This is a genomic window from Marinicellulosiphila megalodicopiae (assembly GCF_045862395.1).
GTDB classification, from domain to species: Bacteria; Pseudomonadota; Gammaproteobacteria; order Pseudomonadales; family Natronospirillaceae; genus Marinicellulosiphila; species Marinicellulosiphila megalodicopiae.
In genome coordinates, this window is the sequence record NZ_AP023087.1 from 519,043 (window position 1) to 576,713 (window position 57,671).

The 57,671-nt window shown below is 36.3% G+C and carries 48 protein-coding genes and 1 pseudogene (2 of these 49 only partly in view); 22 read left to right on the top strand and 27 right to left on the bottom strand.

What is annotated here, in order from left to right; all coding sequences use genetic code 11:
* The 5 genes from TYM08_RS02115 to TYM08_RS02135 form a co-directional block, all read right to left on the bottom strand.
* Nucleotides 1-338 carry the 5' portion of an NADPH-dependent FMN reductase gene (locus TYM08_RS02115; RefSeq protein ID WP_422381326.1) on the bottom strand. The gene continues 220 nt to the left of window position 1, outside the view, so the window shows 338 of its 558 coding nt (coding positions 1-338); it begins with the start codon at nt 336-338; its stop codon lies beyond the left edge, outside the window.
* Nucleotides 339-502: 164 nt separating this feature from the next.
* On the bottom strand, nt 503-796 hold the full coding sequence (locus TYM08_RS02120; RefSeq protein WP_422381327.1) for an antibiotic biosynthesis monooxygenase family protein: 294 nt from the start codon (nt 794-796) through the stop codon (nt 503-505).
* A gap of 27 nt (nt 797-823) precedes the next feature.
* Entirely contained in the window at nt 824-1,231 is a 408-nt protein-coding gene (locus tag TYM08_RS02125) for a hypothetical protein (protein WP_422381328.1), read from the bottom strand.
* A 72-nt stretch (nt 1,232-1,303) separates the two neighbouring features.
* Entirely contained in the window at nt 1,304-3,430 is a 2,127-nt protein-coding gene (gene pta, locus TYM08_RS02130; RefSeq protein ID WP_422381329.1) for a phosphate acetyltransferase, read from the bottom strand.
* Nucleotides 3,431-3,441: 11 nt separating this feature from the next.
* The gene (locus tag TYM08_RS02135; protein WP_422381330.1) at nt 3,442-4,632 is read right to left on the bottom strand and encodes an acetate/propionate family kinase; all 1,191 of its coding nucleotides are present in this window, start codon (nt 4,630-4,632) and stop codon (nt 3,442-3,444) included.
* A 126-nt stretch (nt 4,633-4,758) separates the two neighbouring features.
* Between TYM08_RS02135 and TYM08_RS02140 the strand changes: the two genes are divergently transcribed.
* The 7 genes from TYM08_RS02140 to TYM08_RS02170 all read left to right on the top strand — a co-directional run bounded on the left by TYM08_RS02140 (nt 4,759) and on the right by TYM08_RS02170 (nt 11,240).
* Entirely contained in the window at nt 4,759-5,430 is a 672-nt protein-coding gene (locus TYM08_RS02140) for a CsgG/HfaB family protein (RefSeq protein WP_422381331.1), read from the top strand.
* Nucleotides 5,431-5,434: 4 nt separating this feature from the next.
* Nucleotides 5,435-5,860 carry a DUF4810 domain-containing protein gene (locus TYM08_RS02145; protein WP_422381332.1) on the top strand — a complete coding sequence of 142 codons (426 nt, stop codon included), beginning with the start codon at nt 5,435-5,437 and terminating at the stop codon, nt 5,858-5,860.
* On the top strand, nt 5,850-6,530 hold the full coding sequence (locus TYM08_RS02150; RefSeq protein ID WP_422381333.1) for a DUF799 domain-containing protein: 681 nt from the start codon (nt 5,850-5,852) through the stop codon (nt 6,528-6,530). Before TYM08_RS02145 ends, TYM08_RS02150 begins: the two co-directional genes overlap by 11 nt.
* A 55-nt stretch (nt 6,531-6,585) precedes the next feature.
* Nucleotides 6,586-7,530 (top strand): DegV family protein, encoded by a 945-nt coding sequence (locus tag TYM08_RS02155; protein WP_422381334.1) that lies wholly within the window; start codon nt 6,586-6,588, stop codon nt 7,528-7,530.
* A gap of 153 nt (nt 7,531-7,683) precedes the next feature.
* Complete coding sequence (locus TYM08_RS02160) at nt 7,684-9,051, top strand: MATE family efflux transporter (protein ID WP_422381335.1); 1,368 nt, start codon at nt 7,684-7,686, stop codon at nt 9,049-9,051.
* Nucleotides 9,052-9,156: 105 nt separating this feature from the next.
* On the top strand, nt 9,157-10,113 hold the full coding sequence (locus TYM08_RS02165; RefSeq protein ID WP_422381336.1) for a TraB/GumN family protein: 957 nt from the start codon (nt 9,157-9,159) through the stop codon (nt 10,111-10,113).
* 47 nt (nt 10,114-10,160) lie between these two features.
* A complete protein-coding gene (locus TYM08_RS02170; protein ID WP_422381337.1) occupies nt 10,161-11,240 on the top strand; it encodes a metalloprotease in 1,080 nt (359 codons plus the stop codon).
* A 65-nt stretch (nt 11,241-11,305) separates the two neighbouring features.
* Here TYM08_RS02170 and TYM08_RS02175 read toward each other — a convergent pair whose 3' ends face one another.
* Nucleotides 11,306-11,947 carry an arylesterase gene (locus TYM08_RS02175; RefSeq protein ID WP_422381338.1) on the bottom strand — a complete coding sequence of 214 codons (642 nt, stop codon included), beginning with the start codon at nt 11,945-11,947 and terminating at the stop codon, nt 11,306-11,308.
* Here TYM08_RS02175 and TYM08_RS02180 point away from each other — a divergent pair.
* The 8 genes and pseudogenes from TYM08_RS02180 (at nt 11,946) to TYM08_RS02215 (ending at nt 21,850) form a co-directional block, all read left to right on the top strand.
* Nucleotides 11,946-12,635: an ABC transporter ATP-binding protein gene (locus TYM08_RS02180; RefSeq protein ID WP_422381339.1), complete on the top strand. Its 690-nt coding sequence runs from the start codon at nt 11,946-11,948 to the stop codon at nt 12,633-12,635. The two genes, TYM08_RS02175 and TYM08_RS02180, sit on opposite strands and share 2 nt — an antisense overlap.
* Nucleotides 12,632-15,133: an ABC transporter permease gene (locus TYM08_RS02185; protein WP_422381340.1), complete on the top strand. Its 2,502-nt coding sequence runs from the start codon at nt 12,632-12,634 to the stop codon at nt 15,131-15,133. Before TYM08_RS02180 ends, TYM08_RS02185 begins: the two co-directional genes overlap by 4 nt.
* 74 nt (nt 15,134-15,207) lie before the next feature.
* On the top strand, nt 15,208-15,651 hold the full coding sequence (locus TYM08_RS02190) for a GNAT family N-acetyltransferase (protein ID WP_422381341.1): 444 nt from the start codon (nt 15,208-15,210) through the stop codon (nt 15,649-15,651).
* Nucleotides 15,641-15,910, top strand: coding sequence for a DUF2277 domain-containing protein (locus TYM08_RS02195; RefSeq protein ID WP_422381342.1), 270 nt, complete (start codon nt 15,641-15,643; stop codon nt 15,908-15,910). The genes TYM08_RS02190 and TYM08_RS02195 overlap by 11 nt, the downstream gene beginning before the upstream one ends.
* 12 nt (nt 15,911-15,922) lie before the next feature.
* A pseudogene (locus TYM08_RS02200) lies at nt 15,923-16,639 on the top strand (zinc-dependent peptidase); the annotation flags it as partial.
* A 45-nt stretch (nt 16,640-16,684) separates the two neighbouring features.
* The gene (locus TYM08_RS02205) at nt 16,685-16,756 is read left to right on the top strand and encodes an SEC-C metal-binding domain-containing protein (protein WP_422382803.1); all 72 of its coding nucleotides are present in this window, start codon (nt 16,685-16,687) and stop codon (nt 16,754-16,756) included.
* A gap of 450 nt (nt 16,757-17,206) precedes the next feature.
* Nucleotides 17,207-20,584, top strand: coding sequence for a DUF1592 domain-containing protein (locus TYM08_RS02210; RefSeq protein WP_422381343.1), 3,378 nt, complete (start codon nt 17,207-17,209; stop codon nt 20,582-20,584).
* 27 nt (nt 20,585-20,611) lie between these two features.
* The gene (locus TYM08_RS02215; protein ID WP_422381344.1) at nt 20,612-21,850 is read left to right on the top strand and encodes a DUF1552 domain-containing protein; all 1,239 of its coding nucleotides are present in this window, start codon (nt 20,612-20,614) and stop codon (nt 21,848-21,850) included.
* Nucleotides 21,851-21,984: 134 nt separating this feature from the next.
* On the opposite strand, the gene TYM08_RS02220 is transcribed toward TYM08_RS02215, so the two are convergent.
* Nucleotides 21,985-22,497 carry a TIGR00645 family protein gene (locus TYM08_RS02220; RefSeq protein WP_425325075.1) on the bottom strand — a complete coding sequence of 171 codons (513 nt, stop codon included), beginning with the start codon at nt 22,495-22,497 and terminating at the stop codon, nt 21,985-21,987.
* A 557-nt stretch (nt 22,498-23,054) separates the two neighbouring features.
* Here TYM08_RS02220 and pelA point away from each other — a divergent pair.
* Together pelA and TYM08_RS02230 are read left to right on the top strand one after the other, a co-directional pair.
* The gene (pelA, locus tag TYM08_RS02225) at nt 23,055-26,288 is read left to right on the top strand and encodes a pectate lyase (RefSeq protein WP_422381345.1); all 3,234 of its coding nucleotides are present in this window, start codon (nt 23,055-23,057) and stop codon (nt 26,286-26,288) included.
* 373 nt (nt 26,289-26,661) lie between these two features.
* The gene (locus TYM08_RS02230) at nt 26,662-29,652 is read left to right on the top strand and encodes a PKD domain-containing protein (protein ID WP_422381346.1); all 2,991 of its coding nucleotides are present in this window, start codon (nt 26,662-26,664) and stop codon (nt 29,650-29,652) included.
* A gap of 543 nt (nt 29,653-30,195) precedes the next feature.
* Here TYM08_RS02230 and TYM08_RS02235 read toward each other — a convergent pair.
* The 3 genes from TYM08_RS02235 to TYM08_RS02245 form a co-directional block, all read right to left on the bottom strand.
* Nucleotides 30,196-31,140: a hypothetical protein gene (locus TYM08_RS02235; protein ID WP_422381347.1), complete on the bottom strand. Its 945-nt coding sequence runs from the start codon at nt 31,138-31,140 to the stop codon at nt 30,196-30,198.
* 82 nt (nt 31,141-31,222) lie between these two features.
* Entirely contained in the window at nt 31,223-31,714 is a 492-nt protein-coding gene (ilvN, locus tag TYM08_RS02240) for an acetolactate synthase small subunit (RefSeq protein ID WP_422381348.1), read from the bottom strand.
* Nucleotide 31,715: 1 nt separating this feature from the next.
* Nucleotides 31,716-33,458: an acetolactate synthase 3 large subunit gene (locus TYM08_RS02245; protein ID WP_422381349.1), complete on the bottom strand. Its 1,743-nt coding sequence runs from the start codon at nt 33,456-33,458 to the stop codon at nt 31,716-31,718.
* A 465-nt stretch (nt 33,459-33,923) separates the two neighbouring features.
* Here TYM08_RS02245 and cobU point away from each other — a divergent pair, with 465 nt between their 5' ends.
* The gene (gene cobU / locus TYM08_RS02250) at nt 33,924-34,493 is read left to right on the top strand and encodes a bifunctional adenosylcobinamide kinase/adenosylcobinamide-phosphate guanylyltransferase (protein ID WP_422381350.1); all 570 of its coding nucleotides are present in this window, start codon (nt 33,924-33,926) and stop codon (nt 34,491-34,493) included.
* 9 nt (nt 34,494-34,502) lie between these two features.
* On the top strand, nt 34,503-35,285 hold the full coding sequence (locus TYM08_RS02255; protein ID WP_422381351.1) for a hypothetical protein: 783 nt from the start codon (nt 34,503-34,505) through the stop codon (nt 35,283-35,285).
* 93 nt (nt 35,286-35,378) lie between these two features.
* On the opposite strand, the gene TYM08_RS02260 is transcribed toward TYM08_RS02255, so the two are convergent.
* The 17 genes from TYM08_RS02260 to TYM08_RS02340 form a co-directional block, all read right to left on the bottom strand.
* On the bottom strand, nt 35,379-35,738 hold the full coding sequence (locus TYM08_RS02260) for a copper resistance protein CopC (RefSeq protein ID WP_422381352.1): 360 nt from the start codon (nt 35,736-35,738) through the stop codon (nt 35,379-35,381).
* A 29-nt stretch (nt 35,739-35,767) separates the two neighbouring features.
* The gene (locus tag TYM08_RS02265; RefSeq protein WP_422381353.1) at nt 35,768-37,573 is read right to left on the bottom strand and encodes an RICIN domain-containing protein; all 1,806 of its coding nucleotides are present in this window, start codon (nt 37,571-37,573) and stop codon (nt 35,768-35,770) included.
* 541 nt (nt 37,574-38,114) lie between these two features.
* Nucleotides 38,115-38,561 carry an REP-associated tyrosine transposase gene (locus TYM08_RS02270; protein WP_422381354.1) on the bottom strand — a complete coding sequence of 149 codons (447 nt, stop codon included), beginning with the start codon at nt 38,559-38,561 and terminating at the stop codon, nt 38,115-38,117.
* 760 nt (nt 38,562-39,321) lie between these two features.
* Entirely contained in the window at nt 39,322-39,768 is a 447-nt protein-coding gene (locus TYM08_RS02275; protein ID WP_422381355.1) for an REP-associated tyrosine transposase, read from the bottom strand.
* A 550-nt stretch (nt 39,769-40,318) separates the two neighbouring features.
* Nucleotides 40,319-41,644 carry a hypothetical protein gene (locus TYM08_RS02280; protein WP_422381356.1) on the bottom strand — a complete coding sequence of 442 codons (1,326 nt, stop codon included), beginning with the start codon at nt 41,642-41,644 and terminating at the stop codon, nt 40,319-40,321.
* Nucleotides 41,645-42,343: 699 nt separating this feature from the next.
* Nucleotides 42,344-42,742, bottom strand: coding sequence for a VanZ family protein (locus TYM08_RS02285; RefSeq protein WP_422381357.1), 399 nt, complete (start codon nt 42,740-42,742; stop codon nt 42,344-42,346).
* A gap of 304 nt (nt 42,743-43,046) precedes the next feature.
* Nucleotides 43,047-44,513, bottom strand: a complete 1,467-nt coding sequence (locus tag TYM08_RS02290; RefSeq protein WP_422381358.1) for a mannose-1-phosphate guanylyltransferase/mannose-6-phosphate isomerase — start codon at nt 44,511-44,513, stop codon at nt 43,047-43,049.
* 21 nt (nt 44,514-44,534) lie between these two features.
* Nucleotides 44,535-45,041, bottom strand: a complete 507-nt coding sequence (locus TYM08_RS02295; protein ID WP_422381359.1) for a GDP-mannose mannosyl hydrolase — start codon at nt 45,039-45,041, stop codon at nt 44,535-44,537.
* A gap of 34 nt (nt 45,042-45,075) precedes the next feature.
* Entirely contained in the window at nt 45,076-46,194 is a 1,119-nt protein-coding gene (locus tag TYM08_RS02300; protein ID WP_422381360.1) for a glycosyltransferase family 4 protein, read from the bottom strand.
* Nucleotides 46,195-46,196: 2 nt separating this feature from the next.
* A complete protein-coding gene (locus tag TYM08_RS02305) occupies nt 46,197-47,633 on the bottom strand; it encodes an oligosaccharide flippase family protein (RefSeq protein ID WP_422381361.1) in 1,437 nt (478 codons plus the stop codon).
* Entirely contained in the window at nt 47,630-48,172 is a 543-nt protein-coding gene (locus TYM08_RS02310) for a serine O-acetyltransferase (protein WP_422381362.1), read from the bottom strand. The genes TYM08_RS02305 and TYM08_RS02310 overlap by 4 nt, the downstream gene beginning before the upstream one ends.
* Before the next feature lie 11 nt (nt 48,173-48,183).
* Entirely contained in the window at nt 48,184-49,362 is a 1,179-nt protein-coding gene (locus tag TYM08_RS02315) for a hypothetical protein (protein WP_422381363.1), read from the bottom strand.
* Nucleotides 49,363-49,398: 36 nt separating this feature from the next.
* Complete coding sequence (locus TYM08_RS02320) at nt 49,399-50,592, bottom strand: glycosyltransferase family 4 protein (protein WP_422381364.1); 1,194 nt, start codon at nt 50,590-50,592, stop codon at nt 49,399-49,401.
* A gap of 2 nt (nt 50,593-50,594) precedes the next feature.
* Nucleotides 50,595-51,443, bottom strand: a complete 849-nt coding sequence (locus tag TYM08_RS02325) for an ATP-grasp fold amidoligase family protein (RefSeq protein WP_422381365.1) — start codon at nt 51,441-51,443, stop codon at nt 50,595-50,597.
* Between the two features lie 42 nt (nt 51,444-51,485).
* Nucleotides 51,486-52,409, bottom strand: coding sequence for an ATP-grasp fold amidoligase family protein (locus tag TYM08_RS02330; RefSeq protein ID WP_422381366.1), 924 nt, complete (start codon nt 52,407-52,409; stop codon nt 51,486-51,488).
* Complete coding sequence (locus TYM08_RS02335; protein WP_422381367.1) at nt 52,406-53,524, bottom strand: glycosyltransferase; 1,119 nt, start codon at nt 53,522-53,524, stop codon at nt 52,406-52,408. The genes TYM08_RS02330 and TYM08_RS02335 overlap by 4 nt, the downstream gene beginning before the upstream one ends.
* A gap of 12 nt (nt 53,525-53,536) precedes the next feature.
* Nucleotides 53,537-54,547, bottom strand: a complete 1,011-nt coding sequence (locus TYM08_RS02340) for an NAD-dependent epimerase (protein ID WP_422381368.1) — start codon at nt 54,545-54,547, stop codon at nt 53,537-53,539.
* A gap of 587 nt (nt 54,548-55,134) precedes the next feature.
* Between TYM08_RS02340 and TYM08_RS02345 the strand changes: the two genes are divergently transcribed.
* The 3 genes from TYM08_RS02345 to TYM08_RS02355 all read left to right on the top strand — a co-directional run.
* Nucleotides 55,135-55,809, top strand: coding sequence for a transglutaminase-like cysteine peptidase (locus TYM08_RS02345; RefSeq protein WP_422382805.1), 675 nt, complete (start codon nt 55,135-55,137; stop codon nt 55,807-55,809).
* A gap of 592 nt (nt 55,810-56,401) precedes the next feature.
* Nucleotides 56,402-56,758: a MerR family transcriptional regulator gene (locus TYM08_RS02350; protein WP_422381369.1), complete on the top strand. Its 357-nt coding sequence runs from the start codon at nt 56,402-56,404 to the stop codon at nt 56,756-56,758.
* A 170-nt stretch (nt 56,759-56,928) separates the two neighbouring features.
* Nucleotides 56,929-57,671, top strand: partial view of an MBL fold metallo-hydrolase gene (locus TYM08_RS02355; protein WP_422381370.1) — the 5' portion only. It continues 217 nt past the right edge of the window; 743 of the gene's 960 nt are visible here — the first part of the coding sequence; the start codon lies at nt 56,929-56,931; its stop codon lies off the right edge, out of view.

The window sequence follows — 57,671 nt, forward strand, 5'->3', positions numbered from 1 at the left end:
TTTTGAAACACTTTTTTATTGTCCTGTGTTTTTATTCTAGATGCCCAGTCAAAAATATTTTTATAAGCGGCGCTATAGTTTCCATTGTGTTCAGCAAAAGAAATAATCATAGCATCAGATTGAGAGATTTTATCAAAAAAGTCATGAGCCAATTGAGGTATACCCGATTGTATTTCTCGATCAATACTGAATATAGGCATTTCAAAATCATTTAGATCTAATATTTCAATATCAGCATTGTGCATGATCTCATTTTTAAGTACTTTTGTGGCGTGAACGATTAATTGTTTGTTGATGGACTGTCGAGAGTTACTTGCTGCAAATGCTAAAATTTTCATGAATTTACCTATTGTGAATAAAATGTTAATCGATACTGTGTAGTTGCATTGAGTGGTTAAAATAAATAATCAATGCTTATAATAAAAGGTTTGTGAAATTACTTACCCACCTAGTCCCTTTGCCTTTAAAGCTAGCTACTTTGCCTTTAAGCTAGACTTTTCCTTTAAGCTAGACTTTGATAGTGGCGTAAAATTTCTACCACTTCAACTTCGTAATGTTTGTACCATTTCTCAGCGCCTAATTTTTGAGCTTTTAAATGTGAAAAGTCTTGCTTCCATTTTTTTATGCTTTCTAAATCCGGCCAGTATGAAACAGCAATTTCATTATCGTCTTGTGTTGTTGCTATAAAATCTGTACAGCCATAATGCGAGATAGCCAAATCCCGCATTTGTTTAGCCATTTGTGTATATTGCTTATCTAGAGAATTTATTTTGGCTTTAAAAATGACAGCATACATATTAGGTTCACTCGAAAATCAATAAAGTTATAATAATCTACAGTAATTTCTGTCTTCGTGGGTAAAAACAGCAATTAATGAAAACTTTAAAAAATTAGGACAGGTTGTTAAATAATTACTTGCGGCAACTTGTACGTTTTCAATCCATTCAATTTCATTTTCAGAAGTAATGATTTTTTCAAGCTCATCAAAATGACACTTGACTGCAAATTCAGAATCTTTAGTTTTACTGGTATCAGTCACCACAATGCTTAACTCGCATTTGGTTTTATTCCACTCCAGTAAAAAAAACTGAGATTCATCTTGAATAGTTTTATCCAATATTGAAGCAGCCTGTTCGATGCAGGTAGCTACTGCATCGTTAACTGGGTATTCGGTTTTTTCAGGGCAGCTGCCTATAATTATATTGTCTTTTTGTTGCCAATTGATTGTCATTTTTTTCTCTTAATATTTGTTAATTTGTTAATTTGTTAATTTGTTAATTTGTTAATTTGTTAATTTGTTTAATTACATTGGATTCGCTTGAATCGCGGTTAATGCGATTGTGTACACAATGTCATCCACTAATGCGCCTCGACTTAAATCATTCACTGGTTTATTTAAACCTTGTAACATTGGACCAATACTGACTAAATTTGCAGAGCGCTGCACAGCTTTATAGGTGGTATTTCCTGTATTTAAATCTGGAAATATAAATACAGTGGCTTGGCCTGCTACTAAACTGTCAGGAGCTTTTGTTTTTGCAACATTTGCAACACTTGCAGCGTCATATTGTAATGGACCATCTATTAATAAATCTGGTCGTTTTTCTTTTGCAATTCTTGTGGCTTCACGTACTTTTTCTACGTCACTGCCTGTGCCTGATTTTCCAGTTGAATAACTGATCATCGCAATTTTAGGTTCAATACCAAATGCTCTAGCAGAATCACCAGATTGAATTGCAATGTCCGCAAGCTCTTCAGATGTTGGATCAGGGTTTACAGCACAATCGCCATAAACTAAAACTTGCTCTGGTAATAACATAAAAAATATGGATGACACTAACGCAGCATCGGGTTTGGTTTTTATTAATTGTAATGCGGGGCGTATTGTATTTGCAGTTGTATGTATTGCGCCACTAACTAATCCGTCTACTTCATTTTGAGCAAGCATCATCGTGCCTAACACAACATTGTCTTCAAGGTAACTTTCCGCCATTTGCGATGTGACACCTTTGTGTTTTCGACGTTCAACTAATCCGGCAACGTATTGTTTTTGAATGTCCTCAGGATTTATGATTTCAATATTGTTATCTATTTCATATCCATGAGATTGAGCAATGCGTTCAATTTCAGATTTTCTGCCAAGTAACACGCATCGTGCAATTTGTTTTTGTGCACAAATACAGGCTGCTTGAATGGTTCTAGGTTCTTCTCCTTCAGGAAGAACGATGCGTTTATTTGCTGCTTTAGCGCGTTGTACTAATGCATAGCGAAATGCCGGAGGCGATAATCGGGTATCTGCAGTTAATTTACTGTGGTCTGATATCCAGTTTACATCAAGTGAATCTGCAACTGATTCCATTACAGAATCCATTCTTTCAAAATCATCACTTGGTACTTCACTTGGCATTTTATTTAAAATCTGTGCCGTGACATATGTATTTGAGGGTGTTGATAAAATTGTAAGTCCGTTATCTAAAGCAATCTTACATAAATCTAAAAGTTTTTGTTCTGGTAATAAATCACCAGTAAATAATATCCCCGCCAAAGGAACACCATTAGCTACTGCTAACGATGCCGCTAGTAAAATATCTTCACGATCGCCAGGTGTGACTAATAATGTACCTGGTAATAAAGTGTGCAAAATATTAGGCACGGTTCGCGCGGCAAGAGTGATTGTATTGACTCGTTGAGTTTGTATGTTACCTGCATGAATAATTGAAGCTTTTAAATAGTTACTTACATCAATGGTTCGTGGACTAATTAATTCCGCATTCCAATAAATTAATCCTAAGCAACGGAAGGTTTTCTTCTTAAAAATTGATAAATGATTTGAAATATTATCTAAGGTTAATTGGCTTTCATCAATTTCTTGGATGTCATCCATTGCTTGTAATTGACCGTCTTCAGGGGCGCCAATTTTATTGATGATACAGCCTAGTAATTTTTTAGAATATGCACCACCAAATAAACTTGCCGTCATTTCAATGCGTTGATTTAATCCTGCATAGGTTCTGTATTTTTTTGCGGCTACTAAAATAACGTCACTATTTAAAGTGTTAGCAATGGCGCTGTTTAATCGGTCTATATAATTTTCATTATTTACAGGCACTAAACCTTCAATGATTACCACATCAGCACCATGAGATGATTCACTAAAAATACTGACAATTTCTTCCATTAAACGATCTTCTTTACCTTGCGACATAAGATTTTGTGCATAATCTAAAGCAATAGGTTCACAAGGGTTTAATGACGTAGTTTGTTTTAAAATAAAGGTAGATTGATCGATTTTATTGGAGCCTGTTAATTGAGCAATGGGCTTACAAAATGCTACCGAGACACCTAATTGATCTAATGCACGAACCAAACCTAAACAAACGGAGGTCAGTCCTGTAGATGATGATGTGGGTGCGACAAAAATGCTTTTCATAGTTATTTCCTTTAAAGTGTTGTGGAAGTAAGGCGAGTGCAATCTTGTGCAATCATCCATTCTTCATTTGTGTTAATCACCATACATAACGTGGATTGATCAGAGCTGATTCGGCCAGTTTGTTTATCAGGATTTTTATTTAAAGTTTCATCTATTTTAAATCCTAGTAATGTTAAATTTTGAATAACTTGGGAGCGAATAAAACTTGAATTTTCTCCAATGCCACCTGTAAAAATAAGTGCATCAATGCTGGTTAACGATGTGGCCAATGCCATAATTTGTTTGGCTAATTTAAAGCAAAATACATCAATGGCAATACCTGCTTGTTCATGTCCTTTTTCTTTTGCTTCAACAAGTGTGCGCATATCATTACTCAACTCAGACAAGCCTAATAATCCAGAGGCTTTATTTAATTTATTTGTAATCTCATCTAGCGACCAACCCATTTTTTGCTGCATAAATTGTAAAATACTTGCATCAATATCGCCGCAGCGCGTACCCATTACTAATCCTTCAAGTGGTGTCATTCCCATTGTTGTATCGATACTTTTTGAATCTTTAATTGCACTTGCGCTGCACCCATTACCTAAATGCACGGTAATAATTTGATGATTGTCATTTAAATTTAATATTTCTTTTGCACGTTGTGCTACGTATTTATGAGACGTTCCATGAAAACCATAGCGACGTACACCTTGTTGTTTGTACCATTGATAAGGCAGTGCATATAAATACGCTTTTGAAGGAAGGCTTTGATGAAATGCGGTATCAAACACAGCAATTTGTTTTGTGTCTTGAAATATACTTTGCATAATCTTGATTCCTTCTATATTTGCAGGATTATGAAGAGGCGCTAAAGCACTGCAATTTTCTAATGCATGAATCACTTGATCGTCAATTATCACAGAGTCTGAAAAATACTCGCCACCATGCACCACTCGATGGCCAATGGCGTGTATGTGATCTAAATTTATTTCTAATTTTTTGAATTGATCCAATAAAAATAAAATCGCGGTTTTATGGTCGGCATTAGCAATGTTGTGCTTAAATTTACTTTGTTTATATTTAATAGTAATGGACGCTTGAGTTTGACCTAATTGTTCGGCTAATCCATTTAAAATCGGCTCTGGATTATTTTGCTCAAATAGTGAAAATTTAAAAGATGAACTGCCGCTGTTAAATACTAAAATTTGATGAGTCATAGTGGTTTGCTGTTTAAAAATATGTGCTCAGTATAACCACTGTCATTTATTAATCAAAAGAACATTGACCATATAGAATCGGGTTGTCACAATACTTTAAATTTTTCATCCACTTAGGAATATTATATGAAAAAAGTAAATGCTTACTTACTTACTGCGACCGCAGTTGGATCATTATTGGTGTCAAGTTGCGCTACACAATCAAATCGCGCAATTAATACACCTGTTGTTGCTACGTATCAGTCGGATTACCAAGGCGAAAAAACACCGCTAGTTGTAACTAAATTTGAAAATCGTTCAAACTACCAAAGCGGGTTATTTTCAAGTGATAATGATCAAATGGGCAATCAAGCAAAAACTATTTTAAAAGCGCATTTGCAACAAACTAATTATTTTAATGTGATGGATCGCGATGACTTAGCAGGACAAAAACAAGAAGCTGAGTTATTAGGTGTCACTCAAAATATTAAAGGGGCACGTTATACAATTTCAGGGAGTGTTACTGAGTTTGGTCGAAAAGAAATAGGCGATCATCAATTTTTTGGAATTTTAGGATCAGGCAAAAAACAAATCGCCTATGCAAATGTAACGTTAACTGTGTCCGATGTACTAACATCCCAAATTGTATATTCAGTTCAAGGTGCGGGCGAGTATCAATTAAGCACTCGTGAAATTGTAGGTTTTGGCGGCACAGCGAGTTACGATTCAACCTTAAATGGTAAAGTTTTAAATTTTGCAATTACCGAAGCCGTTAATAAAATGGTCGAAGCATTAGACGATGGGAAATGGGATAAATAAATTGATGATTAAATCGATTATGATTGGCTTGTGTATTTTATTAAGCAGTTGTGCCAGTCAATCCTCTTTATATCACTGGGGTAATTATGAGTCGTTACTGTACGACATGTATGTCAAACCCGATAAAGCGACACCTGTAAAACAAATTGAAATAATCACAAAAGATATTCGCTTCGCTCAAAAACAGCAAAAAAAAATGGCACCTGGAATTTATGCACATTTAGGTATGTTGTATGCCCAAGTTGGTGATGAGCAAGGCGCGGTTGCAGCTTTAAAAATGGAAAAAACACTTTATCCTGAATCACAGGTGATGATCGATGGGTTAATTTCTCGTGCTTTTCCAGGCGTACCTCTAGATTCTGATGATCAATTAACCGATGCAACTGAAGCAAAAAATGAAAATAACGAGGCCAATCAAGATGCAAATTAATCATGTTTGGATGTTGTTGGTCGCATTTGTGTTGGTCGCATTTGTGTTGGTAAGTTGTGCTACGCCTGAAAGAAAAAATATTCTAGATGAACCCTTTAAAAAAAGTAGCCCTAAATCAATTTTAATTATTCCACCATTGAATGATTCCGTTGAAGTAAATGCACCTTACGTATTTTTGTCCACAATCAGTAAAGCAGTTGCAGAAAAAGGCTATTATGTTTTTCCAGTGGCGGTTATTGATAATTATTTTAAGCAAAATGGTTTACCTACTACTGCTGAAATGAATAATGCCTCCGTAGAAAAGCTCGTTGAGCATTTAAATCCTGATGCAATTATGTATATTCGAATTAATCGATGGGGACAAAAGTATCAGGTGCTAGACTCTACCTCGGTTGTCAATTCTGAACTAACCTTAGTTGACAGTCGTACCCAAGAAATAATTTGGCAATCAAATGCGGTTGCCAGTATGTCTAATACAGTGGCAGGCGGAGATACTTTTTTAGAGATTATCGTATCTGCAATGATATCTGCTATTTTTGGTCAAATTGTTGGGCAGCTTGTTGATAATACTCAGCAACTTTCTTATGAAGCGAATAATCGATCCGTAAATAATGGTCAAACTGGATTATTAGATGGGCCGTATATGCCTATTGAGCCAAACCAAGAATAAAAATGAACGTTAATTTTGGTTGTTTTTAAAGAATAATTTTAAATGAGAATTAATTATGAAATTTGCACTGATAGTTGATGCGGCATGTGATTTACCAACTGAAATTTTTGATAAATATAATATTAAAATTTTATATATTAATATTAATGTCGAAGGCACTATTTTTAAAGACGATTCTAAAAATGATACCGCCTTAGATTTTTATAGAAAATCTTTAATTGAAAAAAATCGAGATGCTCAATCGGTCGCGCCAACGGTTTCAGAAATTTATGATTTTTTTAGAGATGAAATTGTTACCAAGTATGACTATGCAATTATGATGACGGTTTCAAATGCTAATAGTGAAATTTTTAAAAATGCACAAATGGCATCACAAAAAATTATTGAACGCTCCAAAAGTGCTCGATTAAAAGCAGGCAAAACCAAAAACTTTGATATGGATATCATTAATACGGGCACGGTGTTTGCCGCCCAAGGTTTGTATACTTTAAAAGCGATTTCATTATTAAAACAAAAATTAGGAAAAACTGAAACCGTTAAACAATTACGAGAATTTACAGAAAACTGTTTCGGATATGGTGTTCCAAAAGATGTGGCGTATATTCGTGAGCGAGCATTAAAAAAAGGTGTAGACTCGGTTAGTTTTTTTGGGGCGGTACTTTCAAAAACATTCGATATTCATCCAATAATTTGTGTCCATAACAATACAAACCAAGCTGTTGCAAAGGTGCGCAATCGAACAAATGCAATTGAAAAAATGTTTGATTATGCAATAGATTGCATTAAAAATAATAAATTACTGATGCCTACAATCGTGATCAGTTATGCTGGTGAAATAAATGAGCTTGTAATAACGAATGCATTTAGACGGTTATTTGATGTAGCAAAGGAGTATGACATCGAATTACATAAAACCGTTTCAAATGTCACAGCAGGATTAAATCTAGGTCCAGGAGCGGTGAGCATGGCTCTTGCTCTTAATGAGAATGATTTAAAATAAAGTTGTTATTAAATCACATGAAAAAGCAACCAACATTTTGATTGCTTTTTTACAACAAATTGCATAAATTTAATCATCAATTAGCTACATTGTTCTGTGTTATTTATGAGTTAAACACTATAATTAAGGATTATTTCTTTGTAGTTCTTCTAAATGTCTAAGTTAAAACCCACCACTGAAAGCCAGGTTCTTAAAAAAGGAATTTGGGGAATGAGCCTTCCTATGATCATTGACCAAATGATCGTGTTAAGTGTCCCACTTGCGGATACTTTTTTTCTAAGTCAAATCTCCGACAATGCATCAGCAGGTGTAGGGGCGGTGATGCCATTATTATTTATGTCGAGTATGATTTTAATAAGCATTAGTGTTGCAGGTAGCGCTGTTGCAGGTCAGCGTATGGGAGGCAATAAAGATTTAGATGCAAGAGCAAGTATTGTAACTTATGCCATGTTGGTTTTTTTCGTATCATTTATTATTGGCGCAGCGCTTTGGTTTTTTGGTGATCAATTTTCAGAATTAATTAATTTAAGTGATGACATCAAACAACATACAAATGTTTATTTGAAATACATTACATTTTTGGCTGTAATTTTAGGGTTTAGATCCGTTTATCAAACTACGTTAAATTTATTTGGACAGCCACAATATAATACTTATGCTAATTGGATTGTGTCAGTATTTAATATTATTGGTAATGCTTGGGTAGTTTTTTATACTGATTATGCTGTGCATGGTGTTGCCATGATGAGTATTATTTCATCATTATTAGGTTTGGTTTTATTAATGCTTGTGTTTCATTTTAAACTTAATGTTGAATTGCCTTTTAAATATGCAATGTCACAGTTTAAGCGTTTATCAAAACCTATTTTAAAAATTGCAGTGCCTTCTTCTTTAGAGCCATTATCGTTTGATTTTTATATGGTGTATTTATTATGGGTGGTCAGCCAAGTGGGTGATATTGCATTAACTACGCGTAATTATACTTATAGTACATTTATGTTTTGCTTGGCTATTAGCTTTGCCTTTGGTACGGCTACACAAACAATGATTGCTCAATTAATCGGTAGAAAAGATTATGAATTAGCTCAGCAAACTTTAATTAAAGGTGCACGACTTGCTATTATCGGATCAACAACTATTGCGTTTGTATTCTTTATATTTAATTCATTTATTTTAAATTTATATACAGATAACACTGAAATTTTAAAATTAGGTTTTACTTTGTTTTTACTTTCAGTCATAACTGAACCTGGTCGTGCAACCAATATTGTAGTGGGCGGTGCATTAAGAAGTGCAGGCGATGCACGTTTTAATTCATTCAGTGCTATAGCGTTAACTTGGGTGATTGGTGCACCTTTAGCCTATATTTTAGCCATTACATTAAATATGGGAATTTACGGAATATTTATTGCCGCTTTGTTTGATGAAACAATAAGAGCGTTTATTGCAGTCTGGCGATGGAGTACTAAAAAATGGATGACATACACCGTTGATGCACAAGAATCTGGGGGAAATAATTAACGATTAATATTCACTAGTTCTGTAAATAATCTGGCATAATAGGGAAGTTATGCTTTTTTAAGTCTTTACTGAATTATTTATATCGACCACAAAGGAAAATCGTTTATGAAATCCATCTCAATACTGTTAGGCCTACTAATTTGTCTAACTGCTTATAGTCACGCATCTCAAACTACTGCAGTCAACAATGTAATCAATAATGAAAATAATAATGAAAATAATAATGAAAATAATACTTCAAAAAAACAAATAGAAAAAACAAGTGTTTGGAAAATAACCAAAAAAATAAATGGAAAACAACAAACCGTATTTTTAGGAGGCACTATTCATTTATTACGCGATTTAGACTACCCATTGCCAGCAGCATTTGATATTGCATATAACCAAGCTAAAGAAATTATTTTCGAAGTAGATATTGATGACGCTGAACTACCAGAATCCCAAGCTAAAATGCTTCAACTTTTAGTTTTGCCTTCAAATGAAACCATTGAAGATAAACTCACTGCGCAAAACTACAAATTAATCGAAAGTTATGCGGCTGAAAATAATATTCCAATTCAGAATTTAAACACGATGACTGCAACAGGTTTGTCATTAGTATTGACTCAAATTGAAATGACAAAATTTGGATTTACCCCGATGGGTGTAGATGCATATTATGATAATAAAGCGAAATCAGCTGGCAAAAAACGATCCTTTTTAGAATCATTTGATGATCAATTAATGTTTTTAGCAAGCATGGGGAATGAGCCTAATAAATTGATTAATTATACATTTAAAGATATGCATCGTTTACGTTCAATGATGAATGAAATGGTCTCAGCCTGGAGAAAAGGAACAGAACTTGAGCTGATTTCCATTGAGTTAAAAACTGAGTTTCCTGAAATTTATAACAACTTGATTCTAAATAGAAACAATGCGTGGATGCCATTGCTTGAAAATGAATTTATGGATGATGAAATAGAATTTGTTTTAGTTGGGGTTGGGCATTTAACGGGTGACGATTCAATAGTGAATATGTTTAAAAATAAAGGTTATGCAGTTGAGCAGCTAACTCTTTAATTTAGTCAGTGCACAATTTAAAGATGATAAAGGTAAAGGTAAAAAAAGTGGATTTATTTAAAGTGAAATATAATGGTCAAATCATTCGATTAAGTATTGATGACGCTGCAGAAAATACAACGTTATACATTGATGATGTAGCAGTATTGGATTCAAAACTTTCTAAAGTGGATGACTCTTTTAGTTATTTGGTAGACTTGCATGAAATTGGTGAGTCTCAATTTAATTTTAAAATGGATATTACTAAGCACATGGTAAGTGTGAATATTTTAAATCAAGTTGGGCAGGTGATTTATGAAACCAAACAAAAAATGATCGATCCTTTGGATCAACAACCGCAGCAACTTAAACAAACCAAAGAGCCCAATAAATGGTTAAGTGCGCCATTGATAGGTTTAATTTTAAAATTCTCTAAAAGCATTAAAGTTGTAAAAGTGACATTGCTTGCAGCATCTGCGGGTGCGTACAGTATTTTATTTAGCTGGCAGTTTGCGTTGGTACTGTTAGCGGTAATTGCTTTTCATGAATATGGCCATGTATTTGCCATGAAAAAATCAGGCTTAAAAACAAAAGGATTTTACTTTTTGCCATTTGTAGGTGGTATGGCGGTATCAGAGCGAGCAAAAAGCAATTGGCAAGAAGTGTTTATATCAATGATGGGACCAGTATTTGGTTTGGTAATGAGTGTCGCTTTTTATATTGCGTTTGTGGTCTCGCAAAATCATTTTATAGGGTTAGTTGCTACCTTTAGTGCATTGATTAATCTGTTTAATTTATTACCTATTTACCCACTTGATGGTGGACATGTCTTAAAAGCCATTGTGTTTTCATTTAAGAAATACTGGGGGTTTCTGGTATTAATGGCCATTTCTGCTTTGGGGTTTGTGTTAGCTATGATGGCAGGCTGGTATTTTTTATGCTTTTTTGTAGCGATCGGATTTTTGGATTTAGTATTCAGTTGGAGACGTTTTGCAGGCCAAACGATGCCGGCGTTAGATAAATACGGAATGTTGTTTTCGTTGGTTTGGTATTTTGCAACAGTGGCTGTATTTGTGGGGATTCTTGCTTTAATGATTAATAGCGGGTTGCCTGGTACAGAAGTAGTCAGCGCAATATTGGCTTCTTAAATATGATTGTTAAGTGAGCTTCAAAAAATGTTGCTCACTTTAAATGTTTTCAAACATCCAAAAAGCTAATTTAATTTACCATCAAGAATCGGCAATAAAATTTCAAGTACATTGTCCCGTAATGTCGGTTGGCCCAATGCATTAGGATGTAATCCGTCGTTTTGCATCCATTTATCATTAAACACAACACCCTCTAATAAAAACGGCACCAATGCCAAATCATATTGTTTGGCAAGATCTGGGTATTGATTACTAAATGCATTGTTATAGGTGTCCCCTAAATTAGGGGGTAGTTGAATCCCTACTAATACCACTTCAATATTTTGTTCTAACGCGTACTCAATCATCTTTTTTAATTCTAAAGTGATCGAGTTGACCGGATATCCACGTAAACCATCATTAGCACCTAATTCTAAAATTAACATATCTGGTTGATGTACTTTGATCATTAGTGGTAAGCGGCGACTGCCACCTTTTGCGGTTTCACCTGAAATACTAGCGTTAATAAGTGTGACTTCTGGATGACTTTGTTTAAGTTGAATTCTGCTAAGCTCTACCCAACCTTGGTCGACCTCAATGCCGTAACCGGCACTAAGTGAGTCGCCCATCACTAATATTTTTATTTCGCTGTCTGTGGTTGCTTGCGCAATTGAGCTAATAAGCAGGGTGAATACTAAACTGATAACTAATAGGTAATTAACTTTCATGAGCATTGCAATCTCTTGTAAAAATGTAAAACAAATTGTGCCATCTTCTGAAGGTGATTTGACCATCCTAAAAGACACTTTTTTAGAAGTAGCTGAGGGTCAGAGTATAGCCATAATTGGACAGTCTGGCTCAGGTAAATCCACATTACTAGGTTTATTGGCTGGTTTAGATCAAGCAAGCTCAGGTGATATTGAGATATTTGGTAATAATATTTCCAAAATGAACGAAGAGGGGCGCGCGCTGATTCGTAAGGATTACATCAGTTTTATCTTTCAAAATTTTCAATTGTTACCCACATTAACCGCATTAGAAAATGTGTTATTACCACTACAGTTAAAACAAGTCGATAACGCTAAAGCAAAAGCATTAGAATTTTTAGAAAAAGTAGGGCTTGGACATCGAGTACATCACACACCTAAGCTGTTATCTGGCGGCGAGCAGCAACGAGTTGCTATTGCTCGTGCATTTGCATGTCAAACCCCAATATTGTTTGCCGATGAGCCAACAGGTAATCTAGACAGTCAAACAGGTCAAACCGTCGCAGACTTGTTATTTGAACTTAATGAACAATTTAATTTAACGTTGGTGTTAGTGACACACGATCCAAAATTAGCTAATCGATGTGACAAACAATTTAGTATGAACGCTGGTGAATTAATCGAAGTAAAAGTGGGTGAAGCATTATGATTGTTCGCCTTGCGTTTAATCTATTATATAAATATTTAAAAAATGGACAGCTAAATGTCTTGCTGTTTGCAATGTTAATTGCTGTTGCAAGTGTCAGTGCAATCGGGATTTTTGCAGAACGATTTACCCAAGCTATGAGCAAACAAAGTAATCAATTATTAGCTGCCGATCGGTTAGTGTCAGGCTCACAACCTATTGATGAGAGTTGGGAGGGCGTGGCCAGTCAAATAAGTAGTGATTTTAAATACAGCAACATCATTGAGTTTAACGCAATGGTGCAAACACAAGATTCGTCTTTTTTAGAGCTAAGCAATATTAAAGCGGTAGATAATAAATATCCACTACGTGGTCAAATTGGTGTATCGCAAAATGCTTTTGGTGAAACCACATTAGTCAACCAAGGTCCTAATCCTGGCGAAGTATGGTTGTCCTCAAGAGTCATGGCCAGTTTGCGCGTGCAACTTGGTGACACCATAAAAATAGGTGAAACGGTTTTTGAATTTACCCAAATTTTAAACTCTACCCCTGATGATAATTTATCGATTTTATCAGGTGGGAATACATTAATTCATTTAGATGATGTACCTAAAACTCAAGCATTAAAACCAGGCTCTCGAGCTCGATATAAATGGTTAATTAATGGTGACGATCAAGCATTAGAAGCACTAGAAAAAGCATTAGAAGAAAAACTAAACGAGCATTACAGATGGCGTGAAATTAAAAGCGATGGCGAAAACGCGGGAGAATCTGTAAGTGACACTCTAAAACAAGCCACTGACTTTTTTATGTTAATGGGGGCGTTAGTGGTTGCGTTAGCGGCCATTGCAATTGCTATGGCATCGAACCGGTTTGCTAAACAACAAATTCAAAGTGTCGCGTTATTTAAAACATTGGGTTTAACTCCAAATCAAATAAGCAATTTATATTTAATTCAATTAGCTATAATTGCAACCGTTACAATCTGTATAGCGTTAGTATTAGGTTATGTAGTGCATCAAGTGTTTATTACTATTTTAGCTGATGTATTGCCACGCAATTTACCCGGCGCTTCTGCATTGCCATTTATTCAAGGTGCATTAACAGGATTAATTTGTTTATTTGCCTTTGCATTTCCTGCTATTTATAACCTTAAAAATATTTCTCCATTACAAATATTACGTGACATTCAAATTATGTCCTTATCGTTATATGTGCGTGTAGGTATTTCAATGTTGGCTGTGTGCAGTTTGCTTTGGATGTTCACCCAAAACTTGATTTTAAGTGCAGGGTTTTTAGGGGTATTTTTAATTACTGCCTGTGTATTGTGGGTCATTGTTTGGTTGCTAATTAAAGGCATTCAAGCATTAAGTGGTAAACTGCCTCATATAATTTCATTAGGGTTAAATCAATTAGTACAACAACGCCTAGCCAACAGCCTGCAAATAATGATGTTTTCGTTGGTATTAACCTTATTATTTACCTCAGGATTAATTCGATCGTCATTAATCGGAGATTGGCAACAATCTTTACCAAAAAATGCAGATAACTTTTTTGTGTACGACATGTTTGAAGACGAAACCCAGGGGTTTTTAGAATGGCAGCAGCGCCATGATATTAAATCTAATGAAATGTTTCCTATTATTCGTGGTCGTGTAATACAAATAAATGATCAAACATTAAAAGAAATATTTAAAGACGAACCAAGTCGTGAATTTAGTCGTGAATTAAACTTAAGCTGGACTCAGAAATTTAGTGACACCAATACAATTGTTGCTGGAAAAGCGTTTAACGAAGTTGAAAATGACGGTCAATTATTCGTCTCTATAGAAAAAGACTGGGCAGACGGCGCGGGTATAGTGGTGGGCGACACGATGTTGTTTTCAATTTCAGGTATAGAATTACAAGCCATTGTGTCAAGTATTCGCACAGTCGATTGGCAGTCAATGAAACCTAATTTTTACGCGTTGTTTAATCAGCCTATATTTGAAGGTATTGGAGCTGTGTATTTAACGTCTTTTTATATGCCAAATAATAAAAAAGTGAACTTAGTAGAATTAATGCAAACCTACCCAACGTTTACGTTAATTGATTTAGATGGCAGCATTAAACAAATTCAAACGATTATTTCGCAAGTTAGTTTGGCTATTGAATTTATTTTATTATTAGTTTTAATTGCAGGGTTTTTAGTGTTGCTTGCCGCAGTGCAGTCATCATTAGATTTGCGTATACATCAAGCGACGATAATGCGTGCGTTTGGTGCATCTAAAAAAATAATATTAGGCAGTTTGTGGGTCGAGTTTTTAGCATTAGGATTACTTTCTGGTTTATTAGCCATTATAACAAGTGAGGCATTAATTAATATTTTACAAAATTTATTGTTTAATAAACCAGGTGGATTACATGTTACGTTATGGTTTGTATCGCCAATTTTTGGTGCATTAGTTATTGCCTGTCTAGGTTATGTATTTACCCGTAAAGTGGTTAAAACCAGTGTGTTGCAAATATTAAGATCAATTTAATATTGCTAAAGGTACTCAAACAAGGTACTCAAACAAGGTGCTTAAACAAGGTACTCAAACGAAAGTTGAGAATAATGAAACATATAAGGCTTGCAAATAAAAACGATGTGTATTCAATCAAGCATATGATCCACTCACAAATACATCATTTTTCAAAGGATGATGTGCCACAGTGGGTGAGTACTTCATTGACCTATAATCAAATTGTTAAACGTTTAAATGACAATCAATTTTTACATTATGTGTGTGAAGTGAACAAAAAAGTGGTGGGGTATTTAGCAATCAATCAGCAACATGTGCATCACTTTTTTGTGAATCAAGAATATCAAAAACAAGGGGTAGCCAAAACAATGTGGAAAAATTTTTTAGGTGAAACATCCTTTAAGAAGTTAACTGTAAGATCATCATTAAACGCTATTGGGTTTTATGAAAAAATGGGGTTTATAAGAAAAGATATTCAGCATTGTAAGGGTGTCGATTTTTGTAATATGAATTGGGAAAAACACAATGTGTCGTAATATCAAACCGTTATTTAACTTCGAACCTCCAGCCACATTGGGTGAAATAGAAGCTTCTGCGTTACAATACGTGCGAAAGGTATCGGGGTTTGCAAAACCGTCCGAAATCAACCAAGCAGCTTTTGATCAAGCAGTGCGTGATATTACACGAATATCTCAATTACTTTTAAATGAATTACAAACTTCAGCACCTTCTAAAAATAGAGAAATAGAACTTCAAAAGAAACGGGAAATCAACAAAAAGCGTTTTGAAAAATAACAATGGAAAATTATGAGTATCTTTAAATTTATAAAAAATCTGTTTGTTACAACTGCACCAGTATTGCCTCAATGGCAGCCACAGTGGTCGCAGTATTTAAACGGGCATGTCTCGTTTTATCGCACATTAAATCAACAAGATAAATTAATATTTGAGCAACGTGCTAATTTGTTTTTGCATACAACCAATGTTGAGGCGGGTGACCAAGTAGATGTCACACAAGACGATCGACTGTTAGTTGCAGCCAGTGCAATTATTCCGGTTTGGGGGTTTCCAAATTGGCATTATTTTAATTTAAAATCAGTATTTTTATTAAGGTAATCATTTAACGAGCATCTACAATTTGGGAAAGCAGATTCTCGTATTACAGGCATGGTTGGCACTGGTGTGATGTCTGGTAAGTTGGTATTAAGTAAGCCGCATTTACACTTGGGTTTTAAAAATAATAAAGATAAACACAATGTAGGAATTCATGAATTTGTGCATTTAGTTGATATGGCCGATGGTCAGTGCGATGGATTTCCAGAGCGACTTAAAGAATTTTCTTACTCAATTCCTTGGTTTGACTTAGTTTATACAAAAATTATGGAAATTGACGACGGTAAAAGTAATATTAGAGATTACGGTGCAACGAATCGAGCTGAGTTTTTTGCAGTGGCATCAGAGTATTTTTTTGAACAACCCAAAATGTTACAACAAAAACATCCGGAATTATTTGAAGCATTAACCCAAATATACCAACAAGACGTATCGCATATTAATAGCGATACCGTTGTGGCCAGAAATGCAGCCTGCCCCTGTGGTAGTAAGAAAAAATATAAACGTTGTTGTTTGCCAAAGAATTAATTGAAAAATATTGGATGGATTTGAAAGTGTTTAAAGCAGGGACGCATAAATAATATTTATTAAACGGATTTTCGACTTTAATGCACTCTCAATGCATCCTCAGCTCACAAAACAATAACCCTCCTAATAACCCACTTATCTAATTGCATTTCTTGAAATGACACCCACTTTATATTCTCTCTTTATATTCCCTAAATTTCCCTCAAATCTTCAACGCAGCATCAAAGCTGAAATCCATTATGGGTTTAAAGCCGTATGAATAAGTACCTTGTAATCTAATAATTCAAAAAGTTATATTTTGTAAACTATATTCTTTTTATGTTTATGAGATCCGTGTCTCAATCTAACTATTAACCTATTTAATCATTACAATAATAAACTAACTAACTTGATGGTAAAAAGATACAATAGCGGTACATTAATATACATTTGAGTAAAGAGAGCTTTGATATGAATGTTAAAACTTTAGTTTGCGCCATAGCGATTGTTTTTGGAGCAATCAGTTGTGACCCAGCACCTACGCCATTGTCTAGTTCAGACTCTATGAGTTTGTCGGGCAATAAGAGTGACCCTATTATGATGTCAGAGGGTAACGTTATGATTGACGCTTCTGACAGTGTGAAAACTACAGGTTCTGTTGCACCTATTTATATGTGGATTGTTGATGGAAAAGTGGTTGAAACTTCAAGTTCAGGTAGGTTAACTCACGAATTTACTGCAAACGGTGATTATAAAGTATCTGTTGTGATTTCAGATCAAAATAATAAAGTTGGCAATATTTCCTTAAATTATGATGTAAAGGTCGAAAATATTGGTAATGGATCTGGTACAAATACTGAAACGCAAACCTCTTCTGAAACTGAAACTGAAACTGAAACTGAAACTGATACCAATACCAATACCAATACTGATACCAATACACAAACCGATTATCAATCATTAATAGAACAAGCCATTTCAGCGTTTATTACAAACGAAGAAGGGTTTAACTTTGCGTGTTCATTATGTCATTACTCTGATAATACAGCCGCTCATGGCAATTTAAATTTCAGTTCATCTGATGATTCTTTAACAGTGCAAAGTGCTGAAGCGGGTTTAACTACCTGGTTAGAAAATGGCGGATTAATTAACCGTACTAATCCAATTGATGGCAATGGTGACGTGCACGGTATTAAATTCTCAATGGTTGAAGCCACACAAACTGCTAATGAGCAATTATGGACTGACTTAATTGATTTAATGTCTGCGGCATTAGGCGTGGATGAAAACGGGTTAATTAATTATGCTCCAAATGCAAAATTCACATTTGAACAGTCTGATTTAAGCTTTAGCTTTGATGCGTCAAGCAGCTCAGATCGAAATGGTGATACCTTAACTTATACATGGGATTTTGGTGATGATTCTGCTTCTGTGATGGGTGAAAAAGTGACTCATACCTTTGCTGCAGATTCCAATTTTACAGTGAAATTGGTTGCATTTGATGGTGAGTTTTCTGATGACATTTCAATTAATATCACAACAAAAGTTGAATTGATTGGTGATATCGCCTCCGGTGAAGATTTATATAACGAAAAATGTTTTTCATGTCATCAGACGGAAGGGGTTGGGGTTGCTGGTTTATACGAAGCTATTCCGATCAATGCGTATATAGATAAACAATTGGATGCTTACGCGGTTATTGAAGACACAATGCCTAAAAATGCTGTTGGCGAATGTACGACTCAATGCGCTGCAGATATTGAAGCTTTCATGATGACTTGGGAGCGTACTTACAAAAGTGTTTCCTGTGATTTAACTGACGATGCGATTAAGTATGGTCCGCGTCAAATGCGTTTATTAACAGTAAACGAATATACAAACACAATAATGGATATGTTTGGTTATGTTGTGGACCGTGGTGCTTTACCTGCCGATTCGAAAGTGAATTATTTTTCTAACCAAGTAAAAACGTCACTTGATTCCGCTCGTTTAGATGCGTTTGTGGGTATGGCAGATAAAATCATTGATGACGCGGCTGCAAACAATTATGAAAATATTTTAGGCTATGACGAAGGTTGGTCAGGTGCATTACGTTATGCATTTAGACGCCCAGCAACGGCTGCTGAAATCGAAGCTTATGAGGCATTAGAGTCAGACGGCATCGAATATGCTATTCGAGCTTTATTAACTTCACCTTATTTCTTATTCCGTTCTGAATTGGGTATGACGCCGGCAGAATTTGTTGAATTTAATGAAAATGCAGATCCAATTTATAAGCCTGTTGGCACTCCATATAGTATTACACCTGAATCATTAGGATTAACTGATGGCGTTTTGGATATTTATTCGAGTAAACAATTTTCATACAACTTCCAAGGTGGAGAGCAAGTTCAATTACGTGCGACAGGTACTGTTTCTGCAGGTTATAACGACATTGAGGTGAGTGATTCTTGGCCGTTAGTGAAAATAGGCATTCAAAATGGCGATGTATTATTTGAAGGTCGTATTCCTCCAAAAATGACGTCAATATTGGTACCTGTTACATTAACGGGTAATCAAACATTGTACGTTGATAATGGTCAGCAAAATCATCCTCAAAGTGGCTCACGACCTTTGATTATCACAGGAATTACAATATCTGAATTTGAGCAAGTGCAATTTGATATTCCGCAAATTGACTCTGATGCCTTTGCTTTAACCCCATATGAAATGGCAACGTTTTTAGCCTATACCTACACAGGCACAATGCCAGATGCTGAGCTACTAACCGCAGCGGATTCAGGTTTCACAACCGATGCCGCAATCGAAGCGCAAATTGAACGTTTGTTATCCATGGACAAAGCAAAACAACACATTGGTAAATTTGTGGATCAATGGTTGTTAACTGACAATGTATTAACAGTGGGTAAAGACGCGGTATTGTATTCGGATTTCAATCAAGAAGTACGTGAAGCCATGGCGCAAGAAGCGCGTGAAATTTTCATTGATGTGATTTTTAATGAAACTGGTTTTACAAGTTTATTTAATTCAAATTACACCTTTGTGAATGCTGCTTTAGCGGATTTCTACGGAATTGGTGGTGTGTCTGGAAATGACTTTGTAAAAGTACAATCCCCTGATCGTGGCGGCATCTTAACCTCTGGTGCGTTCTTATCTTCTTGGGCTAGAACAGATGAGTCACATTTAATTAAACGTGCCGTTAAAGTACGTGAGCGTGCAATGTGTCAGCATATGCCTCCTTTCCCAACGGATGTATCTTTAGATGCTGTTCGTGAAGAACAAGCACAGGTTGTGATTGATGTGAAAGCTCAAAACCCAGATGGTAAAATTCGCCAGTCGCATTTGGACTATATTAATACAAACGTTCCTGAGTGTTTGACCTGCCATAAATACATGATTAATCCATTAGGTGTAGGTATGGAAGATTACGACGCAGTTGGTTTGCCGCGTACTCAATATGCCAATGATTTATCCGTTAACTATCAAGGGCATGATGCATCAATTGAATGGCACAACTCAGCGCTTTATGGCATCGACAACATTTACGCAAATGATGATCGTCGTGAATTCCAAGGTGTGAAAGAGTTAGGTGCAGTTTTAGCTGCTGAAGATGTAACAAGAGCCTGTTTAAATGAAATGACATTCCGATTTGTAATGGCAACTGGTCCTGATGAGTTTGATCATGCTGATAAATCTGCCATTGTGTTAACGGATGATGAACGCACTGAATACAGCTGTGTCATTAGAGACATGCAAGAGGCTATGGGTCAAAGTGATAACCCGCGTGATGCATTAAAACAACTTGGCTTGTCAGACATTGTACGTTTCAGAAAAGAACGTAACCGTTAAGAATACGACTGGATAAAGGTAAATAACATGAAAAAACTATTAAAAACACCTCAAGATGTACAGCGTCGTAAATTATTTAAAACGGTAGCCGCATCTGGAATTTCAATGCAAGCATTAAGAACCCTGCCATTTGGTTTGGGTTTAATGTACAGCCGAGCAGGATTAGCTGCCGATACGGGTATTTCACGAGCAATTTTTGTGTATATTCCTGATGGTGCGCCACCAGGGTCTTACACCTTTAATAATGGCGTACTTGGCTCTACGGCATCGCCACTTGAAAGCGTAAAAGAAAACGTCGTCTTGTTTTCAGATTGTACTTCTACGACCTTTGGTCATGGTAATACAACGGGTGCAATGGGTGGAGATTCTGGTCAAACAATCGATATTGAACTTGAAAACGCACTTGGCGGCGCAAGCCCATTTAGTATTATTCGAACCGGTGTGGAATGTAATACCGGTCAAGGTTTGATGAGTTACAGCCAATCGTTTGTTGAAAACCCACAATCGGTGTTTGAGCGATTATTTGGCGGCACAGCACCTGAAGGGCCTGCATTACAAGCTGCCAAAAATGTGCTGGATCGTAATCGTGCCGAAATTGCAGCAATCAAAAGCAAGCTCGGTTCATTTGAGCGTAAACGCTTAGAAGAGCATGAAGCGGCAATTAATGCTTTGGAAATTCGATTAACCCCAGAGCCGATTGCAGGTTGTGATGATTTTGCATCGACTTGGGCGCCATATACTGATCCATTAACCAATAATTTCACAAAGATGACCGATTTACACAGTGATCTAATCACTGAAGCGTTCCGTTGTAATATGACTAACTTTGCATGTTTGCAAATGGGCACGCATCAAGCCGAGCATTTAGCGGCTGATTCAGGTCATAACGGCAGTTATCATGACAGTATTCATGGTGATATTGCAGAGGGTAAACCTAAGTATCATTTATTCCGTAAATATCATACTGAACGCTTAGCGTATTTAATTAAAAGTCTAAAAGACACAACCGATCCAGCACGTTCAGATGGTGGCAGCCTATTAGACTCAACCATTGTCCTACAAGTTACCGATATGGGTAATGGTGATGCCCATGATGGCGTAAATATGCCATTTACTTTAGCAAGTGGTAAGCATATGAATGGTGGACGTTACGTAGCAGGGGCAACCAAAGACAACCTGTTAAATACAGTAGCTGAAGCATTAAAAGTAAATGGAGAAATTACAAATTATGGCGGCGCAGGCAGTTTGGCGACAATATTAAAATAATTGAATGTAATCATAAAAAAAGCCCAGCAAATTGAGTTTGTTGGGCTTTTTTTATGATTCAAATTAAATCACGACAATTCTATTTTAATGCTGATCTGCGTCATTTTGTACGTAAGCTAACTAGTTATAAACAATCAATGTTTATTGATTCTGTCTACCCAAGCCATACCAAGGGCCGAAACAACAAAGGTAATATGAATTAATACTAACCACATCGCTTGGGTTTGATAAATTGTGATATCTTCAGTTGGGGATTCCGCTATTTTCATGAATGTTTTTAAAAGGTGAATCGACGAGATAGCCACAATCGATGCTGCGACTTTTTGCTTTAAGCTGCCTGCGTCTAATGTGCCTAGCCAATTTAGTTTTTCAGTGCCTTCGTCAATATCTAAACTGGATACAAAGTTTTCATAGCCAGAAAACATGACCATCACAATTAATCCACCCACTAATGCCATATCTACCATTGAAAGGATATTTAAAATTAATTGGTTTTCCGAATCATCAAGCAAATGCAGTGAAAAATGATAGGCTTCTTGAAAGAATTTAACCCCCAATAACAACAAACCTACCGTTAATCCTAAGTAAATAGGGGCTAAAACCCAACGACAGGCATAAATTAAACGTTCAAATCTTTTTTCAATCATGTTGATAGTCTCCAAAATAATGCGGGAATTATATAGTAATTAAAATGAGAGTCATTACAAAATAGCCCATTTAACTCTTATCAAATAAGGGAGCATCAATACGGCTTATTAACCTCAATATATCAAAAAAGAAAGTTTAAAATGTAGGGTTCAGAGCGATACACTTTCAAACAAGGATTGTTAGGCAGCTATAATACAAAGCTCTAAAACAAAGCTATAAAACAAAGCTATAAAACAAAGCTATAAAACAAAGCTTAAAATGGAATTAACACTCAATTATCATCATTCTTGCTTAGTCCCCGTTCTTTTAAATGAGACTCACCTCATAACAATTGGGTTACAATAAAAAACATATTGAATAAATATGGGTAACATTTAATATCTGTGATTATTGAAAATAGAATGACGTATAGATGTAAAAATTCTTAACAATGCATAATGGGTGTTACCTTAACTGCGGCATGGAATTTTTTGATTTTTGTTGTAATCCTTTGTTTTTAGGAGATTAAATTCGTACTGAATCATTCTTATTTGTAACTTTAAAAAAGAGAAGTGTTATGTACTTTAAAAAAATAATTTTAACGGAGCCTAAATTTATTTTTTCGGCCCTAGTTGCGTCAATGTCATTAGTTGCCTGTGACCCTGTTGCAAATACAGACGATAAAAATCCAAGTTCAAATAATTTACCTGTTGCTAATTTTATTATTGAAACCGGAACAACAGATCGAGAAAAAGTGTTAAATGCTGCCAACTCATTTGATACCGATGGTGATGCATTAAGTTATATTTGGGATTTTGGAGATGGCACTAATCAAATCACTGAAACAAACTCTATCACTCATACGTTTGCACCTGGCATCTATTCGGTAGGTTTAACAATCACCGATGGCAAAGGCAGTTCTGAAAAAATTCAAAAAAGTGTGACAATTACAAATATTTCTCCTGAAGTGCAATTTTCGAATATTCAAACCCAGGCATTAAGTGCTGAATTAGAGATTGAATTTTCAGACTCAGATGGTGATCAAGTATCGGTTGAATGGTTTGTAAATGATCAGTCTGTTGCAACTTCTCAAACACTTAATTATGATTTTTCACAAGCGGGTCAGTACACCATTAAAGTGGTAGTGACAGATCAATATGGAGAAACAGACGAAACACAAACCTCTGTTACTGTCCAAGATGAAAACTCAACTGCACAAAAACCTACAGCTGAATTTTCTGTAACAGCTGGCGCAAATGATCGTGAAAAATTATTTAATGCATCGGCGTCTAAAGATGAAGATGGAAGTGATTTAACTTATATATGGAACTTTGGTGACGGGGATTTTAAAACAACGAGTGCGCCTAATATTTCTCATATTTTTGCACCTGGTGAATTTACTGTATTGTTAACTGTAATGAATCAGTCAGTTAGCTCAAATGCATTTACTGCATCTATTGTTATTGAAAACAACGCACCAACTATCAATCTCAGTACTGCGATAATTACAGCGCTTAACGTTAAAATTGATGCCACAATAAATGATGCGGATAGCGATGCATTGGATGTTAAATGGATGCTTGGCAGTCAGGAAATTTCAAATTCACAAAATTTGGATTACACATTTTCAACAGATGGCACGTTTGAAATTATTGCAATGGTTACCGATGAATTTGGTAAAACAAATCAAACAAACACAACTGTTACAGTTGCAACTAGTCAACCAGACAACGCCGCTCCCACTGCAAATTTCACTTATGAAATTAATGAAAACCAAGTCAGTTTTACTAATACCTCAACCGATCCAGATATGGACCCATTGACATATAGTTGGGATTTTAAAAATGGACAAACAAGTGATCAAACTAACCCCGTGATCAGTTTTATGCCGGGTGAATATAATGTTCAATTAACGGTTTCTGATAACGATCATACTGTTCCAATTTCAAAAAATATTGTCATTAACGAAATAGTGCTTCCAGTGAATGCTTTTAAAGTAGAAGCAGAATCCTATAGCAATAATTCGGCAGCAGTAATGTTAGAAAATTCAAATACAACAGTTGGATATTTTAACGGTGACGATTATTTAGTTTATGACGATGTTGATTTAACTGAAATTCAATCTGTGACAGTTAATTACGCAGCAAACTTGGCAGATGTTGAACAAACTGGATTTTTAGAAATTAGAATCGATGGGCTAGACGGGCTTTTAATTGCCTTAATCAAAATGGATTCCACAGGTACATGGATAAATTATTCAGATAAAACAATGGATTTGTTAGTTGATGCAACGGGTATTCATGATTTGTATGTCATTGCTGTGCAAAAAGAACAAGACTATGTCGCTAACCTTGATTACTTTGAATTTAATATTCATTCAAATAATTCAGTAGGTAACTCGATATTTAATTTAGATGAAAACAGTACTGGGCAATGTGTTTTAAATGGCACTATAGATTCTAATCACGCGGGTGCAACTGGATCTAGTAATGAATTTATCAATACAGATAACAGCATTGGTGCTACCGTATCTTGGAGTATTAATGTGACTCAAGTAGGTGTTTATGACACGCAGGTAAGGTTTGCCAATGGTGGCGATACGGCTCGTTCAGGAACAATAACTGTCAATCAAACTGGCGAACAATATGTTTTACTAGATGCAACTGGTGCTTGGGATAGTTGGGCAACAGAAAACGTAAAACTGGCTCTTGAATCTGGTAACAACCTTATTACTTTTAAAGCAACCACAGCAGGCGGGTTAGCCAATATCGATAAACTAAGTTTAACCGGTGATGGTTTAAATGATGCTGAGTGTCCTGAAATTGAAGTGCCACCTACTCCAACAGGGGAGTATTTATCTCAAAGTGGTAACCCAGTGCATAGTCGATTTAATAAATATGCAACTATGTGGGATCAAAGTTTAGCGGATCGCATTTTAACCTATCAATATGACAGTGGCGGATGGGGTAAAAACATTGATTACAATTCAGTGGGTAATGGCTCTGTTGGCGGTGGCGTAGGTTCTACTATTGATAATGGCGCCACGATGCCTGAAATGACTTTTATGGCTAATGTGTATAAAACCGGGGGCAATACCAAGTATCGAGATGCAGCAAGAAAAGCAATGGATTATTTATTGGAAGCGCAATACGACTCAGGCGGTTGGCCACAGTTTTATCCTTTAAAAGGTGGGTATGCAGATCATGTGACCTATAACGATAACGCAATGAGTGCCGTGTTAACTGTGCTGGATCATGCAGTAAAGCAAACCGCACCATTTGATACTGATGTATTTAGCGATGCAGATCGAGCGCAGATGCAAATTGCTATTAATAAAGGGGTGGATTACATTTTAAAATCCCAATGGAAACAAAATGGCAAGTTAACGGTTTGGTGCGCGCAACATGGTGCAACGGACTATTTGCCAAAAGATGCAAGAGCCTATGAACTGGCTTCTTTAAGTGGCAGTGAATCTACTGAGATCGTTGCATTTTTAATGACACAACCTCAGACACCAGAAATTCAAGCTTCGATTCAAGCTGCAGTAGATTGGTTTAGCTCGCCAAACACCTACTTAGCAGATCATAAATACGACAAAGCGGTTGAGGAAAAAATTGTCGCGTCATCTGGCGATAAAATGTGGTATCGCTTTTATAACCTGCAAACCAATGTTGGCTTTTTCAGCGACCGTGATGGCGGAACCTATTATGACATCATGGACATTTCTGAAGAGCGTAGAAATGGATACAGTTGGGGTGGCAGTTATGGAACAAAAATTATTAATTATGCGCAAAGTGTTGGGTTTAATTAAAAATACAACGACTTTAAAAATGCACTTTTCCTAATCGGTTAAGTGCATTTTTTTTGCATTTAGATAAATTGATTGAGCGATCATTGTATTTGAAATGCATGAAAACAATACATTATGGTAACAATTTCGCGTTTATTTTCTAAAAATAACGACTGCAACAATCGTAACTGAGAACGAGCTCATAACATTGTAAATACATTATATATACATATTGATAATATTTTGGGGGTGTTTAATATTGAGCTGTTTTAACATGAATGACTGGCTTAAAAATCCTCGCACATGGCTGGCTTAATTGTTTAAGTTAGGTGTGTAAACTTCGCACATTCTGTTAATTGTTGGTTTTTTTGCGCTTAATAAAAGAGAAATCCCTATGCATATTAAAAGTTTGATCACTGCTGGTTTATGTTTGGCACTGGTGTCATGTAGTAATAAAACAGAAACAGAAACCGATGTTGATAATAATCCGGTTGCAAACAATCCACCGGTTGCTAGTTTTAATGTTGAAAACGGCGCAACAACCCGTGAAAAAATATTAAATGCCGCAGCCTCTTATGACCCTGACGGCGATGCATTAACGTATATTTGGAGTTTTTCAAATGCTTCAACCAAAACCACCCAAACCAGTTCGTTGGTGTATGAGTTTTCTCCTGGTGAGCACATTGTCAGTTTAAAAGTTTCTGATGGATCTTTATTGTCGCCATTGGTACAAAATACATTGTCCCTTACAAACCAAGCCCCCCAAGTTGCAATTTCAAATATTCAAACAGAGGCATTAAATGCAGAATTGGAAATTGAATTTTCTGATTCTGATGGCGATCAAGTAACCGTTGAGTGGTTTGTCAATGATCAAAGTGTTGGCACAGCACCTGCGTTTAATCATGATTTTTCTCAAGCAGGGGATTACTTAGTAAAAGTCGTTGTGACAGATCAGTTTGGATTGGAAAATGAGATTCAAACTACAGTTACGGTGCAAGAGCAAGGCTCGGCCATTCAAAAACCCGTTGCAAGTTTTACTATGACAGCAGGGGACAGTGATCGCGAAAAACATTTCGATGCATCAGGCTCACTTAACCCAAATACAGGAGCGTTAAGTTATGTTTGGGATTTTGGGGACGGGCAACCCATTACAACCACAATGCCAAATACTACTTATACATTTGCGCCAGGTAATCATGAAGTTAAGTTAACGGTAATGCATCAATCGGTGAGTTCTCAAGTAAAAACTCAATCGGTTAATATTCAAAATAATATTCCTTCAATTAGTCTTAGCACACCAGAGATTAACAATTTAAATGTAAAAATTATTAGCACAACAAACGATGCAGATAATGATGCAATAGAAGTAAAATGGATGTTAGCTGGGCAGATAATTTCTACGGACCAAAACTTAGATTACACATTTGCAACCAGCGGAACGTTTGAATTAGAAGCATGGGTGTCTGATAACTTTAATGGAACATCAAGTGCGACCAGTTCAGTGATCATTGAACAGACGCAAAGCCAAAACAATGCGCCAACTGCTAATTTCACTTTTGAAATTAATGGCACTGAAGTCAGTTTTGTGAATACGTCAACGGATCCTGATATGGATCAACTGTCATTAAACTGGGATTTTAAAAACGGGCAAACCAGTACGCAGGAAAATCCAGTTATTACATTTGCTCCAGGTCCGTATGAGGTGGAATTAACTGTGACTGACAATGAGCATACAGTATTCACGACCAAGACAATCACTATTCAAGAAGTGATGGTACCTATCACAAGTTTCAAAGTTGAAGCCGAAACATTTAGCAATACCGATATGGATGTCCAGTTAGTTGATGGAGATACCGTAGTTGGATATTTTAATGGCGGCAATTATTTATTATACGAATCGGTTAATTTAACTGACATAAAATCCATACATATTAATTACGCCACCCCACTTGAAAACGCATTTATAGAAATTAGAATGGATGAATTAAACGGTCCATTATTAGCATTGTTGAAAGCTGATGTCACAGGAGAATGGTCGGTGTATGTAGATAAATCAGCGGATTTATTAATCAATGCAACGGGCAATCATGATGTATATGTAATTGGCATACAAGACGCTGAAGGCTATGTCGCAAACTTGGATTATTTAGAATTTAATATCAATTCAACATCATCAGTTGGTATTGATTTATTTGAATTAGACGAAGACAGCCAAAGCATGTGTGTATTAAACGGCAGTGTTGATTTAGATCATGACGGGTATACAGGATCGGGTTTTATAAATGTCGATAATGAATTAGGTGCATCGGTGGTTTGGCATATTAATGTGACTCAAGCAGGTGTGTATGAATTAGACACCCGTTTTGCAAACGGTGGCACAGTGGCGCGTTCAGGGCTATTAAGCGTTAACGAAAAAGGCGAGCAATTAGTTACTTTAGAGCCAACATCAAGCTGGAGTGTTTGGTCAAATGAAGGCATAAAAGTCGCCTTAGAAGCGGGTGAAAATATCATAACTTTTAAATCTAATTCAGCTGAAGGTTTGGCCAATATTGATAAGCTAATTATTAAAGGTGATGGCATAACCGATGCTCTGTGTCCTGAAATTATTGTGCCCGGACAAACAACCCCAAGTTTAGGCTGTGGTAAAAATGCGGCAAATTTAGGCAGTGTAAATAATCCGATCAGCATCGGCAGTCAAGGTAATGCTTACTACGCAACGTTGCCTGCAAATTACAATAATAATACGCCATACAGTTTAGTATTTGTGCATCATCCATCAGGTGGTAGTGGCGTTACATGGGGCGAAAACGGCGCCAATTTCAGTGCGGATGCAAAATCAAAAGCAATCTTTGTTTATCCTAAAGCAATTAATATACAAGGCGGTTGGAATGGAAATGATTTCCAAATGTTTGAGCCATTGTATAACAAACTGACCAATGAATTGTGTGTAAACAAAGCAGCAGTATTTTTAACAGGCTATTCAAGTGGCGGCGATTTTTCAGGAATGGTTGGCTGTGAACACGGTGATAAAATCACAGCCATAGCACCAGTAAATACAAAAAATGTAAATGGATACCCGCTTAATGCAGGTCAACGAAACTGCACAGGTAACGTAAAAGCGATTGTGTTACATAATCCAAACGATACGTTAGTAGGCGGCACCAACGGTAAATTAATGGTAGACATGTACAGAGAAATTAATCATTGCAGTGCACAAACATTACCCGTACCAGGCAGAGCAGATTGCGTCGCTTACCAAGGTTGTGATGCAGGCGGTGAAGTGACCTATTGTGCTCATAGCGCATCATACGGTAACCCACCAACCCAACATGGTTATCCAAGTTACACTGGAGATTTATTTTGGGATGTGATTAAAGAGTATTAAATTAAACATAAAACGTAATTATTCAAACAATAAAAAACCGCTGTGACGACCACTCGTCCAGCGGTTTTTTGATTTGAATATTTAAAAAAGAAATAGAAATACCCTAAAGAAAATTAAAAACATAGATCAACAGCTTGGCGCGACAGAACAACTGTAGCGACAATTCCGAATCAATAAGTCCGAATCAATAAATCAAATGACGATTTTCCCAACCTTTAATATTGTGAGATTTTTATAAATTTTGTTTTAAAATGATTTTGATAGTTTTTTCGGAATAAATCCCGAACCTACAGAAAGATTATTTCCAACATTGTAGGGTCGGGATTCATTCCGATATTTTCAACATTGTAGGTTCGGGATTCATTCCGATATTTTCAACATTGTAGGTTCGGGATTCATTCCGAGGTTTTCAACAAATTTGGTTTTTTAAATGATTGGGTTAGTTTTTTGCGCAATAAATCCCGAACCTACAGGATGTGGATAGCCTTTTCGCAACGAATCCCGAACCTACAGGATCGGGATTTATTCTTAAGAATCCCCAAACTAAATGCCAGAAAAAAAACGTAATTTATTATAACTTTCTAAATGGTTCGTTTCATAGCACCATGGATTATGATCAAAATCTACGTACAAATCGCTAAAAGTTAATAATGCTTTCACAAGAGATTTATTTTGGTATAACAGTGCAAAATATAAAAAACTGTTCGCACTGATGGATGTGTTTTCGTTTAGGGTGGCTGTATTTAAAAAGCGCTCGCAGGTTTCGATGATTTCATTTTTTATTGAATCGGTTTTGAAATAATTAACAGCCTGAGGAAGTTTATTGTTCAATAATAATCCACGATAGGTTTCGTAATGAGTCACGCCGATTAATGCTAAATTTTCAGGCTGTTGACTGCTTATATCGCTTTTAATGATTTGGTTGGCAAAGTCTATTAGTTGATCACAGTGTTTTGTTTTTAACATTAATATATTTAAAGGCAGATTGCTGCCTTCAAGCTCAATGCCATGTAAGTAACATTGCTCTATATCAAGTGAAGGTAATTGATCGTTTAATGAGTATTCAATTAACGTTTTGTTGATGTGTTTATCAGAATGATTGACTTGCAGTAATGTATTTAAACAATCTTGAACACGTTTTGAATAGTAGTTAGTGTCATGCAATTTGTGTTCTTTCTTTTTGGACACTTTGGCGCGATCAAGTTGTGCTTGGTAGGTTTTAATTAAAAACAAATGATAGATATTTTTGTGTGCACTGCACTCTAAATGTTGTTCGCAATAATCTTCAAACTGATTAAAGTCTTCCATGTCCGTTAAGGTTTTTAAAATATTTAAACGCGACTGGTAATGTGAATTTGCATATAAATCTGCAATTTCTTTGACTTTTTGTTGATCTACCAATGTCATTACATCTTGCCAGTATTGTGGGAGCGGTTTTTTTGGTAAGTCATATTTTTTAAATAGTTTTGCTTTTATTGAGTGCAACATTTTATTAATAGCCTATTTTTATTTTTCAATAAAAAAGCCGATAGATTTTCATCTATCAGCTTTTTTGAAATGCACATAACAATTAAACCGTTAGTACTTTTTCGCCTCTTGAAATACCTGATACACCAGTACGAACCACTTCTAAAATTGCCGTACCAGAAATCGCTTCAATGAACGCATCTAACTTGTCGCTCGTGCCTACCAATTGAATGGTGTAAGTCATAGCGGTAACGTCGATGATTTGTCCACGGAAAATATCCGCTGTGCGTTTAAGCTCTTCACGTTGGCTGCCAGACGCGCGTACTTTTATCATCATTAGTTCGCGCTCAATACACGCGCCTTCTGATAGATCGACCAATTTTACGACTTCAATTAATTTGTTTAATTGTTTCGTTACTTGTTCGATCATTCGCTCTTCACCTTCAGTGACTAAGGTTAAGCGAGATAAGGTTTCGTCTTCTGTTGGCGCTACGGTTAACGATTCAATGTTATAACCACGCTGTGCAAACAAACCTACCAAACGCGCTAAGGCGCCGGCTTCATTTTCAATTAATACAGAGATAATTCTACGCATATTATGTTCTCTCCGTTTTGCTTAAAAACATGTCGTTCATTTTGCCCATAGGTACTTGCATTGGGTAAACGTGTTCTTTTTTATTAACCATGACATCAACAAAAACCACTTTGTCTTTCACTGCAATTGCTTCACGCAATTTGCTTTCAAGTTCGCTGGCTTTTTCGATGCGTATTCCGCAATGACCGTAACTTTCTGCAAGTTTTATGAAGTCTGGTAATGAATCCATATACGAGCTTGAATAACGTGATTCATAGTTCATGTCTTGCCATTGTTTAACCATGCCTAAGTAGCCATTGTTTAAACATAAAATCACAACACCTAAACCGTATTGTTTACAGGTTGATAATTCTTGAATGTTCATTTGAATTGAACCTTCACCTGTTACACAAATTACGTGCTTGTCTGGAAATTCTAATTTAACGCCCATCGCTGCTGGTAAACCAAAACCCATGGTGCCTAAGCCGCCAGAGTTGATCCAACGATTCGGTTTATTAAATTTGTAATATTGCGCCGCAAACATTTGGTGCTGGCCCACATCACTGGTGACATAAGCATCGCCTTGCGTGACTTTTGAAATCATCTCAATAACGGCTTGCGGATGAATCAACTCAAGATCATCACCTTGGTAACGACCACCATGACGTTTACGCCATTGGTTAATTTGTTCCCACCACGCTGCGTGTGCTTCTTTTTCCAATTCAATTTTGCTGGTTTTGATCAGTGCAATCATGTCTTTTAAAACAGGTTTTACTGGGCCAACAATCGGCACGTCTACGTCTACTGTTTTAGAGATAGAAGCAGGGTCGATATCGATGTGAACAATCTTAGCGTTTGGACAGAATTTTTTAGGATCATTGGTCACACGATCATCAAAACGCGCGCCAATTGCTAGGATAAAATCCGAATTGTGCATGGTTTCGTTTGCTTCGTAAGATCCGTGCATCCCTAACATACCAATGAACTGTTCGTCAGTACCAGGAAATCCACCTAATCCCATTAACGTGTTGGTTACTGGGTAGTTTAAATAATGCGCAAGTTCAATCAATTCTTCAGACGCTTTGCCCAAAATCACACCGCCGCCTGTATAAATAACTGGGCGTTTTGCTTTCATGATTAGGTTAACGGCTTTTTTGATTTGACCTGAGTGCCCTTTGGTTACCGGATTATAAGATCGCATTTTGATCTTGTCTGGCATTTCATAAGGGAATTTTTCATTCGGTGCAGTCATGTCTTTTGGAATGTCGATCACAACCGGACCTGGACGACCACTTTGCGCAATGTAGAACGCTTTTTTAATGATCGCTGGAATATTTTTAGGATTGGTCACGCTGATATTGTGCTTAACAATAGGACGTGAAATACCAATCATATCGGTTTCTTGGAACGCATCGCCACCGATTAAATGACTAGGTACTTGGCCTGTAATCACAACCATAGGAATGGAATCCATATAAGCAGTTGCGATACCCGTTACAGCGTTTGTAGCCCCTGGGCCACTGGTTACTAATACGACACCTGCTTTACCGGTTGCACGTGCGTAACCGTCTGCCATGTGAGTAGCGGCTTGTTCGTGACGTACTAGAATATGTTTGATTTTTTCTTGGCGATGTATTGCATCATAAATATGTAATACAGATCCACCAGGATAGCCATAAATGGCAGAAATACCCTCATCAGATAGGGCTTTCATTAGAAGTTCACCACCAGAGAAAAGCTCCGGTTGAATAGTTTTTTCGCTCATATAGTTGCCAAAAAATTATCGTATAGGGGTTGGGAGGACAACAGCGTTTCGGTAAAAACACCATGCCGCACCAGTCAATCGGGATTGCTCAACGCCTTCTCATATCAGAGATAACACCACGTTAACCAACCTCAGACATTCACTTGGTCTGCCTAAACTTAGGTTCAATTTTTTTTCGACGTTATCAAAAGTGATAAATGTCGAAACGGATAAGCTAGATTATGGCCATATCTTTTAAATATGAAGCCCAAACAGAATGTAGTTTGTCTGTTTGATGGGACCGATTTTGATACTAAACCGATCTTTTGCAGTTAACTGCTCTAGATAAAAAAACCGCACTCAAATATTGGCGCGGCTCTAGCGTGCAATTTTGGCATTTATCCTCTTAAAGTCAACGACAAACGGACTTTTTATGTAAAATTTGTTTAAATAATCAACTAATTATACAAATATATGAAATAAACCATGTTACAACTGATTTTAGGCGGCACTCGTTCTGGAAAATCTCAATACGCAGAAGCGCAGATAAACCTGTTAGAAACCCAATATCCAAAATCCACAATCACTTATATTGCTACGGCTGAATTATTTGACGAAGGCATGCAACAACGCGCCGATGTTCATGCTAAACGCAGACCCAGTCATTGGCAGTTATTGGAATCCCCCGTTGAATTAACCAGTACTTTAAATACTTTAAATCATTCTAATCGTATTATTTTGGTGGACTGTTTAACGTTGTGGTTGAACAACCAAATGTATTATTTGTCACAGCAGTCAGACATTCAAAACAAATCACCGTCTAAACCAATTCAGTCAAGTTTAAATAAATGCTTTGATGACCTATTGCACTGTCTTCAAAACCACAAAGCCAATATTGTGCTGGTCTCAAACGAAGTGGGGCTTGGCATTTTACCAATGGACAAATCCACAAGAGAATTTGCAGATTACGCGGGCACATTAAATCAAAAAATAGCGGCAGTGGCTGACAAAGCATGTTTAATTGTTTCAGGTCTGCCCATCCATTTAAAAAATTAAGGTTATATCATGAATCGTTTATTCCATTATTTTTCTAGTGTTGCTGGACTTGTTAATAAATCGAAATCACTATCTGTGCCTATTTTTAGTTCTGTTTTAAAGGTCATGTTACGCTTAATGACACTCTCCACAACACTCTCCACAACACTCTTAATGACAATCTCAATGACAGCAAGCGCAACAAGTGATGTCACATCAACAGAAAATATCAAAACACAATTGCAACAGATGATTTATCCAATATACGTACCGTACCAAGAAACCGAAACCCGATTTGAAGACGATGAAAAAACCACAACTGTTGCGTTAATTACTCCCGATACAGATCCAAATTGGAAATTAATATCCGTTAATGGACAAACACCTTCAAAAAAAGACATCAAAAATTATAAAAAGAAAATCGAAAAACAAATTGAGGACAATGAAAAAGATCCGTTGTCATCGATCTTAAATGTATCGACATTACAAATTTTTGAAAGCAAAGAAGATGAAACGATTTATGCATTTGATCCGTTGTTTAGTGACTTTAATGACGACGCATCTAAAAATTTAACGGGGCGTGTGTTTGTGAATATGGATAATAAAATCACACGAATTGAAATTAATGCGCCGTTTTCTTTTTCACCTGTGTTTGGAGCAAAAATTAATCGGTTTTCAATTAATTATAATTTAGATTATTACAAGCAAAAGGCGTATATCACCGATTATGAATTGGATATTAATATTAAAATTGGTGGATTTAAAACGTTAGAAATGCAAGCAGAAGCTATGTATACCGATTTAAAATGGTAACTAAATGTTCAAAACAAAAAGGCAGAGATTTTTCAATCTCTGCCTTTTTTTTAAAATAAAATCAGCCATCAATAAACTCAGCCATCAATAAAATCATCTATAAATAAATTCAATAATCATCTCATCTAAATGCCCATCAGAATTTAACGCTTTCCATTTCAGTTGCACCATGCCTTTGTTAAATGTGGGTAAATTGACTGTGTGTAATTCATTCATCAACAGTGAGCGTTTAAAGCGTACTTTTGTCCACTTGCTTTGATAGTCTTCGGTTATGTCGCGATAACTGACTTCTAATAATCTTGAAGGCTGAGAAAAACTAAGCTGCCAAAAATTTGGAACCTCTTTAACAATGCTTTGATCAGGAATATTACTGTTTACTTCAAAATAATGCGCTTGTAACAACGGACTACAAACCATAATTAAGAAGGCGAAAAGCTTAGGATTCAACCGCATAAATTAACGCCACGAGTTAAACGTTCCATTTACTTAAGTACTGCGTCATTAGTACAAGGCGATGGAGAATATAATCCTGCTGAAAACTCCATATTGTCTATATTAGGTAATCCGCCGTTGCCTGTGGCTTTTAGCTCAATGTTGTTCTCGCCTGCAAATAATGACAGCTGTACATCGAGTATTTGCCAGTCATCCCAAGTAGCTGTTTGACTAAACGTAAGGTCGCTTAGTGCTTCGTTATTTACATAAAACGTCGCTGCGCGGTTGTCTGTACTGGCATTGGCATAACGAATGGCTATGTTTGCCGTGGTGTCTTCTTTAACGTGAATTTTCATTGAAATATATGAATCAATCACGTTAGTTGTATTAGAGTAGCCATTGCCATTAAAGCCAGTCCATTCACTTTCAACCACACCAAATACATCACACCAGCCGGTGTCGTACTCTTCTAAGAGCAAATTAGACATGGATTTTAGAGGTTGTAAATCACCTGCTTGATCCATACCTGTAAAAAAACAAGGGGTTTGGGTTGCGTTTATAAACCATCGTTGTAATGGGGTGTCGCTGTCTTGGCTAACGACTAAATCGGCGGCACTATGAGTTGCCAATGCAGTAAGTACACGCCCTGATCCGATGTCGACAATTTTGACAGGACCATCAGCGTGAGTTTGTTCGATGCGCCAGGCAGATGGAATAAACGTAACCACAACTTGCGTGTTGTCTGCATTTGCATCCTGGGCCACGGATAAATATAAACCTGAGTTACGCACTTTTATGCGCCACTGGTTTTGCCCTACGGATTCAAACATAAAGGTTTGATGGTCGCCGTTATTGAATCCCCATAACTGCGCGTCGGTGTTGTCGTTGTCGTTACCTGCTGCAATATCAATGGATTTAGCCGCACTTAAGTTTTCAATATGGTAATACATGCCATTTTGGATAGGATCAACACAGCTGCTGTTGGCAGGCTCAAGTGGTGCATAAGGGATGTAGACTTTTTCGCCAACAGCAGACGTAATAACAAGTTGATCGCGGTTAAATGTCCCGACACTGGTTGCACAGGTTTGATCAACTGGATTAAACGCCCAGCGCTGAGTGGCTAGATGCCCTTCGTTTTGTTGAGTGATTGGAGAAAACGGCTCAGAATTTTCAAGGGTTAACGTTAATCCGCTATGGGCAGGTATCACTCGCCAAGGCTGATTGGCATGATCACGCTGCACATAAAAACCAAGGGTCGTAAAGGCCTGTTCAAAAATACCACCACGAGCAGAAACATTACTTTGAATAGTTAACGCAAGATCGGAATGCACAGCAGTAAACTGCCATAAATCGTCCCCTAAATCAGTGGCAACAAATTGCTGATTCGTTGCGTTTAAATCTTCCCACACAATAATATCAGCGCCAGCAAAAGGGCTGACGCCATATACATCCCAAACCAGATTGTTTTCAATGCTATGTATTTGGTAAGTAGTGCCCGATTGCAATGGATCTAAACAAAAATCAAAATGAGTGACAACATCAGTTTGAGTCGATGTGTTTGGGTTATCTATTTGGGTCGCGGTTTGTGTTTGGGTTTGAGTTTGAGTTTGTGTGCTTGAATTCCCCGTTTCAGTTTCAGTCTCAGTCTCCGTTTCAGTGGCACTAGAGTTTGAATTCGTATCGGTGAGTGTATCCGTATCCGTAAGATTGGATTCAGTCTGGGTCGAAACATTGCCAGTATCGGTTTGAGTTTGTTCTAAATTAGATGTGTCAGAAGGGGAGTCAGTTAATTCAAAACAGCCTGAAGTGCTGAGCATCACTAAGGTAATCGATGTGACTAATATTTTAACATTCATGTTAATAACCCTAAATTTGAAGTGCTCAATAGCAAATTTAAGTCAACACCAAAGTGAAGTACCCTTAAATCAGACCAGATGAAATACCGTTTTTAACTGTGCTAAGCAAAATGTGCCCATCACAAGATTTTGTATGGCTTATGTAGTGTGTGTAGTGTGTATAGTGTGTATAGTGCGCCTATTATTATTGTTATTGTTTTTATGAACAACGATTTTCTACTTTATATCCAGCTTTTGAGAAGTCATTAACAAATGCGCAGTAAATAGCGAGTTTTAAAGCGTGTAATCGACTCATGGTGAGTAATTGAAGTTTACAAAATACAACAATAATCACCTTTATATACACAAAAAAACCACCCTGTAGGTTCCGGATTCGTTCGGAAAAGGCAATCCAAATCTGTAGGTTCGGGATTCATTCCGAAAAAACAAACATCACCCTGTAGGTTCGGGATTCATTCCGAAAAAACAATCTAAATCCTGTAAATTCCGGATTCGTTCCGAAAAAACAAACCAATTCATAAAAACCCCAACCATAAACCCATCACAAATATTTCGAATCCCAATACGGATACGATTTCACATCGTCCACCAATTTTTTTCTTAACGGGTTTGCCACTATATAACGCGCAATGCTTTTGATGTTTTCATCTTTTCTAACGGCTCGTTCAAAATATTGTTTTTGCCAAAGCTGTCCTGTTCTTGCTAAATGTTGATTAATTAAAAAAGCACTTCTGCCTTTTAAATCACTCACCACTTGGTTTAATGATTGATTATTGAATTGTACCAAACCATGAAAATGATCAGGCATCAAAACCCAAGTTAACCATTGCGCATCAGTTGTGTTTTCATTGATTTGTATCTGTCTGCAAAATTTAGCAGCAGTTGAAAAACTATCAAAGTAGGGAATTCTGTTGAAGGTATTAAACGTAATAAAATAGATATGACCATTTAATGAGACACGTCCTTTTTTCAAATCTGCCCACGGCATAATGTTTCCTTAACATTAAAATGAATTTTGAGTTTAGAATAAAACCAAAAAACATCAAGCCAATAAAAAACCAAAACATTCCGAAAAACACCTGTAGGTTCGGGATTCATTCGGAAAAGGGTATCCAAATCTGTAGGTTCCGGATTCATTCCGAAAAGGGTATCCAAATCTGTAGGTTCCGGATTCATTCGGAAAAAACAAACCAAATCTTTAAAAATCCAAACCTCACAATGAATCTCAACCTGTAGGTTCGGGATTTATTCCGAAAAAACAAACCAAATCTTTAAAAACCAAACCCTCGGAATGAATCTCAACCTGTAAGTTCGGGATTCATTCCGAAAAGGCTATCCAACCTGTAGGTTCCGGATTCATCGTCACATGGATGTGACTAATTAGAATTGTGCCTGGAGCGTGCAATCGTTCGGAAAAACAAACCAAATCTTTAAAAACAAAATTTGTTGAAAACCTCAAAATGAATCCCGAACCTACAATATAAAATATACCTCAACCTGTAAATTCCGGATTCATTCGGAAAAAACAAACCAAATCTTTAAAAACCAAAACCTCAAAATGAATCCCGAACCTACAATATAAAATATACCTCAACCTGTAGGTTCCGGATTCATCGTCACATGGATGTGACTAATTAGAATTGTGCCTGGAGCATGCAATCGTTCCGAAAAAACAAACATCACCCTGTAGGTTCGGGATTCATTCCGAAAAAACAAACCAATTCATAAAAACCCCAACCATAAACCCATCACAAATATTTCGAATCCCAATAAGGATACGATTTCACATCGTCCACCAATTTTTTTCTTAACGGGTTTGCCACTATATAACGCGCAATGCTTTTGATGTTTTCATCTTTTCTAACGGCGCGTTCAAAATATTGTTTTTGCCAAAGCTGTCCTGTTCTTGCTAAATGTTGATTAATTAAAAAAGCACTTCTGCCTTTTAAATCACTCACCACTTGGTTTAATGATTGATTATTGATTTGTACCAAACCATGAAAATGATCAGGCATCAAAACCCAAGTTAACCATTGCGCATCAGTTGTGTTTTCATTGATTTGTATTTGTCTGCAAAATTTAGCAGCAGTTGAAAAACTATCAAAGTAGGGAATTCTGTTGAAGGTATTAAACGTAATAAAATAGATATGACCATTTAATGAGACACGTCCTTTTTTCAAATCTGCCCACGGCATAATGTTTCCTTAACATTAAAATGAATTTTGAGTTTAGAATAAAACCAAAAAACATCAAGCCAATAAAAAACCAAAACATTCCGAAAAACACCTGTAGGTTCGGGATTCATTCCGAAAAGGCAATCCAAATCTGTAGGTTCGGGATTCATTCCGAAAAGCCAATCCAAATCTGTAAGTTCCGGATTCATTCGGAAAAGGCAATCCAAATCTGTAGGTTCCGGATTCATTCGGAAAAACAAACCAAATCTTTAAAAATCCAAACCTCACAATGAATTTCAACCTGTAAGTTCCGGATTCATTCGGAAAAACAAACCAAATCTGTAAAAAACAAAATTTGTTGAAAACCTCGGAATGAATCCCGAACCTACAATATAAAATATACCTCAAACCTCAACCTGTAGGTTCCGGATTCATTCGGAAAAACAAACCAAATCTTTAAAAATCCAAACCTCGGAATGAATCCCGAACCTACAATGTAAAATATACCTCAACCCTCAACCTGTAGGTTTCGGATTCATTCGGAAAAACAAACCAAATCTTTAAAAACCCATTATTTATTTTTCATTCCTGTTACTTCCGCTCGAATGTCTTGGGCTAAATTTTTTAAATCTTGCATTGCTTTACGAACGCGTTTGCCTGCTTGCTCATCGTTATTTTGATTGTAATCAACAAAATCAAACGCGGCATTTTCAATTAAAGCTGAAATGCTTTTACTCGTTTGCTCAACGATCAAAGTTTTACACTCGCTGGTTGTGTTTTTATTTTTATTGGAATTGGAATTGTTATTTACTTTAGCGCCTTCAAAACTAGGTGGGCAAAAACAACTACCATAACGGCACACACCACGATTATTGTTCAGTGCATTTTGTGTGCTACTAGACGGCGTCCAGCTTATTGGTGAAGTAATAGACTCGTCAGAAATATCCACAATAGTAGCTTCTTGTGCAATGTCTTTAACTTCTGATTTGATAGGCGTAACAGAAATATCCACATTAAAAGCGACCGCATAATCACCTAAACCCGTTACTGAAATATTCTGACCCGAATTTAATGATTGAGTAATTAAACCAGCGGCAGTTTTTTCAATTTCTTCAATTTTGCTAATGTCGATATTGGTTTTATTGCTGACTTGTTCAAATATTTTTTTGCTTAAATTAAACACTGAATCCGCTTGGTTTTTTTGTAAACGTTGGTGACGTTGAATGTGTCGTTTGGTTGCGTGTTCTGATTTTATTAACGCTTTTTTCTTAAGTTTCAAAATTTCTTTTGCTATTGTTTTGTCTACAAAATTAGTTTCAAGTTTAGCTTCCAAAATCTCTAAATAATCTTCTCTAAATTGCACGCAGGTGTCTAAGCTTTTAAATGCTTGCTCAATCGGGTTGTATTTACCTACTTCTTGCCATGCTTCATAAGACAACGCATTTAATAAAGGCAATAAATTTGATTGAGTTTTAGAATTAATTTGCGTGTAAAACACATAATTATTAACCGAAGCAATCATGTCGTTCATGGTTTGATTTAAAAAGATCGACTTTAAATTATCGTCGTTGGCATCAATCACCATCGAAGAAAAATCATTTGAATAAGTACAATCATCACGAGTTGGGTCAGTTTTTTCAGGACAATCTACACCGCTGTAATTGGTGGTGTAATACATTGAGCCTACAATTAATTCTTCGTGAGTGGCCAGTTGCGCACCTACTTTTTTGCCTAAAAGTGTTAGCACTGTGTCGACGTCATCTTCACTGACACCCACTTTAATAGAAATGATTTCAGTCACTTGGCCGGCGCCAATGGTTCTGCCGCCTTCTCGAATAGTATAAGCCTGCGAAAAAATAGACGTTAAACTCAATGCAATAATGAGTAAGAGTTTCATAAAAGTATCCTCGATTTATTATTAGTGTTTGATTATTTAAATTAATACCACTCACAAGCTTCATATAACATTATAAAAAAGCAAAACAGCAAGCTTACAAGCTGGCAAGGTTACCAGACTTCTGCGAAATCCCAAATGAAAGTATTGTTCGATAAATTAAGATCCAACAATTAAGAACGTTTTACAACCCCGAATATCCAAATCTGTAGGTTCGGGATTCATTCCGAAAAGGGTATCCAAATCTGTAGGTTCGGGATTCATCGTCACATGGATGTGACTAATTAGAATTGTGCGCGCCTAAATGGACTTAGGTGTTAGAGCGACGCAGGGATGCCAAAGCCGAGAGCGTGCAATCGTTCCGAAAAGGGTATCCAAATCTGTAGGTTCGGGATTCATCGTCACATGGATGTGACTAATTAGAATTGTGCGTGCCTAAATGGACTTAGGCGTTAGAGCGACGCAGGGATGCCAAAGCCGAGAACGTGCAATCGTTCCGAAAAGGGTAACCAAATCTGTAGGTTCGGGATTCATCGTCACATGGATGTGACTAATTAGAATTGTGCGCGTCTAAATGGACTTAGGTGTTAGAGCGACGCAGGGATGCCAAAGCCGAGAGCGTGCAATCGTTCCGAAAAAAACTAACCAAATCGTTCGGAAAAACCAAATCAAATCCCAATCCACAAAACATCCTTACAAAACCTAACTACGTTTTAAAAAAACCAACTCAATCATTCCTATCAATCCGATGGCGCTTATTAACCCAACACAACCAAACATAAAATCAGACCAGCTTTGTACTCGGGTTACGCTAAATACTTGTAATGATTCGTCTAATATCAAAATGAAAACAGTAAATATACTCGCGCTAATTATTTTTCTAATTGTGCTTCGAGGTAGTAGGTGTCGTTGAATTTGAAATGCACATAAAACCAAAATACCACCAGCCAATACATGCAGCACTTTGTCGCCGCCTAGTAGACGTTCAACATAATTTGAATACCTAGCAAACCCTAAACTTTTGCTGAATGTTAAAAACCCCAATGCACTGACTAGGGTGATTAAACAGACATCTATTAACAGAGCTGTGGTTTTAAACATAAACATTATTCCAAAAAAACATTTTAAAAACCAATCACAACAAACCCCAACCTGTAGGTTCCGGATTCATTCGGAAAAAACAAACCAAATCTTTAAAAACAAAATTTGTTGAAAACCTCGGAATGAATCCCGATCCTACAGAAAGATTATTTCCAACATTGTAGGTTCGGGATTCATTCCGAAAAGGCTATCCAACCTGTAAGTTCGGGATTCATTCCGAAAAAACAAACCAATTCATTAAAAATCAAACCCTCGGAATGAATCCCGAACCTACATTGAATTTCGACCCTACAAAACCCCGACCCTAAACACGCCCATACAAATCTTCAAATCTCACAATATCATCTTCGCCCAAATACGAACCTGACTGCACTTCAATCAACTCAAGCGGCAATACCCCAGGATTTTTAAGGGCATGCACGACACCCACAGGAATATAAGTCGATTGGTTTTCCGTTAGCATGATTTCTTTATCACCATTGGTCACCAGCGCGGTGCCCGACACAACAATCCAATGCTCGGCACGATGATGATGCATTTGCACTGACAATTTAGCACCGGGTTTTACGCTTATGCGTTTTACTTGATATCGCTCGCCGTTGTCGATGGAGTCGTAACTGCCCCATGGTCGATACACTTCGCGGTGTAAATCTACCTCAGGTCTGTTTTGCGCTTTAAGTTGTTCAACAATCGCTTTGACTTCTTGGGCTTTGTCTTTGTGGGCAACCAATACTGAGTCTTTAGTATTAATAATAACTAAATTGTCGACACCCACGGTGGCGACTAATTTGTCTTCGCTCATAACCAAACAATTATGCGTGTCGGTTGCTAATACTTCGCCTTCAAACGCATTGCGGTTGTCGTCTTTTTGTTTAACATCCCAAAGTGCGGCAAAGCCACCTACGTCACTCCAGCCAGCATCAAGAGGTACTACTACTGCGTTCGAGGCGCCCTCAGCGTTACATAAAGGCTCCATGACGGCATAATCAATTGAATCATCAGGGCAGGCTTTAAACGCATCGCTATCAATGCGCACAAAGTCTAAATCTTGAGTCGGTTTTGAAATGGCTAATTTACAGGCGTTATAAATATCAGGCTGATGTTTTTCAAGCTCGCTTAAATAGGTGCTGGCTTTAAATAAAAACATGCCGCTGTTCCAGAAAAAAACTCCAGAGTCTAAATACGTTTGCGCGGTTTCTAAATCGGGTTTTTCAACAAACTTGGCTACTTTTCTTCCAGTGCTTGCACCTACGCGCACTTCTTCGCCTTGTTGAATGTAACCGTAACCGGTTTCAGGGGTTTTGGGCACAATACCAAAGGTGACTAATTTATTATCTAAGGCTAAAGGACAGGCATGTTTCACAACCTTACAAAATTCAGCGGAATCTTTCATGTCATGATCCGCTGCTAACACTAACAACAATGCATCGTCTTGTTGAGCCTGCGGATTAAATTTTGCCATGGCATTAAACGCAGCCAAGGCAATGGCAGGGGCGGTATTACGACCTACAGGTTCTAAAATAATAGAAGCTTGCGTTTGGCCAATTTGACGACATTGCTCAGCAGCAATAAAACGATGATCGTCATTACAAATTAAGCTAATAGGCAGCGTGTTTAAACCATCTAAGCGTTTGATGGTTTGTTGCAACATGGTGTTGTGCTCATTTTTGTTGCCCGTTAACGCCAAAAATTGTTTTGGGTATTTTTTACGAGACAACGGCCAAAGGCGAGTTCCGGAACCGCCGGCCATAATTACGGGTAAAATGTTCATGTGTGTGTCCTGTTTTTAAATTTAATTATTTGGCGAATGGAAATACCATTTAGTATGTAAATGCACCTGGTCAGATGCTAATAATTGTTGTTCGCTAAACCATTGATATTGATTATGTTGATCAACAGGCAAATCCGCAAGATTGATATTTAACTCGATACGCCGACCAATCACAACATAGTGGGTCGAAAAATCATCTTCTGCTTCCTGTCCTTGAAACGCCGTCTTTTGAAAAGCCGTCTCTTGAAAGGTATTGTCATCATAAAAATGCTCATACACATCAATCAACTGGCTGTCTTGAATCTGTTTATTTTTAACCCCTAATTCAACCTCAACCAAACGCGTAAACGCAGCGGCCATTGTTTCGTTTTTTAAAATTCGACCACCGGGCACAAACCAAAACCCTTGAGCGGGTTTGTTATTACGTTTGCCCAATAAAATTTCACCGTTTGAATTTTTAATAATTAAATCAATCGAGACCAACGGCGTGTGTTTGATGATGCTTTTGAATAATTGTTTTTCTAGCATGGTTGCATGTCTATTTTATTATGATTTAGCAATATTAAAACTTATAAACGGAATTTAAAGAATGATATAAAGTTTCAATTGTATATTGATTTTTTAATCTTAAATGGGCATTTTGGCGCATATCATTATAAGTATGTTTATTTGAAGTTAAATGTTTCAAACTGCTTACAAAATCATCAGCAGTTTGGCATAGGTAACCTGATTCTTGATGCTTAATGATTGACGGTAATGCACCCGATGGATAAGCAAAACAAATGACACCATTATCAAAAGATTCAATGGCAACTAAACCAAATGGCTCAGCCTGTACAGAAGGCATCAAGGTAATATCAAGATTGGAGTATACCTTTTGGTAGCCTTCAATTCTTCCTTCAAAATGGCAGATTTCACTTAAATCATTTTCAGCGATTAGGTCTTTGATGGATTGTTCGTAGGCTTTTTCGGATTCGGCGGCTTCGCCTCGTATATAAAATTGAAACTTATAGCCTTGTTTTTTAGCTTTAATTAACCATTGTATCGCTAAATCTAAACCTTTATGAGGATGAATGCGTCCTACAAACCCAATGGATAGGGTTTCGTTTAGTGTTTTGTTTTCTAGCGTTTTCTGAGTAAGTGCCATGCCATTTGGAATAATCGTCGCATTAGTTGGTAAGTTGTTACCTCCCCAGCAGTGGCGCGATACTAAAATTAATTTTGAACAAGTTAGAGATAAAAAGCGCCAGAAAAGCATTTCTTTTGTTGTATAAGGAATATCATGTATATGACAAATAACAGGTGTGCGATTAAATGGATTGATGATGTTTGCAATAGCTAACATGCCATGGGTTTTTAAACCATTAGAGTGAATGCATTTAGCCTTATGTTTTTTGGCAAGGGATTTTATTTTTAACCCAGATTTAAGCGCATCAATACAGGCATAAAATATTGACGATAGTTTAAATGGTCGGCGCACGTCGTTGACTCGACCAAAATCTACCACATCAAAAGCAATGGCATGTTGTTTGGCGTAGTCAGACAGTGGGCCAAGTTTAGGGACAATCAAATGCGGTGTGATGTTTGGGTTGTGCAAAAATTGTTTTAAACAGGTTTCTGCGCCACCTTTAAAATCGGGTACGGCTGATACAAACATTACTGTATTTGAATTTGCATGCATTATTAATTTCTCTTAAGTTTTTTAAATAACATGTTTCTGATATTACTGACGTTTAAAATAATAATCATTAAAGAATAAATGCATGCACCAGATGCTACAAATAAAATCAACATGCCTAAACTGGATTGCCCAGCAAATACAATTAAACTTAAACACATCACTGTTGATGCGAGCGTAATTTTAAAAATATTTAATGAAGGGAATGGCAGTTTAAAAAAAGTGCACCCAACTTTAAATGCAATTAAAAAATACAAACTGTAAGCGACAAACGAGCCTAATAAAGCGCCATAAATCCCCATGTATTTTATGCAAAGCCATCCCACAATTAGATTACTGAGTAACCCGACTAAACTAGGTAAAATTAATTGCTTGGTTTTCTTTTTAATATGGAATGGTAAAATAATGTAAAACATCGTCATGCAATTGATTAATGCAATGCTCACTTGGTAGGGCATAAGTTGAATGCTGGTTTCTCTAAAGTCTTGACCAATTAATACATTAATTAAATTTGCAGGGTAAAACATCATTACAAGTAATGCAGGTATTGAAACGCCTAACAATAAAGTGATGTTAATGTTTAATTGTTTTATGGCGGCGCTTTCTCCAAAGTTGTCGTAAGCTTTAATGATTAATGGGTACGTCACCTTATTGATAATGAGCGCTAAAAAAATAAATAATTTGTTGACTAAATCTTGTGAGACTGAATATTGTCCTGCAATGTCGACACCCATTACTCCTGCTAATAAAAAACGATCCGTTGCGTTGATGGCAGATTGAATGACCATAACAAATACTAAGGGGATGCCAAACTGTGCAATTTCTTTAATTGTATTGATATTGGTGTATGAAAAACTAATGTTCTTCCATATTTTACTTTTAAATATCAAAAATAATAGTGGAACAGTGAATGAAATTAAACTGGCTATGACAGCGCCTTGATAACTAAATTTATTGTAAACTAAATACCAGCCTACTAAAAATGCAGTGGTGGTTCTAATGATTAAAAACAATGCGTATAAATTTAATTTGTTTTTAATTAAACGAATATACGTATTCACTGCAATAAATATCACTTCAGACACGATAGCTAATATAATAATTTGCCAAAGTAAAAGTGAGAATGGAATGAGATTTGTGAAGGAATATACTAAATTCATTGTAATGAATATTAATAGACTAAGACTTGTGTAAATAATAAAAAAGTTAGTTACAGTATTTGTTTGTTCGTTGTCTTTTTCTGATTCTGAAGTGTAGAAACGCATTGAACTAAGATCCACCCAAGAAAATACAAAACCGAGTGTTAAAAGTATGATCGATAATATAATGGAGTAATATCCATATTCTTCAGGTGTAAAATATCGTGAGTAGACCGATATGGTTAAAAAATTTAATACCCCACCTAAGATTAAAGATAGAAAAATATAAACATTCCCTTTCACGAGATCTCCTTTTCTGAGTTTAATCTAATGACTTTGGCTGGGACACCAGCAACTATCGTATTTGGTTCAACATTCTTAACGACAACAGAATTAGCGCCTACTATTGAGTTTTCACCCACAACCACATCTCCAATTATTTTTGCACCAGCATAAAGTGTAACGCCTGTTTTGATGACAGGGAACTTGAAATTCTTATCAGCTCCAAGTGTGACTTGTTGATAAATCGCTACCCCTGAATGCACGATGGCTTCCCTACCTATTACAATTCCGTTGGTATGAGGTATTTCAATACCACCATATAATTTCGCGCTAGCACTAATGTCAGCGCCGGTAATTACTTGAGAAAAGTAACCTATAATGCGACTTAAAAAACGGCCAATAAAATAAAAATTATTCAATTTATGCCTAATTCTATAATGAATCAGCATGTGAATACCTAAGTCTAATATTAGCATCCTTAATAGCATTCCAAATTTACCTTTTATCCAGCCATTAGCAATTAAATCTTGTTGTATTTCAGAGAAGAATGAATCTTTCATTATGGATGATCTCATTTATGTTTGTTGATTTTTATAATTGAAAATAATTCAAAAATTAGCATTGAAAAAATAACTTGCCCAAATACACTTTCAAGCATGTTATTAGTTAAGCTATATATGAAAAAGAAAATATAAAGTTGACTATATTTAGATGTTGAAATTTTCGGACTAGCAATTAGTGTAATTATTAAAAAAACAACCCAAACAAAGTAGCCGAACATTGCAATTAAATATAGCCAAAAGTTATCTACTGCTTTCCATATATTATTTTCATCTGCTACTCCAATACCTCCCAATCCTAGCCCTAATAAACCACCTTCATTAGTTATTTTATTGATGGTTGATGGCCACATAAATTCAATGCGTTCATAAAGCGAGAAATATATGTCTTTTAGGAAGTCCACGTTTAAATTTAATATTGTAACTAACAGAATTAAATTACCTAATAAAATTGAAATGATAATTAGGAATGTTTTTAAATATAGATGGTTTTTAGGAATAAAATAAAATAGTGAGGCAAAAAGAAGCGCCATTAAAGCGCCTTTTGACGTAGTTAAGTAAACACCAAAAAGTGAAATCGTAATTAATAATATTTTTAATAATAAGCTATTTCTTTGCAAAGAAATGAGACATAAGAACGATAAAAGAGTGGCTGTTTCATATGATGAACGACCAAAACCAAGTAGTCTTTCTTGACCATTAGACCACCACTGTAATCCGCTTGAAACTTCAACACCATTAACGAATCCGCTATAACCGACCCATGGTAAGGCCATAAAATAATCAAAGATTAAACCTATTACAATTAATATTTGGAATATATATAGTAACTTTAAATGAACATTCTCTAAAGTCGTGAAAGCTGGGTATATATAAAAATATAATAGTGGAATAAAAACAAAAAGACTTATAACTGAAGATGATAATCCATTTTTATAAAACCCATATAGTAAGAAAATCAAAATAATAAAAAAAGTGAGTATTACTTTTTTGGTTATATAAGGGTTTATTTTTATACATATGAATGAAAACATAATAAATTTTATAAAATACCCAAGAAACCCTACTCCTGAAATTAGAAATATATATCTAAAAACTCCTTCAAATATGCTATAAAAAATAAAACCCAAAAAAACAAATGGAATTAATTTTTCAGAATTTAATTTTTTTGATCCCCATTCTAAGATCATCATTTCTCCAGTTTGATAATTAATTATGCCTTGAATTTATGATAAAGCTTCATTTATTCTATTTTTATATGAAGTTATAATTTCGGTACGGGTAAATAACTTGGCTTTCTCTAAAGCCCCAAAGCTTAATTTTTGATATTCATCTTGGTCGATTTTACATAGATGATCCATTAGGCGAGTTAATGCGACTGTATCTTTTGCATCATATAAAAACCCCGTTTGACCATGATCGACCATTTCGGGTGTGCCACCGGTTGCTGCGGCAATAACAGGTATGCCATATTTATACGCTTCGTAAACTACTCTTGGTAATGGGTCGTGATAGGTCGATGGGCAAATTAATACGTCTATTTTGTTGTAAAACTCTTCAGGCTTCACCCAGTTTAAATATTCTACTTTGCCTTGGGGGCTATTTTGTTTCAGGCTGTCGACAAAACTTTGTTCACCAGAGCCTGCTACTAATAACGACCAATTATTTTGCTCTACATGGTTGCAAGCTTCTATTAATACATCGGCACCTTTTAATTCATTAATGCGCCCAATAAAGCCAAATTGTATTTTATTGGGTGTCTGTATTGTACGTACTTCACCAATTTCATCGTCACCATTGGTGTTCCATTGGTTGTAACAAAGCGCGTCTTTTTTAATGCAACCTAGTTTAATGTGTCGGTCGACAACAAATTGGCTGTTGCCTAGAAATAAGTCCACTCGTTTGGATGCGATTCGTCTAACCCATGCCCAAGGCTTGCTTGCAGTAGGAATGGTTTCGCAATTTTGTCCATTTTCATACATGCCCGATTGTGGACTCATTAAATAATAGTCACGCATGGTATGCACTAATTTTGCACCCATCCATTTAGTGACGTAAAAAATACTGGTTGAAAATCCTGCAATGGTGTTGGTGTTAACTAAATCTGGTCGTTCGATTTTAAGTATTTTCCAAAAATCAAATGCCGAAAATGGGTTAAACATATCCAGTATATGCCAGCATAATCGTTTGATTTTATGAGGCGTGATTTCTTCGCGTGGGAAAAATATATTTCGAATCGGCATCGAATACACTTTGACACCATTGTGTGTGTATAATTCTTTTTTTGAATTATTCGACAATCGAACAACCACCGCTTCGTGTCCGTCAGCCACCATGGATTCAGCTAATAGTTGCACTGAGCGCGGTGCGCCTCCATTAACATCAGGATAATAAGTGTTGACTACATATAATATTTTCATGATTAACCCCAGTAGTTGCCTAATTCGAAATCGAATTTTTTATCTGAAAAACGCCCAAAGCCAGATTCGGCCGCAAATGTCAGTTCTCCAAAATATATTTGTCCGTCCACATTATATAAATCAACACGCACGTAATTAAAATCTACTGCTAATTGTTTAACTAAATTCAGCATGGTTTCATGATTTTTGGTTTTTTGTAATTCAATAAAGTTATTTTGCTTATGCCAAGAGATTGGTATTAAATTTAAATTTTCGTCATATAAGCTTCTATTATGTGTTGTAAATCGGTCGTAGTCTATTTGTAAATATATTCTTGTTTGGTTGTTATTTTTGAAAACATGAAACTTATAATCTTTTGGAACTGATCCTTCTTTATCTTTTAACATTTTTTCTACAATGATTTTTGGTTGTATTTTTGAATACCAAAATTCAGATACTTCTTTACCAAAATCATGTTGTAATGATTTATCTAACCCTTTTTTAATTTGATTGAAATCATTTTCTTGGCTTTTTTCTACTACGAATACACCGCCAGAATCATGGGTGGTTTTGACAACATAATCCCCTTCGATATTTTTTAATTGTTCAATGGATATATCGTTGCCATCAAATAATAGTGGGATTAAATATTGTGCACCAATTTTTTCAGAAACATAGTCTCTTACTTTTAATTTGTCAGAGCAGATAGGAAATAATGGATTGTTATCGTTAAGTTTTCGATGTTGTATTTTTTCATTAAAACTTTTTGGGTTGTTTAGTGAAGGGAAGTACCCAACACGCATTTTAAAATTTAAAAATATTTGCCATTTATTGGGTAAAAAGGTGACTATTTTTTTTAATACATACTTCATTTTTTGATTGTTCACGTTAGGGGGTATTTATGAAAATACAATTTACATTGTGGTAGATTGATATTTGGTTTGTTTTTGTTGTTTATGTGTTGCTTTTGATTTTGATTTTGGATAATCCCAGTAATCACCTAACATAAAGTCGTATTTTTTATCGCAGTAAGGCTCAAAACCAGAACCAGGGGCAAAGGTTAATTCGCCAAAATATATTTGACCATCTACGTTGTATAAATCTACTCTGACGTAATCAAAATCTTCGGCTAATTTTTTCACTAAACTTAGCATCTGTTGATAATTAGCTACCTCTTTTAATTCTTTGAAATAGTTTTTCTCGCAGCTCCATGTAAAAGGGAGGATGTTTAGTTCTTCATCGTAATAGGTTCTACTGTGTTCGTCAGTAAAACGGTCATAGTCTACGTTTAAAATTATTTTTTGTTTGCCATTTTTTGTATAGACGTGAAATTTAAAATCTTTAGGCACGCCACCGTCTTTGCCTTTTAGCATTTTTTCGACAATGATTTTAGGTTCTATTTTTGAATACCAAGGCTCGGTGACTTGCTTGCCAAAATCATGAGCTAAGGATCGGTCTAGTATTTGTTTGATTTGTTGGTAATTATTCGTTTTATTTTTATCAACTACGCATAATCCACCTGAGTCGTGTGTGGTTTTCACAACATAATCACTTTCAATACTCTTTAATGTGCTAATTGAAATATTATCGCCACTATATAGCAATGGAATTAGATATTGTTCACCAATTTTATCTTTTACGTATTGTCTAACTAATAATTTGTCCGAACATAAAGTGAATAATGGATTGTTGTCATACAGCTTACGATGTTGGATTTTTTCGTTAAATCCTTTTGGATTTTTTAATGATAAAAAATATCCCACTCTTACTCTAAAATTTAAGTAAACTTGCCATTTGTTTGGTAGTTTTGTTACTGCAAGCTTTAACAGTTCTTTCATTTTACGATTCCCTCGTTGTAACATTTGTTAATATAGTTTTGTAATTCAGCTTCAAATCTTTCTCTTGAAAACTGCAATGCGTGTTCAGATATTTGTTTAGGCGAATCTAATGTTGTTTGCGATTCGAACAACTCAATCGCCTCTAGCATTGATTCAACAGTTTGATGTTTGAAATGTATTCCCGTTTTTTGATCAATTACGGTGTCTAATAATCCGCCTTTGCCAAAACCAATAACAGGTGTGCCACATGCCTGAGCCTCAACGGGTACAATACCAAAGTCTTCTTCGGCGGCATAAATAAAGGCTTTTGCTTTTTGAATATATTTAATAAGATCTTGGTACTTGGCAAAACCAATCATTTCTATATTGTCTTTGGCTTTACTTTTTATCGTTTCAAATTCAGGGCCGCTGCCTACTACGATTAATTTTTTATCAGGTAATTGGTTAAATGTATCTACGATTAAACCAACTTTTTTATAAGGTACTAATCGACAACAAGTAACGTAATAATCTTCTTTATTTTCTTCTAATTTAAAATCACTGGTATCAACAGGTGGAAAAATTATGTTTGAATCACGTCGATAGAATTTTTTAATACGTCTAGATATAAAACTTGAGTTAGATATAAAGTAATCGACGGCAAAAGAAGAGCGCACATCAAAATCACGTATGCGATTTAAAAATAAACGCGCTAGCATTGATTTTAGACCCTTTTCAATGCCACTTTCTTTTAAATATTGAGATTGCAAATCCCATGCGTAACGCACTGGAGAGTGACAATAAGAAATATGGGTTTGATCAGGGCCAGTTAAAACACCTTTTGCTACGCAATAAGAGCTACTAATAATTAAGTCGTATTCACTTAAGTCTAATTGTTGAATTGCTAATGGCATTAAAGGTAAATAGGTTTTGTACTTTTTCACACCAAAGGGTAAACGCTGGATAAAAGTAGAAGTGACAGGTTTATTTATACCCAGAGTCGAAAGTTCATCCTTTGACATTGCGCAAACCACTGTAAATACATCTGCATCTGGATAAATATTCATTATGGATTTTAATACTTTTTCGGCACCGCCAAAGTCAATTAGCCAGTCGTGTATTACTGCTACTTTCATTATTAGTTGTTCCTATTTATTATTATATTCTTTAAACCAACCAACAAACTGGTCAATACCATACTGCAAATCAGTCTTTGGCTTGTAATCCACAATCTTCTCTAAATCAGACACATCAGCAAAGGTTCTCACCACATCACCGTCTTGCATCGGCATGTAATTTTTAACGGCTTTTTTATCTAACGCATTCTCGATGCAATTAATAAACGTTTCTAATTCAACAGGTTGGTTATTACCAATGTTGAAAATCTTATAAAGAGGCGAGCCCTCGATCACTGACTCTTTATCAGATAACGCTGAAGGCTCTGGCTTTGATGGAATGATATTTTGAATACGAATTACACCTTCAACGATGTCGTCTATGTATGTAAAGTCGCGTTGCATTTTGCCGTGGTTAAATACTTTAATTTCACGGTCGTTTGCTACGGCGTCTGTGAATAAGAACGGCGCCATGTCAGGTCTGCCCCAAGGGCCATAAACCGTGAAAAAACGTAAACCCGTAGTTGGTATGTTATATAGATGGCTATATGAGTGAGCCATTAATTCGTTGGATTTTTTGGTGGCGGCGTATAACGACACTGGGTGATCAACGGCGTCGTCCGTTGAAAACGGCACTTTTTTGTTTGCGCCATAAACTGAGCTTGATGATGCGTAGACTAAATGACCCACTTTATTATGGCGACAGCCTTCAAGGATGTTTGCAAAGCCCACTATATTTGAATCAATATAAGCCATTGGGTTTTCAATTGAATAACGCACACCTGCTTGCGCGGCTAAATGAATCACTCGGTCAAATTGCTGTTCGGCAAATAATGCAGGCATGGCAATACGGTCTGAAATATCCATTTTGATAAACGTGAAGTTTTCAAAATGTTCGATGCGTTTTAGACGAGCTAATTTTAAATTAGGATCGTAGTAGTCGTTTAGGTTGTCGATGCCGATTACGTCATGGCCTTCGTTGCATAAGCGCTCTGCTACAAAGTTACCGATAAAACCGGCGACGCCAGTGACTAAATATTTCACTATTTAATTCCTACTTTTTTGAAAATAAAGCCAAGGCTAAATCTTTGGATTGAGAGTGTAATTTGAATTTTCTATGAAGCGTTTTTTGTTTTACATTCCAATAACATCAAAAAAACTAAAACAAACTTGCAAAATTTTAAATCTGTACTATATGTGCAAAAAAACAGCGCCATGCTACGGAATACTGCGATGTGAGTCAAATTTAGATTGTAACGAAATGAAACATTTGCCTAGGGCGTGAGGTTGGGTTTTGTTATTTGGGGTCAATGGTTTTGTTTCTAATGGTGTTTGATTTTTTAGGGTGGTGTAAGGAAGGTGTAAAAGGTTGGTTTGTACCATTGTACAAATCGGTTGATGCCTAGTGATAAGAAGGTGCTGGCTTCGTATTGGATCGAACAACTAGCCCGCTGGCCAGTAAAGTGGGTGTCACTTTAGGCTTGGTTAGTTTTTCGGAATAAATCCCGAACCTACAGGTTGGTTTGTTCGGGGTTGGATTTGTAAGCAAATGTTGCTTGTCTCGCTATTTAGTCGTGCTGTTCTATAGTGAAAACAAAGGGATCTGTTTGAGGTTGTACCCTGTGTTTGTTATGTCTAGTGTCGTTCGTCTATTTTGGCTTGGTGTGTTGTTTGTCAGCTGTTTGCTCGGGTTGGCTCGGGCAACAACTGATTTGTCTTTGTCTGCTGTGTTTACTTCTGTGTTTTATCAAAATCAATCTGACACCTATGGCGAACGCTCCCGTGTTATTTTGTCGGGTTGGGAGTCGATGTTAAATGAGTCTTTATTAATAGACGAGCTTGAACAGTTGGTTCGCTCTAATTCTTATGCCAATCAACAGGTGCAATACGCTACGGATCCTAACCATTGGAAGGTAAATGATTATTGGGCAACGCCTGTTGAGTCGCTGGTTACCGGTAAAGGCGATTGTGAAGATTACGCGATTTTAAAATACATGAGTTTAAGGGCAATGGGCGTCGCTGAGGATAAACTGCGTTTAATGTATGTACGCGCATTGGATTATGACGAGCCGCACATGGTGTTGATTTATTATGAACAACCCAATGAATTTCCGTTGGTGTTGGATAATTTAAAATCAGAGATATTACCTGCCAACGAGCGGTTAGACTTAAAGCCGATTTATTCATTTAACACACAGGGGTTGTGGCTAGCCAAAGCCACCGCACAGGGTAACAAAATTAGGGATAATAGTGGGTCAAAAAGCTGGGAGCAGATGGTGCAAAAGATTCAGCAAGAGCGGATTTAGTGGGTTGTGTTGGGTGGTTTTGTTGTTGTCATAAACAAGCTCTATCCAGACACCCTAAATAAAGCATTTCTGTAGGTGCGTGATTCATTGCGCGGTTTTGATTTTTAAAGGATTTGGATAGTTTATTCGGAACGATTGCACGCTCTCGGCTTTGGCATCCCTGCGTCGCTCTAACACCTAAGTCCATTTAGGCGCGCACAATTCTAATTAGTCACATCCCTGTGACGATAAATCCCGAACCTACAGGGTGGATTGTTCAGGATTTGGTTTGTTTTTTCGGAATGAATCCCGAACCTACAGGATTTGGATAGTTTTTCGGAATGAATCCCGAACCTACAGGGTGGATTGTTCAGGATTTGGTTTGTTTTTCGGAATGAATCCCGAACCTACAGGGTGGATTGTTCAGGATTTGGTTTGTTTTTCGGAATGAATCCCGAACCTACAGGATTTGGTTGTTCAGGAATGTTCAGTTGGGAATTAAGAAAAAACCCTAGTTGTTTAGAGTTTCTTAAACGATAAGCGTCATTCAAATGTTTATGCCACCATGATAATATTTGTTTTTAAATATTCAACAAATAGAAAATAACTAGACATGAAAATAAGTGAACTTGCTAATCGTACAAATGTATCGGTGCGTACTATTCGCCATTATGAACAGATTGGTTTAATACCCTTAGCTCAGCGAAAGGGGAGTTATCGTGATTTTATTGAAGATCATGTTAAACAAATTGAGTTTATTAAACGTTGCAAAATTTTAGGTTTTAGTCTGGCTGAAATTTTGGAATTTATGCCTATTTATGAATTTCCTCGCGAACAGCGCTGCCATAAAAGTCTTGATTTTATTGCTGATAAAAAAACTCAGCTGCTTGAACAGATTTCTCAAATTCAGCAAAAAGTCGACAAGCTCAATCAGCTACAGCAAAATATTAATCAATTAATTCAGTCTTAGGAGACTCTGAACAACTAAGAAAAAAATTTAGTTATTCAGAGTCTCCCTTAAAATAAATACGTTAAACGATGGAATATTGTTTATCTAAATTTGTGTAACTATTTTGCTTGACCCTGACCTATACGTCATAGTTTATGCTTAAGGAAGCTATTTACTTAAGCGATATCATCATGGCAATAACATTACCTAAAATCTTAAAAAAAATTCTAATAACCTGTTTAGCGATTGCATTAATCTTGTTGAGTGTTGGTATTTATTTTTGGCCAACCAATCCACAGATTTCTGCTTTTTTGCTTACCAAGCAAACGCAATTAAATTGGCAACAAATATTTAAGACAAATACAAACCAAGCAAAACTCACGCTTCGTACATTGCAAGTGGGGCAGATTCAGATGGATCGAAACATATTATTGCAAAGTCATAATTTTAAAGATGACTGGGAAGGGCGGTATGATTCACTTGATGTGTTTAGTCATGTGATAGAACACCCCACTGAGGGATTGTTTTTAGTGGATGTGGGATTTGCTAAAGAGTTTAAAACATCAACAGATGGTAATTACAATTGGCTAATGCGAACTATGGCGAGCTCAAGTGGTATTAAAAATGATCTTGATGTTTCAATTAATGAACAGTTAGATATTAATCAGATTCAAAGTGAAAAAATTAAAGCGGTGTTTATGACTCATTTTCATCCAGATCACAGCTCTGCATTAAGTGATTTGCCAGAGTATATAAATGTGATCGCCGATCAACGCGAATATAATTTATTAAGCAATTTAATCAATAATGCATTTTTGCAAAATCGTACTTGGCAATATCTCGATTTTGAATTTAGTCAAACTATTGCCCCGTTTCAGCAAGTCATTGATGTGTTTTCTGATCAATCATTTTTTGCTATTTCCACCGTAGGCCA

Coding starts and splice junctions, on each gene's coding strand:
- cobU (WP_422381350.1), top strand. CDS start 33,924: ATGTTACAACTGATTTTAGGCGGCACTCGTTCTGGAAAATCTCAATAC.
- TYM08_RS02210 (WP_422381343.1), top strand. CDS start 17,207: ATGAATGTTAAAACTTTAGTTTGCGCCATAGCGATTGTTTTTGGAGCA.
- TYM08_RS02330 (WP_422381366.1), bottom strand. CDS start 52,409: ATGAAAGAACTGTTAAAGCTTGCAGTAACAAAACTACCAAACAAATGG.
- TYM08_RS02320 (WP_422381364.1), bottom strand. CDS start 50,592: ATGAAAATATTATATGTAGTCAACACTTATTATCCTGATGTTAATGGA.
- TYM08_RS02190 (WP_422381341.1), top strand. CDS start 15,208: ATGAAACATATAAGGCTTGCAAATAAAAACGATGTGTATTCAATCAAG.
- TYM08_RS02125 (WP_422381328.1), bottom strand. CDS start 1,231: ATGACAATCAATTGGCAACAAAAAGACAATATAATTATAGGCAGCTGC.
- TYM08_RS02300 (WP_422381360.1), bottom strand. CDS start 46,194: ATGCATGCAAATTCAAATACAGTAATGTTTGTATCAGCCGTACCCGAT.
- TYM08_RS02315 (WP_422381363.1), bottom strand. CDS start 49,362: ATGATCTTAGAATGGGGATCAAAAAAATTAAATTCTGAAAAATTAATT.
- ilvN (WP_422381348.1), bottom strand. CDS start 31,714: ATGCGTAGAATTATCTCTGTATTAATTGAAAATGAAGCCGGCGCCTTA.
- TYM08_RS02135 (WP_422381330.1), bottom strand. CDS start 4,632: ATGACTCATCAAATTTTAGTATTTAACAGCGGCAGTTCATCTTTTAAA.
- TYM08_RS02350 (WP_422381369.1), top strand. CDS start 56,402: ATGAAAATAAGTGAACTTGCTAATCGTACAAATGTATCGGTGCGTACT.
- TYM08_RS02150 (WP_422381333.1), top strand. CDS start 5,850: ATGCAAATTAATCATGTTTGGATGTTGTTGGTCGCATTTGTGTTGGTC.
- TYM08_RS02260 (WP_422381352.1), bottom strand. CDS start 35,738: ATGCGGTTGAATCCTAAGCTTTTCGCCTTCTTAATTATGGTTTGTAGT.
- TYM08_RS02175 (WP_422381338.1), bottom strand. CDS start 11,947: ATGAAAGTTAATTACCTATTAGTTATCAGTTTAGTATTCACCCTGCTT.
- TYM08_RS02345 (WP_422382805.1), top strand. CDS start 55,135: ATGTCTAGTGTCGTTCGTCTATTTTGGCTTGGTGTGTTGTTTGTCAGC.
- TYM08_RS02195 (WP_422381342.1), top strand. CDS start 15,641: ATGTGTCGTAATATCAAACCGTTATTTAACTTCGAACCTCCAGCCACA.
- TYM08_RS02180 (WP_422381339.1), top strand. CDS start 11,946: ATGAGCATTGCAATCTCTTGTAAAAATGTAAAACAAATTGTGCCATCT.
- TYM08_RS02310 (WP_422381362.1), bottom strand. CDS start 48,172: ATGAAAGATTCATTCTTCTCTGAAATACAACAAGATTTAATTGCTAAT.
- TYM08_RS02245 (WP_422381349.1), bottom strand. CDS start 33,458: ATGAGCGAAAAAACTATTCAACCGGAGCTTTTCTCTGGTGGTGAACTT.
- TYM08_RS02185 (WP_422381340.1), top strand. CDS start 12,632: ATGATTGTTCGCCTTGCGTTTAATCTATTATATAAATATTTAAAAAAT.
- TYM08_RS02290 (WP_422381358.1), bottom strand. CDS start 44,513: ATGAACATTTTACCCGTAATTATGGCCGGCGGTTCCGGAACTCGCCTT.
- TYM08_RS02285 (WP_422381357.1), bottom strand. CDS start 42,742: ATGTTTAAAACCACAGCTCTGTTAATAGATGTCTGTTTAATCACCCTA.
- TYM08_RS02160 (WP_422381335.1), top strand. CDS start 7,684: ATGTCTAAGTTAAAACCCACCACTGAAAGCCAGGTTCTTAAAAAAGGA.
- TYM08_RS02220 (WP_425325075.1), bottom strand. CDS start 22,497: ATGATTGAAAAAAGATTTGAACGTTTAATTTATGCCTGTCGTTGGGTT.
- TYM08_RS02335 (WP_422381367.1), bottom strand. CDS start 53,524: ATGAAAGTAGCAGTAATACACGACTGGCTAATTGACTTTGGCGGTGCC.
- TYM08_RS02230 (WP_422381346.1), top strand. CDS start 26,662: ATGCATATTAAAAGTTTGATCACTGCTGGTTTATGTTTGGCACTGGTG.
- TYM08_RS02165 (WP_422381336.1), top strand. CDS start 9,157: ATGAAATCCATCTCAATACTGTTAGGCCTACTAATTTGTCTAACTGCT.
- TYM08_RS02270 (WP_422381354.1), bottom strand. CDS start 38,561: ATGCCGTGGGCAGATTTGAAAAAAGGACGTGTCTCATTAAATGGTCAT.
- TYM08_RS02145 (WP_422381332.1), top strand. CDS start 5,435: ATGATTAAATCGATTATGATTGGCTTGTGTATTTTATTAAGCAGTTGT.
- TYM08_RS02140 (WP_422381331.1), top strand. CDS start 4,759: ATGAAAAAAGTAAATGCTTACTTACTTACTGCGACCGCAGTTGGATCA.
- TYM08_RS02155 (WP_422381334.1), top strand. CDS start 6,586: ATGAAATTTGCACTGATAGTTGATGCGGCATGTGATTTACCAACTGAA.
- TYM08_RS02215 (WP_422381344.1), top strand. CDS start 20,612: ATGAAAAAACTATTAAAAACACCTCAAGATGTACAGCGTCGTAAATTA.
- TYM08_RS02235 (WP_422381347.1), bottom strand. CDS start 31,140: ATGTTGCACTCAATAAAAGCAAAACTATTTAAAAAATATGACTTACCA.
- TYM08_RS02265 (WP_422381353.1), bottom strand. CDS start 37,573: ATGAATGTTAAAATATTAGTCACATCGATTACCTTAGTGATGCTCAGC.
- pta (WP_422381329.1), bottom strand. CDS start 3,430: ATGAAAAGCATTTTTGTCGCACCCACATCATCATCTACAGGACTGACC.
- TYM08_RS02255 (WP_422381351.1), top strand. CDS start 34,503: ATGAATCGTTTATTCCATTATTTTTCTAGTGTTGCTGGACTTGTTAAT.
- TYM08_RS02295 (WP_422381359.1), bottom strand. CDS start 45,041: ATGCTAGAAAAACAATTATTCAAAAGCATCATCAAACACACGCCGTTG.
- pelA (WP_422381345.1), top strand. CDS start 23,055: ATGTACTTTAAAAAAATAATTTTAACGGAGCCTAAATTTATTTTTTCG.
- TYM08_RS02325 (WP_422381365.1), bottom strand. CDS start 51,443: ATGAAGTATGTATTAAAAAAAATAGTCACCTTTTTACCCAATAAATGG.
- TYM08_RS02120 (WP_422381327.1), bottom strand. CDS start 796: ATGTATGCTGTCATTTTTAAAGCCAAAATAAATTCTCTAGATAAGCAA.
- TYM08_RS02275 (WP_422381355.1), bottom strand. CDS start 39,768: ATGCCGTGGGCAGATTTGAAAAAAGGACGTGTCTCATTAAATGGTCAT.
- TYM08_RS02280 (WP_422381356.1), bottom strand. CDS start 41,644: ATGAAACTCTTACTCATTATTGCATTGAGTTTAACGTCTATTTTTTCG.